Consider the following 56,571-nt stretch of genomic DNA (forward strand, 5'->3'; position numbering starts at 1 on the left):
CGCAGGTCGCCCATTGCGACTTGGCGCAGGACTGGACGCCGTTCCGCCTGTCCGAGGCGCTGAACCATCATCTGAAACCGCTGCCCGTCGCCATCGTCGATTGCGCCCGGGTGCCGGACGACTGGCACGCGCGCTTTTCGGCGGTCGAGCGGCGCTATCTGTTCCGCCTGCTGATGCGCCGTGCTCCGGCGACACATGAGGCGGGGCTGGTCTGGCAGGTGAAAAATCCGCTGGACGTCGATGCGATGCGCGCGGGCGCGGCGCATCTGGTGGGACGGCACGATTTCACCACCTTCCGCTCGTCCATCTGCCAGGCCGACAGCCCGGTCAAGACGCTGGACGCGCTCGAGATCGCGGCGGTCGATGGGCGCTCGGGGCCGGAGGTGCAGTTCCATCTGCGCGCGCGCTCCTTCCTGCACAATCAGGTGCGCAGCTTTGTCGGCACGCTGGAACGCGTCGGCGCCGGCGCCTGGGCGCCCGAGCGGGTCAGGACCGCGCTGGAGGCACGCGACCGCGCGGCCTGCGGGCCGGTCTGCCCGCCGCATGGCCTCTACCTTGCCGGGGTCGGCTATCCGGCCGATCCCTTCGCGCGATAGAGCGGCCCATCTTGCGCATCCCCGCGATTGAGCGCAAAACCCCGGCATGAGCGAGATCCTCTGCATCGGCAGCGTCCTCTGGGATATCATCGGCCGGTCGGCCAGTCACATGCGGCAGGGATCCGACGTGCCCGGGCGGATCACCCGGCTGCCGGGCGGCGTTGCCCTTAACATCGCGATGACGCTGGCGCGCTTTGGGCTGCGTCCGGTGCTGCTGAGCGCGGTGGGCCGCGACCGCGAAGGCGACGAACTGGTCGAGGCCTGCCGGGGCCTGGGCATGGAGACGGCGCATCTCTACCGCTCCGACGACCTGCCAACCGACATCTACATGGCGGTTGAGGGCGCCAACGGGCTGATCGCGGCCATCGCCGATGCCCATTCGCTGGAGGCGGCGGGGGACAAGATCCTGCGCCCGCTGACCGAGGGGCCGCTTGGCAGCCTGATCGCGCCCTACGAGGGTATCATCGCGCTGGACGGCAACCTGACGCGGGCGCTGCTCGAGGCCATCGCGCTCAGCCCCGCCTTTGCCGCCGCCGACCTGCGCGTCGCCCCGGCCTCGCCCGGCAAGGCGGAACGGCTGCAGCCGCTGCTGATGGCCGGGCGGGCGACGCTCTACGTCAATCTCGAAGAGGCCGGCATCCTGTGCCAGAGCGACTTCGCCGATACCGAAAGCGCCGCCGCCGGGCTGCTGGCGCGCGGCGCGCGGCGGGTGCTGGTGACCGACGGCGGCCGCGCGGCGACCGAGGCGGATGCCAGCGCGCAGTTCACCCAGGTGCCGCCGAAGGTGCTGGTCACGCGCGTGACCGGGGCGGGCGACACCTTCATGGCGGCGCATATCGCCGCCGAACGGGCCGGCGCGGACCGCGCGGCCAGCTTGAGCGACGCGCTGCGGGCGGCGGCGCGCTATGTGCCCGGGGAGACGCCGTTGTGATTGACCTGTCCTTGTCCGAAGAGGTGCGCGCGGCGCAGGCCGACAACAAGCCGCTGGTCGCGCTGGAAAGCACCATCATCACCCATGGCATGCCCTGGCCCCAGAACGTCGAGGTGGCCCGCAAGGTCGAAGCAGACGTACGCGCCGCCGGGGCGGTTCCGGCGACCATCGCGGTGCTCGAGGGAACGCTGCACATCGGGCTCGAATCCGGCCAGCTGCTGCGGCTGGGACAGGCGCGCGGCGTGGCCAAGCTCAGCCGCGCCGATCTGGCCGCCTGCCTGGCCACCGGCGGCACCGGGTCGACCACGGTGGCGGCGACGATGATCGCCGCGCGCCACGCCGGGATCGAGGTCTTTGCCACCGGCGGCATCGGCGGCGTGCACAAGGGCGCCGAGACGACCTTCGACATCTCGGCCGACCTGCAGGAACTGGCGCAGACGCCGGTGACGGTGGTGGCCGCCGGCGCCAAGGCGATCCTCGACATCCCGAAGACGCTGGAGGTGCTGGAAACGCTGGGCGTGCCGGTCATCGCCTATCATCAGGACGCCTTCCCGGCCTTCTGGTCGGCCTCCTCTCCCCATCGCGCACCGCTGCGGATGAACGCGCCCGAACCGATCGCCCGCGCCCATCGCCTGCGCGGCGCGCTGGGTCTGCCCGGCGGACAGCTGGTGGCCAATCCGATCCCCGAAGCCGACGAAATTCCGGCCGAGGAACTGGCCCCGGTGATCGCCCGCGCCCAGGCCGCCGCCGACCGGCAGGGCATCAGCGGCAAGGCGCTGACCCCCTTCCTGCTGAGCGCCATCTTCGAGGCGACAGAGGGGCGGTCGCTGACCGCGAATATCGCCCTGGTGCGCAACAACGCCCGGCTGGCGGCCAGAATCGCGGCGGCGCTGAAAAATCTCGACGCGGAGGCCGCCTCCGGCGCGCAGGGGCCATTGTGATAACTGCCCGGAATGCCTAGGTTTCGGTGCGACCTTGGCCCCGGGACACGATGAACACGCCTTTCGAAAAAGATACGCACCCCCGCAAGACCGGTCTTTTCGCCGGTCTGCGCGCCTCCTTCCTGACCGGACTGGTCGTGATCGCCCCGGTCGGACTGACGGTCTGGCTGGTCTGGGCCGTCGCCGGATGGATCGACGGAGTCGTCCTGCCGCTGATCCCCTATACTTTCCGGCCCGAGCATTACATCGGCATCAACCTGCGCGGTGTCGGCGTCATCTTCTTCTTCTTCTTCACCATCATCATCGGCTGGGTGGCCAAGGGCCTGCTGGGCCGGTCGCTGATCCGCTTTGCCGAAAGCCTGGTCGACCGGATGCCGGTGGTGCGCTCGATCTACAACGGGATCAAGCAGATCTCGGTAACCGTCTTCTCCCAGGGCGAACGGAGCTTCGAGAAGGCCTGCCTGGTGCAATACCCGCGCAAGGGCATCTGGGCGATCGGCTTCATCTCGGTGCCGGCCAAGGGCGAGATCTCGGCCCGCGCGGAGACCGGGGGCCGGCTGATCGGCGTCTTCATCCCGACCACGCCGAACCCCACCTCGGGCTTCCTGCTCTATTTCCCCGAAGAGGACGTCATCGAACTGGAAATGACGCTCGAGGATGCGGCGAAACTGGTGATCTCGGCCGGGCTGGTCTATCCGAACGGGCGCGACGGGTCCAAGCCGCCCATTCTCTGAGCCGTCGACAGGGGGGCTGTCTGCCCCCCTTGACCCCCCGAAGGTATTTTCGAACCAGAGAAGACCAGGGGCCAGAGATCACCCTCCGCCGGCGCGAAGCCGGCGAAGGGCTTCTCCGGTTGCGGTCATCGGCGCCTCCGCCTGTACCGCGCCGCCAGACTGCGCGCAGACTGGTTAAGAAACCGTTGCTTCTCTGGTTCGAAAATACCTTCGGGGGGGGCCGCCCGGAACGGGCGGCGGGGGGCAGACAGCCCCCCTGCCCGCTCCTCGCGCGGGCACCGGCCAGAGGTCAGCCCTTTTCTGCCTTTTTCTCCCAGCGCCCCGATTCCTCGGACCAGTATTGCGCCGCGCAGCCCGCCTCGGTGAGCGCCTTCCACTGGGCGCGGGCGCGGTTCAGCGCCGCCTTGTCGTTGCCGTCGAAGAGGATGCAGACGCGCTCCATCCGCGCCACCTCCTCGGGGGCCACATCGGCGCCATCCACCGCCATCAGGCAGGCGGGATCGTTGCCCGCCGCGCCGGTGGTCAGCAGGATCGGCTGCGCCCTGTCATGCGGGCCACCGGCAAGTCCGTGTGGCAGGAAGGCGTCCTCGGGGCCAAGCCAGAGCCTGTCGTCGAGCCAGGCCATCCGTGCCGGCTCGCGCCCGCGCACGGCGATGCGCCAGCCCGCCTCGCGCGCCTTGGTCAGCAGCAGCGGCAGGGTCTGCTCCAGCGGGTTGCGGGTCAGGTGATAAAAGAAGGCGGCGCCCAGGGCTCTCAGTCCTTCTCGCAGGTGTCGGCGATCAGCCGGTTCAGCGCGGCGACGCCCCAGCCCGTGGCGCCCTTGGGGGCATAATCGGTGTCGGACTTGACCGAGGCCATGCCCGCGATGTCGAGGTGAATCCAGGGCATCCCCTCCTGCACGAACTTCTGCAGGAAGGTCGCCGCCGTCGCGCTGCCCGCCGGGCGGCCGCCGCTGTTCTTGATGTCGGCGATGCGCGACTTGATCTGATCGTTGTAGGCGCCGCCGGTCGGCATCCGCCAGGCGCCTTCGCCTTCGGCCTTCGCCGCCTTGAGGAAGCTGTCGCAGAAGGCGTCGTCATTCGAGAAGACGCCGGCGTATTCATGCCCGAGACCGATGATGATCGCGCCGGTCAGGGTGGCGAGGTCGATCAGGCCGGATGGCTTGAACCGCTCCTGCGCGTACCACATGACATCGCACAGGACGAGGCGGCCCTCGGCGTCGGTATTGACCACCTCGACGGTATCGCCCTTCATCGAGCGGATGACGTCGCCGGGCCGGGTGGCATTGCCCGAGGGCATGTTCTCAACCAGGCCGACAAGGCCGACGACATTGGCGCGGGCCTTGCGCAGTGCCAGCGTGCGCATCACCCCGGCGACGACGCCCGCGCCGCCCATGTCCATCGTCATGTCCTCCATGCCGGCGGCGGGCTTGAGCGAGATGCCGCCGGTGTCGAAGACCACGCCCTTCCCGACCAGCGCCAGCGGTGCCGCGCCTTTTTCGCCGCCGTTCCACTGCATCACCACGACATGCGAGGGGCTGTCCGATCCCTGACCGACACTGAGAAGCGTGCGCATCCCGAGCTTGTCCAGCGCGGCTTCATCCAGCACCTCGATCTCGAGCCCGATGTCCTTCATCCCGGCCAGTCGATTGGCGAATTCCGTCGTGGTCAGCACATTGGCCGGCTCGTTGGTCAGGTCGCGGGTGAAGAAGGCGCCCTCGGCCACCGCCAGCAGCGGCGCGGCGGCGGCCTCGGCCTCGGCGGGCGCATTGCAGCGGATCACCGTTTCGGCGGGGGCCTTGCCGACATCATCGCCCGTCTTGTGCGCATCGAAGCGATAGTCGCGCAGGGCGATGCCGAGGGCGAGGTTCGCCACGGCACGCAGGTTGCCCGCCATCACCGTCAGCGGCTTGCCCGCCTTCAGGCGGCCAAGCGCGGCGCCGGCCTTGCGCGCCTCGATCGGCGCGGCATTGCGCGGCAGGATCAGCAGGTCGAGCGTATCGGCCGCAAGGCCGCCCGGCAGCTCCAGCGAGATCACCTGGCCCGTTTTCGCCTTGGCGAAACGGTCGGTCGCAACCAGACGCGCCAGAGCGCCCCGGGTCAGCCGGTTGACGCGCCGCGCCGCAGTGTCGAGCTTGCCATCCGGCGGCAGAACCAGCGCGAGGCGCCCTTCGGTCGCGGCGATGGCGTCTGGATCGGTCTGATCGAAACGGATCGGGGTCGTCAGGGTCATGCAATACTCCTTTTGACTTGCCCAAGAGGTAGCCCGCCCTGTCCGGGTTGACCAGATATCAGTTTTCCCTGCCGTCCGATTGCTTTAGGATCATCTCCAAGAGAGCAACCGAAACAGGCGCCGGGGATCAACGTGTCACGCTACGACAGATACGTGCTGTCGCAATTGCTGCTGTTCTTCGGGTTCTTCGCGCTGGTTCTTGTCGCGGTGTTCTGGATCAATCGCGCGGTGGTGCTGTTCGATCGGCTGATCGGCGACGGTCAGTCGGCGCTGGTCTTTCTCGAATTCACTGCCCTGACCCTGCCCAACCTGATCCGCATGGTGCTGCCCATGGCGGCCTTTGCCGCCTCGGTCTATGTGACCAACCGGCTGAACACGGAAAGCGAGCTGACCGTGATGCAGGCCATCGGGTCGGGGCCGTTCCGGCTGGCGCGGCCGGTGCTGGTGTTCGGGCTGGTCGCCGCCGCCATGATGAGCGTTCTGACCCATCTGTTGATGCCCGCCGCGACCAGCCAGCTGGCGCTGCGCGAACAGGAGGTGTCGCGCAACGTGACCGCGCGGCTGCTGTCCGAGGGCAGTTTCCTGCATCCGGCGCCGGGCGTAACCTTCTTCGTGCGCCAGATCGACCGCGACGGCACGCTGAACGACGTGTTCCTGTCGGACCGGCGCAGCAAGGGGCAGAATGCGACCTTCACCGCCGCGCGGGCGTTTCTGGTGCGCGATGGCGACGGGGCCAACCTGATCATGGTCGACGGCATGGCGCAGCGCCTCGACGTGGCGACAAACACGCTCTCGACCACGCTTTTCGCCGATTTCTCGTATGACATCACCGCCTTGATGAAGACGAATACCCTGAGCACCCGCGACGTGCGCGAGGTCTCGACCGTCGAGCTGTTCACCCAGCGCGACGCCCTGATCCAGACCGAGAACTTCAAGGCCGGCGAACTCGCCGAAGAGCTTCACCTGCGTTTCGCACGCGCCCTGACCTGCATCTGGGTCGCGCTGATCGGCTTTTCCTCTCTGATGCTCGGGGGTTTCTCGCGCTTCGGGGTCTGGCGGCAGGTGCTGATCGCCTTCGTGCTGCTGATCGCGCTGGAAGCCCTGCGCGGGGTGGTGGACGGGCCGGTGCTGGAGACTCCGGGCGCCTGGCCGCTGATCTATCTGCCAACCGCGGTGGGACTGGCGATTTCGGCCGTGTTCCTGCGGTTTGCCGGGCGGCCGTTCCCGCGACTGGTCCGGCCCCGTGCGGCGGAGAACCCGGCATGATCCTGGACGGCTATTTCGCGCGGCGGTTCCTGCAAAGCTTTCTGATGATCCTCGCGGTCTTCATGACGCTGATCATGCTGATCGACCTGATCGAGCAACTGCGCCGGTTCGAGGGCGCGGGGCTGGGTCTGGGGCAGCTGGCCACGCTGATGCTGCTGAATGCGCCGGGCGCGATCAAGGACATCCTGCCGCTGTTGATGATCCTCAGCACCATCGTGCTGTTCGTCAGCCTCGCCCGCAGCAGCGAACTGGTGGTGACGCGCGCCATCGGACGCTCGGGCATCCGCGCGCTGGCCGGGCCCTGCCTGGTGGCGCTGGTGATCGGCGTGCTGGCGGTGACGACGCTGAACCCGATCGCCGCGGCAACGTCGAACCGTTATCAACAGCTCTCCGACAGCTATCGCACTGGTGGCCCGGCGGTCCTGTCCCTGACGGGCGAAGGCCTGTGGATGCGTCAGGGCGGGATGCAGGGGCAGGCGGTGATCCATGCGACGGGCTACAACGGCGTCGAGCCGGTGACGCTGTTCGACGTGACAATCCTGAGCTATGCGCCCAACGGCGGCCCGACCCAGCGGATCAGCGCCGAGACCGCACGGCTGGAACCGGGCGAATGGCTGCTGGGCAAGGTCAAGGTCTGGCCCCTGTCCACCGGCGCGAATCCCGAAGCGGCGTCGCGCGAGCTCGACACCCTGCGGCTGCCCACGACGATGACCCAGGACCGCATCCGCGAGAGCATCGGCCAGCCCAACGGCATCTCGATCTATGACCTGCCCGGAACCATCCGGGCACTGCGGCAGGCAGGATTCGCCACCCGCAAGCACGAGGTCTGGTACATGGTCGAACTGGCGCGGCCCCTGTTCCTGCTGTCCATGGTGCTGGTCGGCGCGGCCTTCACCATGCGGCACACCCGCTTTGGCGGGACCGGCATCGCGGTGCTGAGCGCGATCCTGCTTGGTTTCGCGCTTTATTTCGTCCGAAATTTCGCGCAGATACTGGGAGAGAACGGGCAGATCCCGGTGATCCTGGCGGCCTGGGGGCCGCCGGTCTCGGCGCTCTTCCTGGCCCTTGGTCTGTTGCTGCATGCGGAGGACGGATGAACCTGATTGCCCGCCTTCTCGTGATCATGGCGCTGGCCCTGCCCTTTGACGTCGAGGCGCAGGAGTCTGGCGCAGACGACAAGGGTCCGGCCGTGCTGGTCGCGGACCGGGTCTTCATCACGTCTGACCGCGTGCTCGTGGCCGAGGGCAATGTGGAGGCTTTCCAGGGCGATATCCGGCTGCGGGCGGACAAGATCACCTTTGACCGGACCGAGGGCAAGCTGACGGTCCAGGGACCGATCCGCATCGACCAGGGCGGTTCGATGGTCGTTCTGGCGGACTTCGCCGAACTGGACGAGGGCCTGCAGAACGGGCTTCTGACCGGCGCGCGCATGGTGCTGGACCAGCAGCTGCAACTCGCCTCGCTTCAGATGGCGCGGGTAAACGGACGCTACACCCAGCTCTACAAGACCGCCGTGACCTCCTGCCATGTCTGCGGCGACGGGCGGCCGCCGCTCTGGCAGATCCGCGCGCGCACGATCACCCATGACCAGGAAGAACGGCAGCTTTACTTCGAGGACGCCCAGTTCCTGATCCTCGGCACGCCGGTGATGTATTTTCCGGGGATGCGCCTGCCCGATCCGACGCTGGAGCGGGCGAGCGGCTTTCTCATTCCCAAGATCCGCTCGACCTCGAACCTCGGGACCGGGGTGAAGGTCCCCTACTTCTTCCGGCTGGGCGATCACGCCGACCTGACGCTGGCGCCCTATATCTCTTCGGCGACGCGCACGCTGGAATACCGGTATCGGCAGGCCTTCCGCAACGGCCGCATGAGCTTTGAGGGCGCGCACACGCGCGACAACCTGCAACCGGACGACACGCGCGGCTACGTGTTCGGCGCGGCCCAGTTCGATCTGCCGCGCGGGTTCCGTCTGGACTTTGCCCTGCAGCTGGCCTCGGACAACTCCTATCTGGTCGACTACGGCTTGCCCGATCTCGACCGCCTGCGCAGCGAAATCGCGATCAGCCGCTACCGTCAGGACAGCGCCTTCCGCACCCGCCTGCTCGATTTCGAAAGCCTGCGCGACGCCGATGACGAATCGCTGCTGCCGACGGTGGTGGTCGAAGCCACCTATGAACGGCGCTTCTTCCCCAGGCTCGTCGGCGGAGAACTGCGTGCCGGCCTGATGCTGCACACCCATCAGCGGTCCTCGGATCTCGACGTGCTCGGCCGCGACGTGCGGCGGGCGACGGCGGATCTGTCCTGGCAGCGGCACTGGCTCATGGACAACGGCCTGCGCACCGACTGGGAAATCGGCATCTCCGCCGATGCCTTCCGGATCCGGCAGGACAGCACCGCGCCCGCCCAGACAACCCGGATCACGCCGCGCAGCGCGCTGACCTTCAGCTATCCGATGACGATGACCACCGGCGGCGGGACGGTGCATTACGTGGAGCCCATCGTGCAACTGGGCTGGACCCACGTCAGCGGCGCGGTGCCGCCGAACGACGAAAGCACCTTTGTGGAGCTCGACCAGGGCAACCTGCTGTCGCTGTCCCGCTTTCCGGCGCCGGACCGGCGCGAATCCGGCCGCACGCTGGCCTATGGGCTGAACTGGGCGGCCTATGCCGCCAACGGCTGGCAGGCCAGCGCGACCGTTGGCCGGGTCAAGCGCGCCAACGCAGAGCCGGATTTCACCCGCACCTCGGGCATGTCTGGCACGACCTCGGATGTGCTGGTCGCCGGGCAGCTGCGCTATTCCGACAAGCTGTCCCTGACCGCGCGCACCCTGCTCGACAACGCCTTCAGCCTCTCCAAGGCCGAGGTGCGCGGCGACTGGACCTCGCCCAAGGCGCAACTGGCCGGCTCCTACCTGTGGCTGGGTCCGGACGCCGCCGAGGGCCGCCCGCAGGCGTTGTCCGAAGTCTGGTTCAACGGCGGTTATCAGGTCGCGACCGGCTGGACCGCCAATGCCAGCCTGCGCTACGACATCTCGGACCAGCGGGCGACGCGCGCGGGTCTGGGCTTTGTCTATCGCAACGAATGCGTAACGGTCGACCTCGGGCTCAACCGGCGCTATACCTCGTCGACAAGTATTGAGCCGTCCACCGATATCGGCTTTACCATCTCGCTCAGCGGGTTCTCGGTGGACGCGGAACCGAACAAGTACAGGCGATCATGCAGTTGAACGTTACCCTCTTCACCCGAACCCTGGCGGCGGCTGCCCTCACGGTGGGCCTGACCGCCACGGCCTTTGCGCAGGGGATGTTCTCTCCCGCGATCAAGGTGAATGACGATGTGATCACTCATTACGAGCTGGAGCAGCGCATCCAGTTCCTGACCCTTCTGCGCGCGCCCGGCGACCCGGTCGAGCTGGCCCGCAAGGCCCTGATCGACGAACGGCTGAGGATGCAGGCCGTGCGCGAGACGGACATCGAGGTGACCGACGAACAGATCAAGGCCGGGATCGAGGAATTCGCGCAGCGCACGCAGCTCAGCGCCGACGATTTTATTCGGGCGCTTGGCCAGGGCGGCGTCCAGCTGGAAACGCTGCGCGACTTCGTGCGCACCGGGCTGGCCTGGCGCGAATTCTCGGGACGGACGTTCCTGGAACAGGCGCGGCCCAGCCGCATGGATATCGACCGCGCAATGGCGAAGGACACCGAAAGCAATGGCGTCAGCGTGCTTCTGTCCGAAGTGATCATCCCGATCACGCCCGAGACGCTGGAAGATGCCGAGGCGCTTGCCCAGGAAATTGCGTCGATCCGTACCTACGAAGGCTTTGCCGCGGCGGCGCGGCAGTATTCCGCCTCGGATACGCGCGATGTCGGCGGGCGGCTGAACTGGCTGCCGCTGAACAACCTGCCGCCGCCGCTGCGCCCGGTGATCCTGGCGCTGAAGCCGGGTGAAGTGAGCGCGCCGATTCCGCTGCCCAACGCCATCGCAGTTTTCCAGATGCGCGGCATTCAGGAAATCGTTGGCCCGGCGCCGCGCTATGCGTCGATCGACTATGCAATGTATTACATCGCCGGCGGTCGTTCGCCCGAAGCGCTGGCCGCCGCGCAGGCGCTGAAGGCGCGGGTCGACCGTTGCGACGACCTCTATGGCATCGCCAAGGGCCAGTCCCACGAGGTGCTGGAGCGCGTGACCCAGGCGCCGGGCGCGATCCCGCGCGACGTGGCACTGGAGCTTGCGCATCTGGATGACGGCGAGGTCTCTACTAGCCTGACGCGCAACAACGGTCAGACGCTGGTCTTCCTGATGATGTGCGGGCGCACGGCTCTGCCGAATGAAGGCGTGTCGCGCGATGACATCGCGAACCGGCTGACCCAGGAACGGGTGGCGCAATTCGCCGAGGCCTTCATCGAGAAAAAGCGCAACGAAGCCCGAATCGTCGATCAATGACCCTGCCCGTCGCGCTAAGCTGCGGCGAACCGGCCGGCATCGGCCCGGAAATAGCGCTGCGCGCCTGGGACGTGCTAAGCGACAGCTGTCCGTTCTTCTGGATCGGCGATCCGCGGCATCTTCCCGCCGGGATACCGTTCCGCGAGATCGACGCGCCGGGCGACGCCGCGGCGGTTAGCGCGACCGCGATGCCGGTCCTGCGCCATCCCTTCGCCGCCCCGACGGTGCCCGGCCAGCCCGATCCGGCCAATGCGGCGGGCGTGATCTCGGCCATCGAACGCGCAGTGGCACTGGTGGCGGCGGGCGAGGCCTCGGCCGTCTGCACCGCGCCGATCCACAAGAAGGCGCTGATCGACGGCGCGGGATTTGCCTACCCGGGCCATACCGAGTTTCTCGCCGCCCTGGCCGGCGTCGAGCGGGTGGTGATGATGCTGGCCGGCGAGCAGCTGCGCACCGTGCCGGCGACGATCCACATCCCGCTTTCCCGGGTGCCCGAGGAACTGACGCCCGCGCTGCTGCGCGAGACCATCGCCATCACGGAGGCCGGGCTGCGCGCCCGGTTCGGCATCGCCAGCCCGCGCATCGCGGTGGCCGGGCTCAATCCGCACGCGGGCGAAGGCGGCAAGATGGGCCGAGAGGAACTGGACTGGATCGCGCCCCTGATCGCCGAAATGGCGGCGCAGGGCTTCGGCGTCTTCGGGCCCCTGCCCGCCGACACCATGTTCCACCCTGCGGCGCGGGCGCGGTATGACGCGGCGGTCTGCATGTATCACGATCAGGCGCTGATCCCGATCAAGACCCTGGAATTCGACTCGGGCGTCAATGTCACCCTCGGCCTGCCCTTCGTGCGCACCTCGCCCGACCACGGCACCGCCTTCGACATCGCCGGCAAGGGGTTGGCCAGCCCGGCCAGCCTGATCGCCGCACTGCGGATGGCGCGCGACATGGGCGCGCGCTGACCGCGGCACCGGTCGATTTCCGCCGGTCGGAAATTCGGCCGGCGACGCGCCCGGAGGCAACGGGTAATATCCTGCGATGAGGTCTCTTATCCGCTTGTCTTTCTCCGGCCTCGCCGGAGTCCTGGCCCTTCTCAGCCCGGCAGCCGCGCCTGCGCAGGACGCTGCGGTCGTTGACTTTGCCCGCATGGTTCTGTCCGACTTGCAAGACCGCTCTTTCGCCGACAACCGCGAATACTGCGGACGCATCGGTGTGGCCGAGGACGGGACTCTGGTGGCCTCTCGCCCGCGCCGCGGGCGCCGGGATGGCTGCCGCCCGACCCAGTTGCCGCGCGGCACCCGGCCGCTCGCCAGCTATCATACCCATGCCGCCTTCGATCCCGCCGCCGACAGCGAGCTGCCCTCACCCCAGGATCTCGACAGCGACATGTCCGAGGGGATCGATGGCTTTGTCGCGACGCCGGGCGGGCGGTTGTGGTTCAACGACTCGGTGCTGGGCGAGACGCGGCTGATCTGCGGGCCCTACTGCCTGCCGACCGACCCGACCTTCGCCGATGGTGTCTGGGGCTACCCCGACTCGCGCTACGCGCTCGACGAGCTGGCCGCCCGTCTCATGCCCGGTGCAAATGTGCCGCGCAGACTGGCAGCAAATCGCTGAACATGTGAAATGATGCACAGCGACCCCATCCGATCATAATTTCCGCCTCGAATTAACCATTTGTTAACTATTCGCCCTCTTTCTTCCAGTTAGCATAGGATCCGCCCAGCTGTTGCGGGTCGCCGCAAAAAACATGCGGGATCAGGGCTTTGAATAATCGCACGGAAATTGAGACTCTGGCGAGAGAGATCGCCGACGGAGATCCGACCGGTCTGCGCCGGATGTTCGGGGCCGCGAGTGCGCCGACGCCATCGATCACCTGGGCACCGGACGCCGACTTGTCGGACCAGACGCTGGAACAGCGCTTTGCCCGTGTGCTGGGCCAGCTGGGACGGCAGGAAGGCCGCTATCACGTCGACGACCTGCACCTCGGGGCCTTTGGCGGCATGGCGGAATGGCTGACCCAGCTCAGGCGGGGACCGGACGGCGCGGTGCGCTATACCCATATCGGACCGGCCAATATCCATCCTTCCGTGCGCGGCCAGATTGGCCGGCGTCCGGAGGACATCGGCGGACACTTCGGCGTCTATCTCGCCGCCACCTTTCGCGCGGTCGAGTTGCGCGGGCTGCCCCTGCTGGCGGCACACCGGATGATCGGCGACGGTCTGGCCACGGCCTGGCGGCGCACCATCGTGCCCCTGATGGACGATTCAGAGGAAACCGCCGGCTTCGTGGTGCTGCATTGCGCCGCTAGCGATCTGCGCGCGGGGCTCGAGGTGGTCCCCGCGGCGGTGCTCATCGTCGATGCGCAACTGGTGGTGCGCCACGCGAACAAGGCAGCGCGCAAGATGTTCGATACCTCCACCCGGCTGCGTCAGGATCGGCCGCTGTTCGAATACTCAGGACTTGATCTGGTGCTGTCGGCCAGCCCCGAGGACATCCTGCGCCATGGCACTCAACAGCGCCTGACCTGCCGGCGCGTGGCCCTGCAACGCGTTGGCAGTTGCGTGGTCACGGTCAGCGCCGCCCGCCACCACGGCACCGCCTATTACGTTCTGATGGTGCAGGACGCAGAAGACCCGCGCCCTTAGTCACGCGCGGTCAAGCTCGGCCAGAATGGCCTCGGTGTCCGCACCCGGTTCCGGCGCCGGACGCGGTTCCCAGGGCGGGGCTCCGGCAAAGCGCGGCGCCGGCGCGGCCTGCAACGCGCCATCGACCTCGCGCCAGATGCCGCGGGCCGCGCCCAGCGGGTGGTCCCGCGCCTCCTGCGGGGTCAGCGCCGGGGCGACACAGGCGTCGCTGTCGGCAAAGACCTCTTCCCAGGCCGCACGGGGCCGCGCGGCAAAGAGCGCCTCAAGCCGTTTGGTCGACGCGGGCCACAGCGTGCGGTCGAACTGTCGGGTCAACTCGGCGTCATCGCCCAGTCCGAGCCGGTCAAGAAATTCCGCATAGAACTTCGGCTCCAGACATTGCACCGCCATGAAACCGTCGTCAGCGGTCCGATAGGTGCGGCTGAAATGCGCGCCGTCCAGCAGGCTCTGGCCGCGTTCGGAGACGAAGCTGCCGGTCTGGCCGAGCGACATCAGCAGGTTCATCATATGGGCCGAGCCGTCGCAGATCGCGGCATCGACCACCGTGCCCTTGCCGGTGGCGCGCGCGTTCAGCAGGCCGGCGAGCAGCCCGGCCACGAGATACATCGCCCCGCCACCGATGTCGCCGACCAGCGTGGGCGGGGCGATCGGCGGCTGGCCGGGAGGCGAGGCATACCACAGCGCGCCCGACAGGCCGATATAGTTGAGGTCGTGCCCGGCGCGATAGGCCAGCGGCCCGTCCTGCCCCCAGCCGGTCATGCGGCCATAGATCAGCGCCGGATTGACCGCGTGGCAGGGTTCGGGCCCTATCCCCAGACGTTCCATCACGCCCGGGCGAAAGCCTTCGATCAGCGCATCGGCGCGGGCCACGAGACGCAGGAAGGTCGCGCGCCCCTCCTCGGACTTGAGGTCGAGCAGGATGGACCGCTTGCCCCGATCCAGCAGCGAGCGGTCGGGCACGCCGGGCGAAACCGGGCCGCCGGGCCGCTGAACCTTGATCACCTCGGCACCGAGATCGGCCAGAAACATGCCCGCGAAGGGTCCGGGCCCCAGCCCCTCGACCTCGACGATACGGATCCCCTGCAACATGCCCTGCTCCCTCTCATTCCCAAGCTGTGCCGCGCGACTATGGCGCGGCTGGTCTGCCGCCGCAAACGGTTACCGGGTGACGTCCCGTAAGGTCGCGGCCGGATGGCGCTGCCCTATCACAGTTGACGCACCTCCCCCGCGCCGACGACACTGCGCGTGATACCGCTCGTTCAAGGAAGCCACCCATGCAGATCGCCCCTGATTCCCTGCGCCGCTTTGCCGCCGGCATCCTGTCGCGCGCCTCGGGCCAACCCGAACTGGCCGCGCGGGTCGCCGACCGGCTGGTGATCGCCAACCTGACCGGGCACGACAGCCACGGTGTCGGCATGGTGCCGAAATATGTCGAGGGCATCCGCAGCGGGCAGCTGAACCCGGCGGCACATCTGGAGGTGATCCACGACAAGGGGCCGTTCCTGCAGGTGGACGGCGGCCTGGGCTTTGGTCAGATCATTGCGGAAGAGGCGATGAATCTGGCCATCGAAAAGGCCAGAGCTCACAGTTTCGCGCTGCTCAGCCTGCGCAATTCCTTTCACATCGGGCGCATCGGCGACTGGGCCGAGATGGCAGCCGGCGCGGGCTTCATCTCGATCCACTATGTCAACGTGCTGTCGCCCAACGCGCTGGTCGCGCCTTTTGGAGGAAGCGATGCGCGCTTCTCGACCAACCCCTATTGCACCGCGATTCCGGCGACCGAAAACACACCGATGACGGTGCTGGACATGGCGACCAGCACCATCGCGCACGGCAAGGCGCGGGTCGCCTATCTGTCGCAGAAGAAGGTGCCCTGGGCCTCGGTCATCGACGCCGAGGGGCGCGAGACGGACGACCCCGCCGTCTTGTTCGAACCGCCCGCCGGGGCGCTGACCACCTTCGGCGCGCACAAGGGGTTCGGTCTGGCGATGCTCGGCGACCTGCTGGGCGGCTCGTTCAGCGGCGGCGGCGCGCATCTGCCGGGGCGCGTGGTCGAGGGGCGGATCGTCAACAACATGATGGCGATCCTGATCGACCCCGACGTCTTTGGCGGCGCGCAGGGCTTCTTCGCCGATCTCGACGCCTATACAGCCTGGGTCAAGTCCAGCCCGCCCGCGCCGGGGGTCGACGGCGTGATGGTTCCCGGCGACCCCGAGCGCAAGGCCCGCGCGGCGCGGGCCGAGTCGATCCCGGTCGATTCCGGAACCTGGGCACAGCTGCGGGACACCGCACGGCTGGTCGGGATGGACCCGTCCGAAATCGCGACCTTCGACGGCTGACGCCTCAGACCCCGGGCAGCCCGAGGATCCGTCGCGCCGTCTTCCAGTCGGCCACGGGACGCTCGTATTTCTCGCAAAGCTCGGCGGCGCGTTTCACCAGCGCCGCGTTCGACGGCGCAAGCCTGTCGCGGTCGAGACGCACGTTGTCCTCCATCCCCGTCCGGGCGTGACCGCCTGACGAGATCGCCCAGTCGTTCAGCACGAACTGCTTGGCCCCGATCCCCGCCGCGCACCAGGGCACGTCCTTGCCGAACAGCCGCTGCACGGTGCGGATGTAGAAATCGAACACCTCGCGGTCGACCGGCATGGCGTTCTTCACCCCCATGACGAACTGCACATAGGGGGTGTCGGGCAGCCGCCCGTCGGCATGCATCTCGGCCGCCTTGAAGATATGCGACAGGTCAAAGGCCTCGATCTCGGGCTTGATGCCATAGGTCTTCATTTCACCGGCCAACCAGTCGACCAGATCGGGCGGGTTCTCGTAGACCCGGGTCGGGAAGTTGTTCGACCCGACCGAGAGCGACGCCATGTCGGGCCGCAGCGGCAGCATCCCGCCCCGCGTCTGCCCCGCGCCGGACCGCCCGCCGGTCGAGAACTGCACGATCATGCCGGGGCAATGCTGTTCCAGCCCTTCCTTCAGCCGCGCGAACTTCTCGGGGTCCGAAGACGGCGTCTGATCGTCGTTGCGTACATGGGCGTGGCAGATCGTGGCGCCGGCCTCGAAGGCCTCGTGCGTGCTTTCCACCTGTTCGGACACGGTGATCGGCACGGCGGGATTATTGGCCTTCGTGGGCAAGGAGCCGGTGATGGCCACACAGATGATGCAGGGCTGGGTCATGGCGCGATATAGGCCCACACCCCCCCGCCGCGCCAGAAAAAAAATGTGCGGATCCGCCGTTGGCGCGGCCGCTCCCTCGGTCGGCGGATCGTCGGGAATATTTTTTAATTGAGCGCTCAAACAACTTTTGCTACAAGGAGCCAAGCGATAGAAAGCGACATCCATCATGCCCAAACAAGCGACGGCAACCCTGTCCAACCACTGGGATCGTGGCGGCCTGCCCGCCTGGAGCTATTTTTCCGAGGATCTGCTCGAAGCGGAAAAAGAGCTGCTGTTCCGCAGTCACTGGCAACTGGTCTGTCACGTCAACGATGTGGCCACTCCGGGCGATTACATCGCGACCGACTTCGTGGGCGAACGCGCGCTGGTGGTGCGCGGCAAGGATGGCGTGGTGCGCGCCTTTCACAACCTCTGCCGGCATCGCGGCAGCCGCGTGGTGGGCGACGAACGCGGGCACTGCCGTTCGGCCATCATCTGCCCGTTTCACGGCTGGGTCTTCAATCTGGACGGCACCCTGCGCGGCGCCTCGCAGCCCGACAGCCTGCCCGATCTCGATCCCGTCGAATGGGGGCTGAAGTCGCTCGAGATGGATATCTGGCAGGGCTTCGTCTTCGTCCGCTTCAAGCCAGGTCCCCAGCCGGCGATGTCGAAGGTCATGTCGCGCTTCGACAAGGAGCTGGCGCAATACAACCTGCCCGCCCTTCTGCCCGATGGCGACGGTTTCTCGCAGGAGGAAATCCGCGCCAACTGGAAATGCGTGCGCGATGTCGACAACGAAGGCTATCACGTGCCGATGGCGCACCCCGGTCTCAACGACCTCTTCGGCGCCAATTACTCTGACGAGCCGTTCAAGCAGGGCACCAGCCGGTCCTATTCGGTCTTCCGCGAAGACCGCAGCCGGCTGTGGAGCGTGCGCAATTACAAGAAACTGCTGCCCGACCGGCCCGAACTGGATGCCGACCACAAACGCGCCTGGCTCTACGTTGGCGCATTTCCGAACACGGTCTTCGGCATCTACCCGGATTCGGTGATTTTCTATCACGAGTTCCCGGATGCCTGTGGTAAGACGATACAGCGGGGGGCGGTCTATCGGAACCCGGTGGAAGACCGGCGCCTGCGGGCCGCGCGCTATCTCAGCAAGCGGATCGACCGGATCACGGGCAAAGAGGACGAACAGTTGATCGAGTGGAGCTGGGAGGCGGCGCAATCGAGCGGCTATGACGGGGTGATCCTGTCCGACCTCGAGATCGGCGTGAAGACCTACCACGACGAATTGCGGCGGCTGTTCCCGGTGCTCGACCATGACGAACCCGAGGCCGGCAAGCTGGCCGAGCTGAACGCGATGCTGCTGCGCGCCGGGGAGCGGCGCGCGTGAGGCTGACCGTGCGCCGGAGCGCGCTGCCGTGAGTTCGGGCAGCGAGGCCCGGCAGGGGCTGACCCTCATCAGCCCGACGCTCGCCTATTCGCTGCTCATGCTGGCCGCGCCGCTGGTGACGGTGGTGACCTTCAGCTTCTGGACGCAGAACTATCTCGACATCGACACCACGCTGACGCTCGACAACTACCGCAAGGCCTGGGGCGAGCCGATCTATCGCGTGCTGATGCAGCGCTCGCTGGTGATCTCGCTGATCGTGACGGCGGTGACGGTGCTGCTGGCCTTTCCCGTCGCCTATTTCCTGTCGTTCCACGTCACCCGCCGCAAGGCGCTGTGGCTATTCCTGATCACCATCCCGTTCTGGACCTCCTACCTGCTGCGGGTGTTCCTGTGGAAGGTGATCCTGGGCTATAACGGCGTGCTGAATTCGGCGCTGATGGGCACCGGCATCACCGACCAGCCGCTGACCTTCATCCTTTACAACATGAACGCGGTGATCATCACCCTGGCCCACGCCTGGGCGCCCTTCGCGATCCTGCCGATCTTCGTCTCGCTGGAAAAGATCGACCGCTCGCTGCTGGAGGCGGCCGAGGATCTGGGCGACGGCCCGGTCCGCCGGTTCTTCCGCGTCACCCTGCCGCTCGCCATGCCCGGAGTGATCGCGGCGACCCTGATCGTGCTGATCCCAACCGTCGGCGACTATATCACTCCCCAGCAGGTGGGCGGCACCGACGGGCTGATGATCGCCAACATGATCCAGACGCAGTTCGGCAAGGCGAACAACCGCCCGCTGGGCGCCGCGCTGGCGATTTCGGCCATGCTGATCGTCGGACTGATCGCGCTGGCGATCTATCTCGTCGGCCGCCGGATCGGGGGCCGAACGCAATGAAGCGGGGCAAGGGCACATGGCTGCTGGTCTATGCGGTGGTCTACATGATCTTCCTCTATGCGCCCGTGATCCTGCTCCCGATCTTCGCCTTCAACGACGCCACCATCATCGCCTTTCCGCTGTCCGGCTTCACCACCGAATGGTTCGAGGTGCTGTGGGAAACCGATGCCCTGCACGAGGCGGTAGAAAACAGCCTGATCGTCGGCCTGTCCACCGCCGTCCTGGCCACCCTGCTGGGCGCCTGCGCGGCGCGGGCCATCGCGCGCTATCGCTTTCCGGCCAAGCAGGGGATCGTCGGGTTCATCATGCTGCCGCTGGTGCTGCCCGAGATCATCGTCGCCGTGGCGCTGCTGGTGCTGCTGGTCCAGCTTGGCCTGCACCTGTCGCTCTGGACCGTCATCGGCGGCCACGTGCTGGTCTGCGTGCCCTTCTCCATCGCCATCCTCAGTTCGGCCTTCCAGGGACTCGACCAGAGCCTTGAGGAAGCCTCCTTCGACCTCGGCGAAACCCGCTGGGGCACCTTCACCCGCGTGATCTTTCCGCTGGTGATGCCGGGCGTGATCTCGTCCCTGCTGATCTGCTTCACCATCTCGCTCGACGAGTTCATCATCGCCTTCTTCCTGACCGGCACCGACGTCACCCTGCCGGTCTATATCTGGAGCCAGCTGCGCTTTCCCACCAAGCTGCCCTCGATCATGGCGCTGGGAACGATCCTGCTGGTGCTCTCCGTCACCCTGCTGGTCGTGGCCGAAGTCTTCCGCCGCCGCGCCGCCCGCCGCCAGGGGCTCGACCCCGCCGCCTCCGGAGGTTTCATGTGACCGACCGCGCGATCATCGAACTGAAAGGCGTGTCGAAACGCTTCGGCTTCGTCGAGGCCCTGAAACGGGTCGACACCACCATCCGCGAGGGCGAATTCTTCTCGCTCCTCGGCCCCTCGGGCTGCGGCAAGACCACGCTGCTGCGGATGATCGCGGGCTTTGAATCCCCGACCGAGGGCGAGATCGTCATCGACGGCAAGCCGATGAAGAACATCTCCGCCAACCGCCGCCCCACCAATATGGTGTTCCAGTCCTACGCCATCTTCCCACACCTCAACGTCGCCGAAAACGTCGGCTACGGCCTGAAACGCCAGCGCCTGTCCCGCGACGAACACCGCAAGACGGTGGAAGAGGCGCTGGAGATGGTCGACCTCAAGGGTTACGGCACCCGCGCCGCGCATGAGCTTTCGGGCGGGCAAAGACAGCGCGTCGCCCTCGCCCGCGCGCTCGTGATGCGGCCCAAGGTGGTGCTGCTCGACGAACCGCTCTCGGCGCTCGACAAGAAATTGCGCGAGCAGATGCAGGTCGAGCTGCGGCAGTTACAGCAATCCATCGGGATCACCTTCATTCTGGTGACGCATGATCAGGAAGAAGCCCTCATCATGTCCGACCGCATCGCCGTCATGTTCGAAGGCAACATCGCCCAGATCGACACGCCCGAGCGCCTTTACCGCCGCCCGGTCAGCAAGCGCGTCGCCTCCTTCATCGGCGTGATGAACTTCCTCGACGCCCGCGCCACGCCCAGCGACGGCGGGCTGGCACTGGAGATCCCGGCGCTCGGCTCCGTCAACCTGCCCGCCTCCGCCATCCCCGAGGGGCTGGATCCTGCCAGCGTCGAAACCATCGGCGTGCGGCCCGAGATGCTGACGCTGCTGGTCGCCCCCTCGGAGAGCGCGGAACGGATTACCGAGGGCACCGTCACAGGCTCCTCCTATTACGGCGACATGACCTATTACACCGTCGCCCTGCCCAACACCGAAAAGCCCGTCACCCTGTCGATGCGCAACACCGCCGGCCGCTCCGTCCTGCCCGCCGGCAGCAAGGTCCGCGTCGGCTGGGGCGCCGAGTCCATCGTCCTTTTCCGGTAGGCCCCATGTCCGATAGCGAATTCCTCTACGACGACCTGCACATCGCCTTCCTCGAAGACCTCTGGGGCGAGGGCTTTCTCTCGCCCGGCGGCGCGGAAGAGGCCGCGCGGGTGCTCGACGGTCTGGAGGTCAAGGGCAAGCGCATCCTCGACATCGGCTGCGGCTCGGGCGCCATTGCGGTCATGCTGCTCCGCGACCTCGGCGCGGCACATGTGACCGGGATCGACGTGGAGGCGCCGGTCTGCGCCGCCGCCACCCGCCGGGCGGATCAGGCGGGGCTATCGGACCGCATCACCATCCGCGAAGTCACCCCCGGCCCCTTCGACTTCCCCGACAAGAGTTTCGACATCGTCTATTCCAAGGATTCGATCATCCACATTCCCGACAAGGAGGCGCTGGCGCGTGAGGTCTTTCGCATCCTCAAACCCGGTGGCTGGTTCGCTGCCTCCGACTGGCTGATCGCACACGACGACACCCCCAGCCCCGAGATGCAGGCCTATATCAAGGCCGAGGCGCTCGACTTCGCCATGGCCTCTCCCGCACGCTACCGCCGCGCGCTGGAACAGGCGGGCTTTTCCGATATCACCTTGAAGAACCGCAACCCCTGGTACCGCGCCGTTGCCCGGGACGAGCTGGACCGCCTCTCCGGCTCCGAAAACGCCCGCCTGTCAGAGAGATACGGAAAGGACTTCATCGACGGCCAGATCTCCACATGGCAGGCGATGACGGCCGTTCTCGAGTCCGGCGAACACTGTCCCCACCACCTGCGCGGCCGGCGTCCCGGCTGACGGTTGTCAGACGGTTGTCAGACGCTTGTCAGACATGGCCAGACGGCGCTATTCTCGCCTTCAAGGTCGATCTTCTGGCCAACTCATTTCCGGCGGGACGATGCGGCCCCTTTCGCAGGCTCTGTTACCGGGATTCCCTCGATGGCCATTACCGTCAAGACCAGCATTGCCAAACCCTCCAAGTCCACCGTCACCGTCACCGCGAATGACAGCGAGAAACTGATCGCCGCGCTCGACAAGCTGAAAGGCTGGGCCAAATACACCCCGAACCTCTCTGTCACGCCGAAATACGGCAAGGACAAGAAGATGAGCGACTGCACGATTTCCGCCAAGCCGACGACCAAGGTGCCGAAGTGGAGCGACTATTCCAAGAACACCAAGGACCGTCAGGCCGAATGGGATAAGATGTTCCCCAAGCTGGAAAAATACCTCGACAATCACCACGACAAACTGACCAAGGCCATCGAGAAGGCGGCCAAGGAGCTGGAGAAGGAGGATTTCGTCAAGGCGGATTTCGACAAGTGGTGGAAGGCCAAGAAGACCGAGCTTGAGGACGTCAACAAGGACTATGCCACCAAGACCTCCGACGGCTATTCCGAGGGCGTCACCCTCGACGTGATCGACCCCGATCCGGTGGAAACGGCCACCGACATCAAGTCACCCTCGACGACCCAATACGCGGTCTCCGGCAAATCGATCGAAGGCGTTTACAATGCGCTCGCCAAGCGCAAGTTCTGGGGCCGCTACCGCTCCAACGGCTCGGCCAAGATGGATTTCGGCTATGACGGCTGCCTCAAGAAGATCACCGTCAAGGCGGCCCCGGTCATCACCATGCCGAAATGGGCCGAATACTCGAAGATGTCCAAGGAACAGAAGGCCGAGTGGGACAAGATGTGGGGCCTGCTGAACACCCACGAAAACAACCACCACACCATTTTCACCGATGGCGTCAAGGACCTGCTCGACAACATCGAGCCGCTGAAACAGAAAGAGGCGAACGCCTACTGGACCGACCAGAACAAGACGATCCAGGACAACCAGGATTCCTACGACACCTCGTCGGATCACGGGGTGAACGAAGGAGTCTCGCTCGACGCCAGCGTCGATCCCTGACACGAAAAAGGGGGCACGTGACGCCCCCTGCCTCTTCTCTTTTCAAATGCTCCGAGGGGTCGCCATCGTTTCGTCATTGGTCCGCGCGACCATGGCGACGGGGGCAGTGCCCCCCGCACCTCGCCTCAGAACCCGGCCTTGATCAGCTCGAATTCGGCGATCATCTTCTCGCGCAGCTCCGCCGGTACCGGCCCCTGCCACAGCGTTCCGGCGCGCAGGTTCTCGCTGGTCTCAAGCCCGACCGCGGCCAGATCCTCCTGGCTCATCGCGTCCATTGCGGTCGCGTTGGAGTGTCCATATCCCCAGCTGTTGACGATGTAATCCGCGGTGCGCGGCTCCAGCCAGGCGTTGACGAAGTCATAGAATTTCTCTTCCGATCCCGGTGCATTGGCCAGGCGCGCGTAGCCGCAGACCCAGCTTGACGAGCCTTCCTTGGTATCGCGTTTCATCGCGATGGGATGACCCTCGGCGCTCATGGTCGAGAAGGTCTCGTTCCAGGCCCAGGCCAGATAGACCTCGCCCGACTGCATCAGCTGCGCCAGCGAGGCGCCGTCGGTCCAGTAGGTGCGCACGTTCTTGTGCACCTTGCGCAGGAAATCCGAGGCCGCCTTGAACTGCTCGTCCGTGGCGGTCGACCAGTCGTGAACCCCTGTGGCAAGGAACCCGAGCGCATAGGCGTCATCGACATTGTCGGGCAGCGACACCCGGCCCTCGTTCTTGGGGTCGGCAAAGCTCTGCAGCGTGCCAGCTTCTTCCGCCGGGAACAGCTCTGTGTTGTAGGTCAGGCCGGTATTGCCCCAGTCGACGGGGATGAAATAATTCTTGCCGTCCTTCTGATAGGCCGGAATGTCGCGGAAGGACTTGTCGAGATCGTCCCAGGCGGTGATCTTCGAGGTATCGAGCGGCGCCAGAAGGCCGGCCTCGATCCATTTCGGCACCGACTGCGAACAGGGATGCGCGGCGTCGGCCTGAAAGCCGGACCGCAATTTCTGAAAGGCTTCCTCTTCATCGCTGAAGAAGGCATAGGTCGGCGAGTCCCCGTATTTATCTGTGTAGGACACATAGAATTCCGGGTCCTCGTAGCCGGCCCAGTCAAAGACGATCAGCTCGGGATCGGCGGCCCGTGCGACGCCGGCCGACAGGGCCAGAGCCAGGGCAAGGCCCGAGGCGGTTGCGGTCAAGGTCTTCATGGAAATCTCCCTGTTATTGATCCGGCCTTGGTTTGGGTCGTTGCCCGGCCATCCTGATGAAAACGCTAAGCCCGCCCTTGGCGTAACTCAACAAGTGAAAGGGGCGCGCAGGTCCCTGCGCGCCCCATTTCGCGTTACAGGCCGCCTTCCGAGGCAACCTGCGCGCTGACCTTCTCCAGCGCGCTTTCCAGAATGTCGAACATCTGGTCGATCTGCTTTGCGGTGATGATCAGCGGCGGCGAGAAAACCGCCATATTGGCGAAGGGCCGCACCAGCAGGCCCTTCTCTTCGCAGGCGTCGTCGATCATCTGGCCCAGCCGTTTTTCGGCCGCAAAGTTGGGCGCCTTGCAGTCGACGCAGCCAAGCAGCCCCATCCCCCGCGCATCGCCGACCAGCGGAAAGCGATCCTTCAGCGCGCGCAGCCGGCCCTGGAACACCGGCGTCACCTCGCGGACATGCTGCAGGATGCCTTCGCGTTCGAAGATCTCGATATTGGTCAGCGCGGCGACGCAGCTCACCGGATGGGCCGAATAGGTATAGCCGTTCGAGAACAGCGTCGGATCGTCCGGGCTGGCGCAGCGTTCCAGCACGTGATCGGCGATGATGCAGGCGCCCAGCGGCAGATAGCCCGAGGTCAGGCCCTTGGCCGTGGTGATCATGTCGGGCTGGATGCCGAACACATCTTCCGAGGCGAACCAGTGGCCGAGCCGGCCAAACCCGGTGACGACCTCATCCGAGATATAAAGAATGTCATGCGCCTTGCAGATGTCGAAGGTGCGCTTGTGATAGCCCGGTGGCGGCACGATCACCCCGCCGGAACTTAGGATCGGTTCTGCGATGAAGGCGCCGATCCTGTCTGCCCCGACCTCCGCGATGATCTTTTCCAGATCGGCGACCTTCTCGTCGCACCAGGCCTCGACGCTCATCCCCTCTGGGCGGTTGTAGGGGTTCACGTCGGGAAGGAAGCGCACAAGCCGCTTTTCGATGTCAAAGCGGCTCTTCTCGCGCTCTTTTCCGGTCACCGAATGGGCCAGATAGGTCGAGCCGTGATAGGCCTTCTCGCGGCTGATCACGATCTTTTTCTCCGGCCGCCCCAGCCGGTTGTTCATAAAGTGCATCGTGCGCAGGGCGGTGTCCACGGCGGTCGAGCCGCCGGTGGTGAAGAACACGTTGTTCAGATCGCCGGGCGCCATCTCGGCCAGCTTGCGGGCCAGCACCGCCGAGGGCTGGGTCGTGTTGGTGAAGGGCGAAGTATAGGCCAGTTTGCGCACCTGGGCGGCGATCGCATCGGCCATCTCGCCCCGGCCATAGCCGATCTGGACGCACCACATGCCGCCGGGGCCGTCGATGAAACGCTTCCCGTCGCCGTCCCAGAGGTAGATGCCCTCGGCACAGTCGACCAGCATGTTGTCATAGCCCTGCCAGTCGTCCATCGACGCCCAGGGATGCAGCTGATGCACGCGGTCCCATTCCTGAAGGGTTTCGTTGCTGGGTTCGTTCGGCAGGATTGCCGGAGTATGGGTATTCAAGGGATTTCCTTTCGCAAGATCAGAACTGCCCGGGGGGCGTTGCCCGCGCCCGGACGTTTCGGAAGAAGGGTTCGGTCTGCAGGGTGACAGGCACCAGGCGGCGGTCCCACCGGCCCTCTGCATTCACATAGATTTCGGCCCAGAGATCGTCCGCTACGGTTCCGCCGTAGGGCGCGCGAAGCTCGGCCAGGGCGATATTGCGCTTTGCCGTGGGCGACCAGACACCAGAGGTGACATGCCCGACCTCCTTTTTCTTTCTGTGATAGATCAGCGCGCCGTCCGCGGGCTTGAAGCCGCCGACGTCGAGCCTGACCAGATTAAAACGGGGTTTCTGCGTCAGCAGCGCCCGCCGTCCGTTGAAGTGACCCTTCGAGAAATCGACCATCCGGGAAAAGCCCAGTTCGATGGGGCTGCGCCCCCGCCCCAGCCGGATCGCCGTATTGGCTGGCTGGAAATCGGTGCGGGCGGCGATGAAGCCAGCCTCGATCCGGGCGATGTTCATCGCCTCGAAGCCGATGGCGCGCAGACCGCGCCCATTCCCGGCCTCCCACAACCGGTCCCAGAGTGCGCCGGCCTTGCCCCAGCTTGTCCACAGCTCGTAACCCAGATCGCCGGTGAAGCCGGTGCGCGAGATATGCAGCCCCGGCTCGAACTCATGCAGGCCAAAGGGCTTCAGCGCCCCGGTACCCACAATCCCGGCAGCCTCCAGCACCGCGAAACTCGTCGGACCCTGCAGCGCCAGGCCCGCGACCGTATGGCTCTCGTCCACGATGGACACGTCGAACCCCCAGGCCGCATCCGCCAGCCAGCCCGCCATCGGCTCCTGACAACACAGCCGCCAGTCGTCCAGCCCAAGCCGGAACAGAGTTCCATCGTCGATCAGATGACCCTCTTCGTCGCACCACAGCACATAGGCGACCCGGCCCAGCCGGATTTTGCGCACATCGCGGGTGACCAGCCGGTTCAGCATCGCCGCAGCCCCCGACCCCCGGACGCGATACTTGTGCATCGGCGTGATGTCGTAGAGCGTTGCCTGATTGCGGATCGCGAAATACTCGAACTCCACCGTGTCGAGCACGGCGGGGGAGATGTATCCAGCCCAGTTGACCCAAGACTTGGCGCGGCTCAGCGCCTCGAGACGCGACTGGAACGGCGTCGGGATCAGGCCGATGGGCACATGCTGGCGGGTGGGCACGCGGGCGTCCATCACAGCACCCCGTCCGCCAGCAACTGCGCCGCGCTGTTGCGTCCGGGCAGTCCGGTCACATCGCCGCCCGGATGGGCCGAGGCGCCGCAGAGATAGAGGCCATGCACCGCCAGCCGATAGCGCGCATTGCCCGCGATGGGCCGCAGCGTCAGCACCTGATCCAGCCCCATCTCGGCATGGTGCCAGTGTCCGCCCGGCGCGCCGGTCATCTCGGCGATGTCGGCAGGAGTCAGCACCTCAACGTTCGTGACAAGCGCGGCAAGACCGGGGGCATGGGGTTCGATCGTGTCGATCACGATGCTGGCCAGCCGGTCACGCGCGGCCTTCGTCCATCCGCCCTGCGGTTCCGTGGGCACATGGCCCGCGATGACCGACAGGCGGGCACCGTCCAGCACCATTTCCAGCACCGGGGCCTTGGGCAGTTCGCCGTATTTCGCCGGGTTGAAGGCGCGTTCTACCTCTGCCGCCGAGGGGGCCACCAGCAGGCGGGCGGCGTGCTGCGCCTCATTCAGCCCGTTGAAAGCGGGTCGAGCCGACAGCGTCAGGTTCAATTTCGCCGCGCTGCCCTTGGCGCGCATCGTCCGGGCCCGGCGCGCCGCCTCGACATCGAAATGCCCGACCCCGGCCAGAAGCATGGTCTGCAGCGGCCCGGCGCTGGACAGGACGGCAGAGGCCGCAATCTTCGTGCCGTCGGCCAGTTCGACCCCGGCGGCGCGGTCGTTCTCCACCATCACGCGGGCAACCGGCGCATCGGTGCGGACATCGCAGCCCGCACGGCACGCCGCTTCTGCATAGGCCGCCGCGACAGCCGTCATGCCGCCCACGGGCCGGAAGACCTCGCCGCCCTGCCCCAGCCGATACATCAGCGAAAAGACCGTGCCGGGCGAGCGTGGCCCGGCCCAGGCGCCGCGCACGGCATCCGCCGCCAGCGCGCCGGCCAACGGCCCATCGGGGATTTCGTCCAGGATCACGTCGAAGGCGTTCGACAGGATCACCCGCAGGAACTCCCGCATCTCTGCCTTGCCCAGCCGCTTGAGCCCCAGCCCGACCTTGCCCAGCCGCGCGATCTCGCGAAGCCCCTCCAGACTGGTCAGCCCGCCCTCGAACCCCGGCGGCGGCGCTTCGGCCAGATGCGCCAAAACTCCGGCAAAGCGCACCAGACGGGCGTGCAGCTGCGCATAGGCCGCCGCGTTCGGATGCGCGCGGCCGTCCGCGAATTCCGCCGCACCGCCGCGGATCGCCACATGTGCCACGTCCCGGGCCAGCGAGATCGTGTTGATGGCGCTCAGGTTCAGCCCCAGCCGACGCTTCTCGCTTTCGGACAGGTTGTAGACCAGATGCGCGAGCCGCCCGTCAGCCGCCATGCCGCCCACCTGGGATGACCGTTCGAGCACGCAGACCCGCTTGCCCCGCGCCCCCAGCGCGGCGGCGGCGGACAGACCGTTGTGCCCTGCCCCGATGACGATGGCGTCAAACCGCTCCATCACGCCGCCTTCGCGCTGCGTCTGGCACCGCGTCGCAGGATCTCGCGCGCCGCATTTGCCCCTGGCGCAGCCATCACGCCGCCTCCCGGATGCGCGGAGGATCCGACAAGATACATCCCCTCGATCGGGGTCGCGTAATTCGCCCAGCCCGGAACCGGGCGGTTGAACAGCAGCTGGTCAAAAGTCAGCTCGCCCTGAAAGATGTTGCCCTCGGTCAGGCCGACCTCGCGCTCGATATCCAGCGGCGTGCGGACCTCGGCGTGAACGATATGCTGGCGGATATCCGGGCAGGCCTGTTCGATCTTGTCAAAGACGCAATCCGCCAGCGCCTTGCGCGCAGCATCGTCCCAGTTCTGACCGCTGCGAACGCCATCCTTTTCAAGGTCATACGGGGCATATTGCACAAAGACCGTCATCATGTGCTTGCCCGGCGGCGCCATCGTCGGGTCGATCTGGCTGGGGATCAGCATGTCGAAATAGGGGGTCTTCGACCAATGCCCCTCTTTCCAGTCGTCATAGGCCCGCTCCAGCTCTTCCAGCGAGGTCGAGGCATGCAGGTCCCCGCGCAGGAAGGCGGCGTCGGGCGGCGCCGCCGGGAAAGAGGGCATCGCATCCAGCGCGATGTTCAGCTTGGCCGACGAGCCGCGGATCTTGAACCGCTCGACCGCGCGGGTGAAATCGGCGGGCAGCTGGTCGCGGTCGGTGTGGGTCAGGAACGTGCGCTTGACGTCCATGTTCGACGCCACCACCGGCGCGAAGAACACATCGCCGTTGTCGAGGGCGACGCCCTTCACCCGACCGTCATCCACGAGAAAGCGATCCACCCCCGCGCCGGTGCGGATCACGCCACCCGCCTCGGCCAGGCAATCGCCAAGCGCCTTGGATATCGCGCCCATGCCGCCACGGGCAAAGCCCCAGGCGCCGATGGCTCCGTCCACATCGCCCATGTAGTGATGCAACAGGACATAGGCCGTGCCCGGCGAATAGACGCCAAGGCCCGTGCCGATGATCCCCGACCCGGCCAGATGCGCCTTGATCAGCGGACTGTGGAAATGTTCGTCCAGGAAATCGCCGATGGACATGGTCCAGAACCGCATCGTCTCGGCCAGTTCCCGCGCGCCAAGGCCATGCGCGCGCTTCACCAGGAACAGCAGCTCCTGCAAATCACGCACATTCAGCGAGGTCGGATCGGGTGCATTGCGCAGCAGGAAGGGCCGGATGAACCGGCACTGGCGGAGGACGGTGCGCGAGAAGCGGTCATAGGCATCCACGTCGCGCGGCTCATGGCGCGCGATCTCGCGCCGCAGCGCGTCATGGTCGGAGTGATAGGCGAAGTAATCGCCATCCGCCGTGAATGTCGCCCCGCCCTCATAGGGGATCACCTGCAACCCAAAGCGCGGCAGGTCCAGATCGCGCACGATCTCGCGCCGCAGCAGCGAACAGACGTAGGAACAGCTGGAATAGGTCCAGCCGTCGTGCAGCGACCGCGACACCGCCGCGCCGCCGATCCAGTCGTTCTTTTCGACCACCAGCACGCGCAGACCGGCCTTCGCCAGGTAACAGGCCGCCGTCAGCCCGTTGTGCCCGGCGCCGGCGATGATCGCGTCATAGGAATCGTGGGTAGCCATGAGAAGTGTCCGATTTTCGGGGAAGATACCTGAAAGCCCGCGAAGCGTAAAGTTTTTTGAGCGCTCAAATAAAAAACGTTTTGCTGACATATGCGCGCATATGTGAAAAACATCGCCCAAACAGTGCTTTCGAGGTGCGACTCATGTCCACTGACCCATCCGAACCGCCACGACAACGCAAGGAACGCAAGCAGAACGCAGACAAGCGCCGGCGGCAGGTTCTGGACGCCACCTATCGATCGATCGTCACCAATGGCCTGCAGCGCACGACCCTCGCCACCGTGGCCGAGGAAGCGGGCCTGTCACAGGGCGTGGCGGTCTTCTACTTCAAGTCCAAGAACGGCCTGCTGTCCGAGGCGCTGCGCGATCTCTACCTGATCTACGAGGCGCACTGGCAAGAGGCAGTCGAGGCGGCGGGCAGCGATCCCGCGGCGCAGCTTCAGGCGCTGGTGCGGGCAGATTTCGATCCCAAGATCTGCAATCCGGCGATCCTCTCGGTCTGGTTCGCCTTCTGGGGCGAGCAGAAGTTCACACCGCAATACGGTGAAATCACACGCGAATTCGACGACAACCGGCAGCGCGCGATCCAGGACATCTGCAAGAAGCTGCTGCCCGACGACCCGGTCCACGCCAGCGACGTGGCCGACTGGGTCGACACTCTGACTGACGGCTACTGGCAGAACCTGCATCTGTTCCCGGCGAGCTACAACAACGAGAGTGCCCGCCGCTCGACCCTGCGCGCGCTGCAGGCGCTGATTCCGGAACTGAAGACGCGCCTTACCCCCAATACCTGACGGCTCAGCCCAGGTGGATCTGACCTTCGGGGTAACGCACACGCGGCGTCGTCTGGGTGGCCAGGAAAAAGCCCAGCGTCAGCGGCCCCACCCGACCCAGGAACATCAGCCCTTCGATCACGGCCCGGCCAAATCCCGTAAGCTCTGCGGTATACCCGCGCGACAGGCCGACGGTGCCAAAGGCGCTCGCCACCTCGAAGCTGATGTCGAGGAAGTGCCCCTCGTGCGAGGCGGTCAGCAGGAAGGCGCCGATAAAGCAGGTCACCACGCTGATCGCGACCAGCGCCATCACCTTCAGCACCTGATCCAGTCCGATGCTGCGCCCGAAGGCGTGCAACTGGGTCTGGCGGCGGAAGAAGGCGATGGTCGCCAGGAACATCACCACCAAGGTGGTTACCTTGATACCTCCGGCGGTCGAGGTCGGGCCGCCGCCGATCAGCATGAGACAGATGAACATCAACGAGGTGTCGTCGTGCAGACTGGCGATATCCACCGTGTTGAACCCGGCCGTGCGGGTGGTCACGCCCTGGAACCAGCTGACGACGAAACGCGCGCCGGCGCTGTCGAACTGGCCCAGCGTATCGGGGTTGTTCCATTCCAGAACCGCGAAGATCCCGACCGACCAGACGATCAGCACGCCCGTACCGACCAGCATGATCTTTGTATGCAGCGACCAGCCGCGCCGCCCGGACTTGCCGAAGACATCGCGCAGGACAATGTAGCCGATGCCGCCCGTGATGAAGAGCACGGGGATCACGGAATTCACCACAAGGTCTGTCGCATAGGGCACCAGCCCCTGCGGCAAGGTCGAAAAGCCGGCGTTGTTGAAGGCCGAGATCGAATGGAAGATCGCCGTCCACGCGCCCGGCCAGAACCCTAGATCGGGCACGAAGGTCAGCATCAGCAGCAGCGCGCCAATGCCCTCGGCGGCCAGCACCACGCGGATGATCGTATTGACCAGATGCCCCAGCTGGTTCATCGAGTTCTGATTGAGATCCTCGCGCAGGTAATGCTGCCCGGTGATCCCCAGCGGCAGGCCAAGCAGCCCCAGGATGATCACCGCGAAGGTCATCAGCCCCAGCCCACCCAGCTGGATCAGCAGCGCCAGCACGATCTGGCCGAACAGCGTCAGGTCGGCGCCGGAATCCAGCACGGCGAGGCCGGTCACGGTGACTGCCGAGGTGGCTGTGAACAGCGCATCGGAAAAAGTGATCTCGCGCGTTACGGCGAAGGGCAGCAGGAATAGCAGCGCGCCGATCAGGATCAGCACCGCGTAGAGCACAGCCAGGATCAGCGGGGGCGGCAAGCGCGACAGGCGCCGCACGACGCCATCGGCGCGTATCACCTGATGACCCTCTGCCTGTCAGAGCGCATCGCCGAACCTTTGCAGCTCTGCCCGCTTGCCCAGCAGGATCAGACGGTCGTCTGTGGCCAGTTCGAGATCCGGCTCGTTGCCACGGCGGAACTCGCTGCCACGCATCACGCCCAGGAGCTGCAGGTCGTATTTTTCGCCCAGCTCCAGAGCCTCCAAGCCCTTGCCGTCCAGATGCTCGGGCGCGACGATATTGACGACCGAGAACCCGTTGCCGAGGCTAACATAATCCTGCAGCGCCGCGTTGCGCAGCATCTGTGCCACGTGACGGCCCACCTCCTGTTCCGGCAGGATCACCCGGTCGGCGCCCAGCTTGGAGAGGATGCGGTGATGCGTCTTGTTCGAGGCCTTAACCCATATGGTCTCGACCCCGAGCATACGCAGGTTCATCGTGGTCAGGATGCTGGCCTGGATATCCCGGCCGATCGCCACCAGAGCCACATCGAACTGTCCGATGCCGACATCGCGCAGAGCGTTCTCGTCGGTGGTGTCGAGAATAGCGGTGGACGACAGCGATGAGGCGACCCTCGTGACGCGTTGTTCGTCGAGATCGATGCCCATCACATGGCTGCCGGATCGCGCCAGTTCCTGCGCAACCGTCGTTCCGAACGCACCCAGGCCGATAACGGCGAACGTGCGACTTGACCTTGCCATAACATACCCCGGCATGGACTCAGAGCGGCAGAGAGATACCTTTGCAGGTGCAGAGTCAAGCCTGCGCGCCAAGCGCCCCGATCACCCATTCGTGGAACCGGTGAATGTCGAATTCCTGCGGCATCAGCCGGCCCTGACGGAATTTCGGCGAATGCAGGCCGCGCTGGTTCATCTCGCAGGCCTCGCCATCCTGGGCGATCACCCGCTTGGCGAAATCGGTCACATTGTCCAGATCGAACCCAGGCGCCGACAGCGTTTCCGGCAGGAACAGCCATTCCGCCGTCAGCCGTGTCCGCTCGGGTGCGAGGGCCGTGACGGTGACCACGCGAACATAATCGACATGGGCAACGACAAAGCACGACGGGTAGATCGTCACGAAATTATGCCCTGCAGCGCGCTCTTCGGCGCTGAGGCCGTCGAATTCGGGTCCGCAGGGCGCGCCATTCATCGTCCAGCTGCGCGCGCCCGACTTCAGCGCCGGGCCCGCCGCGCCGCCCTGCCACCCCTTGCGCTCGGGTTCGGACATGACGCCCTCGCGGTAGACCGGCACGAGGTCGATCAGCTCGGGATGGATGCCCGGGCAATGCAGGCATTCGTTGTAATTCTCCCAGAAGATCTTCCAGTTGCAGGCCAGTTCCTTCTCGGCCCGGTGACCGATCACCAGGTGCTCCATTGGCCAGTTGTCCAAAGCGGCAAGGCCCATGTCGGGACGGAACTCGGGGGGATCATCGGCGAGGCACAGGAAGACAAGCCCGTTCCATTCGGTCAGCGCCACCGGGAAAAGCCCATGCACGGCCTTGTCGAAATCGGCGGTGGGCGTGCCGTAGCCCGTCGAGATCAGCCGACCGGTCGTGTCATAGGCCCAGGCGTGATAGGGGCAACGGATCAGCCGGCCGTTGAAATCGTTCCGCGTCTCGGTGCACAGCGCCGCGCCCCGATGCCGGCAGGTATTGTGGAAGGCCTTCAGCGCACCGTCGCGGTCGCGCAGCACGATGACCTCGGTGCCGGCGACACGGCGCAGTTCCATCCGGTCGGTGCCGAACGCGCTCTGATGGCCCACCAGAACCCACTGCCGTGCCCAGATCGCGGACTGCTCGCGCGCGTACCAGCCGGGATCGAAATAGGCCTCGACCGGCAGTCCGGGCGGGCAGTGATCGAGCAGAGGAGAGGCGACGGGCGGCTGGGCGTTCATGGCACGAAAGCTCCGGTTGGTGTCGCAAAGAGACTAGCCCGGACGCCGCCCCGCCGCCAAGGCCTCGCGGCGAACCGCGGAGGCGGAAAAATTTCCGGCCCATTTCTTTGGCCGACAAATTCTGGATTAAATCTGAACGTATACAGCCTGATACATGATATTTCTCATGCTGTATATGAGGGCGAATCCGCCGCCTATTGAATGTATGTTCAGTCAATAAATGGCCTCTGGAGGTTGCGCGGCCCATCGTTTCTGCCTAACCTCAACCCTGGTGCGGCCGCCCTGACCCGGCCGCGTCGGACAACGATAACCCATCCCGAAGGGAGAGAAATCTTGGCCGATTCGGACAGGTCCGGTGACCGTCAGGTCGCCGTCTCGGTGCAATCCGCAAGCAAGGTCTTCGGTGCCGGCGCCAGTGCCTTTACCGCGCTGAATGATGTCTCGGTCGATATTGCCGACAACGAGTTCTTCACCCTGCTCGGCCCCTCGGGCTGTGGCAAGACCACCCTCTTGCGCCTGATTGCGGGGTTCGAGGAACCGACCTCCGGCCGCATCCTGCTGAACGGCACCGACATCTCGGCCCTGCCGCCGTTCAAGCGCCCGGTGAATACGGTCTTCCAGAACTATGCGCTGTTTCCGCATATGACTGTGGCGCAGAACATCGGCTTTGGTCTCGAGATGCAGAAACGCCCGAAGGCCGAGATCGACGCCACCGTGTCCGAGATGCTGGCCCTGGTTCAGATGACCCAGATGGCGGGCCGCAAGATCACCGAGATCTCCGGCGGTCAGCAACAACGCGTCGCCCTCGCGCGGGCGCTGGCGCCGCGGCCAAAGGTGCTTTTGCTGGACGAACCGCTGTCGGCGCTCGATCTGCAATTGCGCAAGGACATGCAGATCGAACTGAAACGCCTGCAGACCGAGACCGGGATCACCTTCGTCTTCGTCACCCACGACCAGGAAGAAGCGCTGACAATGTCCGACCGCATCGCCGTGATGCAGGCGGGAAATATCCTGCAGATCGGTGACCCGCGGGAGATTTACGAACATCCCGCGCACCGTTTCGTTGCGGGCTTTATCGGTGAAATCAATCTTCTGGAAGCCGAAGCTCAATCTGATGGCGCATTCCGCGTCGGCCAGACCGGCAGCCTGCGCGCCGCCGAAGCCTCGGCAGGTCAGCCGGCGACACTGGCGATCCGCCCGGAGCGCATCGTGCTGTCGCCGGGCGGCACCGGCGGCCTGCCCGGCACGATCACCAATGTCGTCTATCACGGCACCGATACCATTGTGCATTTCGCCCTGCCCGGCGGCACCGCGATGAAGGCGCGGCTTCAGAATACCTCGAGCGCGCCGCTGCCCTTCGCCACCGGCGACGCCGTCGCCTGGAGCGCCGATCCGCGCTCGGTTTCGGTGCTGGAGGGCTGAGCATGACCCTCGCCAGCCGCCGCCTTGTCTTCCGCGCCCTGCTGATCGGCCCCGCCCTGCTGGCCATCGTGGTCTTTCTGCTGGTGCCGCTGTTGCTGATGGCCTGGGTCTCTATCCAGACGCGCGACTATACTGGCGGCGTGGTCTGGGGCGATCTGTCCTACGAGGCCTATCTGCGCCTGATCTTCGAGCGGAATCTGGACGACACCCTTGGCATCAACTTCGCCTATCTCCAGATCATCCTGCGCTCGGTCTGGCTGTCCTTCCTGACCATGACGCTGTCGCTGCTGGTCGGATTTCCTGTGGCCCTGTTCATGGCCACCCGGGCGCCGCGCTGGAAGGCGCTGCTGGTCTTCATGGTGACGCTGCCGTTCTGGACGAACCTGCTGGTGCGCAACTACGCCTGGATCCTGCTGCTGCGCGACCACGGCACGATCAATTCGGCGCTGCTCTGGCTTGGGGTCATTTCCGAACCCCTGCCCCTGCTGCACAACGAATTCGCGGTGGCCGTGGGCCTGACCTATTCCTTCCTGCCCTTCATGGTGCTGCCGATCTATTCCAGCCTGGAAAAGATCGACCTGCGCCTGGTCGAGGCGAGCTTTGACCTCTACGCCAACCGATGGATGGCGCTGCGCCGTGTGGTGCTGCCGCTGGCCTTTCCCGGCATCGTCGCCGGCTGCATGCTGGTCTTCGTGCCCTCGCTCGGATCCTATGTCACGCCCGAACTGCTGGGCGGCGGCAAGACGCTGATGATCGGCAACCTGATCGGCCTGCAATTCGGCGCCGCGCGCAACTGGCCCTTCGGCGCCGCGCTGGGTCTGTTCCTGATGGTGCTGGTGGTTCTGTCGCTAACTGTCTACGCCCGCCGCTATCGCAGGGAGGACCGCTGATGCGCCTTCTGCCCCGACGCTTTGCCGGCGACGCCCGGCACTGGCCCGGTCTCTATGTCGCCACGGCCGCCTTCTTTGCCTATGTCTATCTGCCGATCCTGATCCTGGTGATCCTGTCGTTCAACGAGAACCGCACCGTGACGGTCTGGACCGAGTTCTCGCTCGACTGGTACCGGATGGCCTTCGAGAACCGCGATATCATCCGCGCCGCGACCAATTCGCTGATCATCGCCTCGATCGCCTCGGTGACGGCGACCGCCCTTGCGACGCTGGCGGCGATCCGCATGGCGACCGACCGGTTCCGCGGGCAGGACGCGGTCAGCGCGTCGTTCGCGCTGCCGCTGTCGATCCCCGAGATCGTTACCGCCGTCGCCACGCTGATGTTCTTTGCCAGCATCGGGCTGCCGCTGGGCCTCGGCACGGTGATCCTGGGCCATATCGTCTTCTGCATTCCCTTCGCCTATCTGCCGATCCGCGCCCGGCTGGAAGGCATGGACCCGCGTATCGGCGAGGCGGCGGCCGACCTCTATGCCAGCCCGATGATGGCCTTCCGCAAGGTGACGCTGCCGCTGCTGCTGCCCGGCATCCTGTCGGGGCTGGTGTTGGCCTTCATCATCTCGCTCGACGATTTCGTCACCACTTTCTTCCTCGGGGGGGCCGGCTCGACCACGCTGCCGATCTATATCTTCGGCCTTGTGCGCACCGGCGTCACCCCGGAAGTCAACGCGATCTCGACCCTCATGCTGGTCGTGTCGATCGCGATGGTATCGCTCTCGCTCTTCCTTGGAAGAGATCAAGGCCGGTGATCGGGCCCGGCCAAGGCAACGCCCGAACCTGTAAGACCACCCAAAAAACGGAGAACCACAGGATGACATTCAAGACATTCACCCGCCACATGGCGGTATCGGCAATCGCGCTGGGCGCGATGGCGGTCAGCGCCGCCGCCGATGGCGAACTCAGGCTCTACAACTGGTCGAACTATTTCTCGCCCGAACTGCTGGAGAAGTTCGAGAAGGACACCGGCATCAAGACCACCATCGACAGCTATGCCTCGGAAGAGGATCTGCTGGCCAAGCTGCAGGCCGGCGGCGGCGGCTATGACGTGATCTTCCCCGGCACCACGACGCTGGGCATCATGGTTGACAAGGGCCTGCTCGCCGATATCGGCGTGAACAAGATGGAGAATTTCGGCAACCTCCTGCCCGCCTTCCACACAATTGCCGGGGACGAGGAGCGTACCTATTCCGCGCCCTACATGTGGGGCACGACCGGCTTTACCTATGATCCGGCCATGGTGCCGGGCGGCAAGCTGGACGAAAGCTGGAAAGAGCTGTTCGAGCCGCGCCCCGAACTCAAGGGCAAGATCGCCATGCTGAACGAGATGAGCGACGTCTGGAACGCCGCCGCCTATTACACCGGCGTGGACAAGTGCACCGAGGATCCGAAGGAAGCACAGAAGATCCTCGACGTGCTGATGGCGCAGAAGCCGGACGTGAAGCTCTATTCCAACGACGGCACCATCGACCGCATGATCGCGGGCGAGGTTCCGGTGCATATGCAGTGGAACGGCGCGGCGCACCGCGTGAAGGCCAAGAAGCCGGACGCGGTCTACGTCTACCCCAAGGAAGGCACCACCTTCTGGACCGACGTGATGGCGGTGCCGAAGGACGCGCCGAACATGGAGAACGCCAAGACCTTCATCAACTGGATGATGCTGCCCGAGAACGCGGCGGCTGCATCGAATTACACGGGCTATTCCAATGCGGTAAAGGGATCGGGCGAGTTTCTGACCGATTCGCTGAAAGGCGATCCGGCGGTGAACACGCCTGAGGAATTCAACGACCGCCTGGTCCCGTACAAGGCCTGCTCGCCAGCGTCGAAGGACCTGCGCGAGAAGGTCTGGACCAAGCTCAAGTCGTAAGCAGGAAAGGAGCGGGGCGGCGCGATCCGCCCCGCCGTAACTGAATGACCTACCCTCTCACCGAATACGGTTTCTCACGCGCCGACGTCGGCCTGCACAACTGGCGCGAGCGGCCATGGAATGCATGGGCCTTCGAACGTGTCGGCGAACTGGTGCCGGCGGCGCAGGTGATCGGCGCCCCCTCAACGGCCCTGCCCCGCGCCATCGATGCGGGGCTGCTGGATCAGCCCTTTGGCCCGTCGCGCCCCGGCGAAAGCCTTGCCGAGTATCTCGAGATCAGTCAGACCGACCATCTGCTGCTGTCCCGCAACGGCCGCATCATAGCGGAGTGGCATGCCCCCCGTGCCCAGGCAGCGCGGCCGCATCTGATCTTCTCGGTGACCAAATCCGTAACCGCCCTGCTGCTGGGCGTGCTCGAGGACAACGGCGCGCTGGATGTCAGCCGGGCGATGGCCGACTACATCCCCGAAACCGCGCAGGGTGCCTTTGGCGATGCCACGGTGCGCGATCTGCTCGACATGCGCGTCAGCCTCGATTTTCGCGAGGACTACCTGAACCGCGACGGCGATTATGCGCGTTATCGCCGCGCCATGCTGTGGAACCCCAGGGAGGACGGCGACCGGCAGGAAACGCTGGCCCAGATGCTGTTCACCGCCTGCAAGGGTGCCGGACCCCACGGAGGGCCGTTCCACTATCAGTCGCCAAATTCGGACGTGCTCGGCTTTCTGGTCGAGCGGGTGTCGGGGAAGTCCTATGCCGATCTGTTGTCAGAGGTTTTCTGGCAGCCTCTCGGCTGCGATCACGGGTTGATGACGGTGGACGCCGCGGGCAATCCGCGCGGTGCGGGCGGGCTTTGCGCACGGGGCGAAGACCTGATGCGTCTCGGCCAGCTGATTCTGGACGGTGGCGCAGTCGGCGGACGCCAATTGATTTCCGAACGCTGGCTGGCCGATATTGCCGAGAACGGCGACGAAGCGGCCTGGAACAGCGGCAATTATCACGACTGGATCCCCGGGGGACGGTATCGCAGCCAATGGTATATGCTCCCGCGCCCCTCTCGCGCCGTCATGGCTATCGGCATCCACGGCCAGTGGCTCTGCGCCGATCCCGCCAGCGGCGCGGTGATCGTCAAGCTAAGCAGTCAGGCCTTCCCGCAGGACGATACCTTCGACAATGCCAACCTGATCCTGATGGAACGGCTGCTTGGGATCGCGGGGCGGGGCGGATGACCGACAGCCCCGATGCACCGCGCCTGCGCGACCGCCAGCCAAAGGAATTGCGGCGCGAGCAGCTTATTCAGGCCACCATCGAGGTGATCGGGCGCAAGGGTTATTCGGGAACGACCATCGCCGATGTCGCTTCGGCGGCGAAGCTGTCACGCGGGATCGTCAATTTCCATTTCGACAGCAAGGACAAGCTGTTCCACGCCACTCTTCAATCTATGACTGAAGAATACAACGCCTTGTGGCGGCGCGCGCTGGCGAAGGCGGGGCGCAGCCCGGCGGCGCGGCTGCGCGCGCTGGTGGACGCCGATTTCGACCCGGCCCTGTGCACCCCGCGCAAGATATCCGCCTGGTTCGCCTTCATGGCAGAGGCGCGTCCCAGCGCGATCTATCGCAAGATCAGCGGCACACGCGACGACCAGCTGCTGGACGCCATCCGCGACCAATGCACCGCGCTGATGGCCGGCTCGCCCCATGGCTACGACCCGGACCCGACCGCGCGGGCGATCTACGCATTGCTCGAAGGCCTATGGCTGCGAATGATGCTGGAGGCGCCGCGTTTCAAGCGCGATCACGCGCATTTGGTTGCGCTGACGACGCTGGGACTGATGTTCCCGAACCATTTCACGCCCGAGGGGCGGATCCGCTCCTAGGACGCGGCCGCCACCGTCCGGATGCGTTCGATCATCGCCCGCAACCCGTTGGAGCGCTGCGCCGAGAGGTGATCGTGCAGCCCGAGCCGCCCCAGTTCGGCGCGTGCATCCACCGCACCCACCTCTGACACCGGCATGTCGTTGTAAAGCGCCCGCAGCAGCGCAATCAGGCCGCGCACGATCAGCGCGTCGCTGTCGCCGTCAAAGCGGAAAGTTCCGCTCTCGATCACCGGATGCAGCCAGACCTGGCTCGCGCAGCCGTCGACCTTGGTGGCCGGAACCTTCAGCGCGTCCGGCAGCGGCTCCATCGCCTTGCCCTGTTCGATGACATAGCGATAGCGGTCCTCCCAGTCTTCCAGGAATTCGAAGTCCTCGGCTATCGCTTCAAAGGCCGCTGTGGCCATGGTCGGTTCTCCCCGGGCGGCTGAGTGAGCGTGAGGTAAGACGCCCTGCCTGTCCTGTCCACCCCAGCTTCACGCTTTTCAAGTGCGGCGGGATGGGTTAACCCCTTGGGAAGCAGTTATCACTCCGCGGACAGGCGATGCGCAAACCCCTCTTGCTCCTTCTCGTAGCCAGCCTGGTGCTGGCCTCTTGCGGCTGGCGGGATTCGCGCGTCAATCCGCGCAACTGGTTCGGCCGCAGCAAGGAAGTCGCCGTCGTTACCGATACCGGGACGGTCAACCCGCTGATTCCCAGCCGAAGCAGCATCATGGACCGCCGCAAGCCAGTGGACCGCAGCGTCAAGATCGGCCGCGTGACAGAACTGCGGATCGAGCCGACGAACACCGGCGCGATCATCTACGCCTCGGGCATCGCCGACCGGCAGGGGGCCTATCTCGCCCAGCTGCGGCCAGTCAACAAGGACCTGATCCCGGACGAAGCCGGAGTGATGGTGTTCGATTTCCTGGTGACCTACCCTTCCCGCGCCACCGCGATGGGATCAGAGTTGACGCGGACCGTGCACGAGGCCTTCACCATCTCCTCGCAGGACCTCGCCAACATCCGCGTGATCCGTGTCGAGGCCGCGCAGAATGCCCAGGAATCGCGCCGCCGCTGAGCCTGCGCGCCGACAGACCCGGCCCCCTCCCCGCGCTGGCGCTTGCCAGGTCCTTGCGCTATGAGGGCGCAATGGTTCAAAGGCGCGACATGGCACGGTATCTCATCACTTCGGCGATCCCCTATATCAACGGGATCAAGCACCTCGGCAATCTGGTTGGCTCGCAGCTTCCGGCCGACCTCTTCGCGCGCTATCAGCGCGGGCGTGGCAACGAGGTGCTGTTCCTCTGCGCGACCGACGAACACGGCACGCCGGCGGAACTCGCCGCTGCCAAAGCCGGCAAACCGGTCGCCGAATACTGCGCCGAGATGCACGCCGTTCAGGCCGACATCGCGCGCCGCTTCGGCCTTTCCTTCGACCACTTTGGGCGTTCTTCCTCGCCGCAGAACCACAGACTGACCCAGCATTTCGCGGGGCGCCTGGCCGAGGCCGGCCTGATTCGGGAAGTGTCGGAAAAGCAGGTCTTTTCCGTCGCCGACAACCGCTTCCTGCCCGACCGCTATATCGAAGGCACCTGCCCCAACTGCGGATACGACAGGGCCCGCGGCGATCAATGCGAGAACTGCACCAAGCAACTCGACCCCACCGACCTTATCAACCCGCGCTCGGCGATCTCGGGCTCGACCGATCTGGAGGTGCGCGAGACCAAGCACCTCTATCTGCGCCAGTCCGCGCTCAAGGACGATCTGGACGCCTGGATCGACACCAAGACCGACTGGCCGATCCTGACCACGTCGATCGCAAAGAAATGGCTGCACGACGGCGACGGCCTTCAGGATCGCGGCATCACCCGCGATCTCGACTGGGGCATCCCGGTGAAGAAGGGCGACCAGCCCTGGCCGGGCATGGAAGGCAAGGTCTTCTACGTCTGGTTCGACGCGCCGATCGAATACATCGCCTGCGCCAAGGAATGGGCGGATTCGCGCGGCGCCCCGGATGCCGAGTGGGAACGCTGGTGGCGCACAGACAAGGGCGCCGAGGATGTGCGTTACATCCAGTTCATGGGCAAGGACAACGTCCCCTTCCACACGCTGTCCTTCCCAGCCACCATCATCGGCTCGGGCGAGCCGTGGAAGCTGGTGGATCACCTCAAGTCCTTCAACTACCTGAACTACGATGGTGGCCAGTTCTCGACCTCGCAGGGCCGTGGCGTCTTCATGGATCAGGCGCTCAGCATCCTGCCGTCGGACTACTGGCGCTGGTGGCTGCTGTCACACGCGCCGGAAAGCTCGGACAGCGAATTCACCTGGGAGAACTTCCAGGCCTCGGTGAACAAGGATCTGGCCGACGTTCTGGGCAACTTCGTCAGTCGGATCACCAAGTTCTGCCGGTCGAAATTCGGCGAACAGGTGCCCGAGGGCAGCGAACAGGGCGAGGCCGAACAGGCGCTGATCGCCACGCTGACCGAGCGTCTGCGCGCCTACGAGGGCTTCATGGACGCGATGGAAGTTCGCAAATCCTCGCAGGAGCTGCGGGCGATCTGGGTGGCAGGCAACGAATACCTGCAATCCGCCGCGCCGTGGACGACCTTCAAGGAAGACGAGGCCAAGGCCGCGATGCAGGTGCGTCTCGGCCTGAACCTGATCCGCCTCTACGCGGTGCTTTCCGCGCCCTTCATTCCGGATGCGGCGGCGCGGATGCTTTCGGCGATGAACACGCTTGATACAGAATGGCCCGACGACGTCGGCGCGGCGCTGGACTCGCTGCCCGCCGGCCATGCCTTCACCGTTCCGGACGTTCTCTTCGCCAAGATCACCGACGACCAGCGCGAAGATTGGCAGACACGCTTTGCGGGGGTGCGCACCTAGCGGTGCACCATCGCGACGGTCTGGTCTGGTTCCACCTGGTGGCTTTCAATCGCGCCTGCTCCGGCGATGACCGAGGCGCAGACAATGACCGCAGCCATGAATAGGCGCGTCTGACTCGGACCCGTGTCGGCGCGCCTTTCCCATTCGTTGACCGGATGCCGGTCTTTTCGGTTTTCCATGACAGCCCCCTGTCGCTGTTCCCTGACTCCTATCTAGGGCGCTCGCGGCAAATGGGTATGTGACACGGTTCACACAGGCCTGATTTCGCCGATACCCAGCATCTCATCGAGCGCCGACAGGAACACGCGGGCGCCGGTCGCGATCAGCGCATCGGGGAAATCGTAGTCCGGATTGTGTAGCGCGGGCACCTTTTCGCCCGCCCCCAGCAGGAACATCGCCGACTTCGCCACGTCGGCGAACCGCCCGAAATCCTCAGAAGCGCGCATCGGCAGCGAACCGGCATCCCAGGGCACGCCCGCCGTATCCAGCGCGCGGCCCAGGATCGCGGTGGCCTCGGGGTCATTCTCGCAATGGCGAAAGACGTCGTGATAGCTGATCTCCGTCGCCAGCGGCCCCGCGGCTTCGTTGACCAACGCCTCGGCGGCCCCGACCAGAGCTGCCATGTCCGCGTCGCGCGTGGTGCGCAGAGTGGCCCAAAGCTCGGCCTCGCCGGGCGCGATGCCGAAGGCCGCCTCGCCCAGCCGCGCGTGGGTCACCGTGACCAGCCGAAATCCCTCCTCTGCCGGCCCTGCGCCCTGCCCCAGCGCGGTCAGCGCCGGCATCAGCTGTGCCAGCGCCGCCATCGGCGACAAGCCCGTTTCGGGCATCGAGGCATGGGCGGTGCGGCCGGTCAGCTGGATCAGCGCCCCGCGCGAGGCGCAGTTCATCGGCCCGGCGGCCAGCGCCGCCCGACCCAGCGGCATTCCCGGCATATTGTGTAGGGCAAAGGCGTAATCGGGCGTGATCTCGGCAAAGGCCTCGTCCGCCATGACCTGCGCAGCCCCCGAGCCATCTTCCTCGGCCGGCTGGAACAGCAGGATGGCCCGGCCCCGCGCCGGGCGGTGCCGCCCCAGTGTACGGGCCACCCCCATCAGGATGGCCATATGTCCATCGTGCCCGCACAGATGCCCGGTTCCGGGCGTGGCCGAGCGATACGGCGCACGCGACAGTTCTTCAATCGGTAGCGCGTCGAGTTCGCAGCGGATCAGAACCGCCGGCCCCTCCTCCCGGCCTTCAAAGACGGCGGCGACGCCATGCCCCCCCAGCCCGGTCAGGATCCTCTCGGGCTCGGTCGCGTGCAGGGCCGAGGCGATGCGCAGCGCGGTGCCGGCTTCCTGCCCCGAAACCTCGGGAAAGCGGTGCAGCTCGCGCCGGAACTCGGTCAGTTCGACGATATCGCGATTGCCGAGCTGGATCATGGTCAGGTCCTTTCATTCCCGTTGCCGGCCCCCACGGCACGCGTCAACAGTTTCGCGCGCTCCGCCATGAAAGGCGGTCTCGCGCAACAATGCCACAATATTACCCGTAACCTGTCTCAACGGCTACAAGATCCGGTGGCACACCCGCCTTGCAGGGTCAGAATGGCCCGTTTCCCCAACATCGCCATTCCAAAGGAGCCACCATGACTCCCCTTGCGCCCTTCCTGTGCGCGGCCGCCTTCGTGCCGCTGATTGCCCTGCCGGCCCATTCCGCCCCAACCGAGGTCCAGCTCAGCTGCGACCAGGGCCTGCGTGCGCCGATTTGCCGCGCGCTCGCCGCGGTGCTGGCGCAGTCGGTCGGGCCAGTGATCCTCTCAGAAGCCCCCGCCGAGGGCCGCCTTGCCCTGCGCTTTGTGCCCGCGTTGCAGAGCCACGACAGCCTGTCGGGCCACCTCGTCTGGCAGACGCCGGAGGGCCGGACCGGCGAAGGCGCCACGCTGACTTTATCAGTGCTCGATGCCTCGCTGAACCGCGAGATGCTCGACCGCTTTGCCGTCGAGTTGCTGCGCCACAGCAACCTGCCGCTCTGATCTTCCTGAAGAACGAGGACTTCAACCATGTGCCTGATGTGCCAGTCCCTGAACCCGACCCAGACCGTCTATGATCCCCATGTCGCCTCCCTGAGCGAGGGCGGCACCCAGACAAGCTTCACGTCGGCTGGCCTGCCGGTCTACAACCTGGATCAGATCGCCGATTACCTGACCGACGGCTTCTGGCTGGGTCGCGGCCAGCAGCCGCGGTCGTTCAACGTGCAGACAGGCGGCACCATCACGGTCAACATCAACGGGCTGGATGCGCTTGGAAAAGCGACCGCTCTGCAGGCCCTTGACGCCTGGAGCGCTGTGACGGGGCTGACCTTTACCCAGGCAAGCAGCGCGATGATCAGCTTCGACGACAGCCAGTCGGGCGCCTACAACACCTCCTCGACCTCGGGGAACACGATTCTGTCTTCCTCGGTCAACGTGCACACCTCGTGGCAGTCCTACGGCGACTACTACCTCCAGACCTTCATCCACGAGATCGGCCATGCGCTCGGTCTGGGCCATGCAGGCAACTACAACGGAACCGCGAATTTCGGGACTCAGGCACATTTCGCCAATGACAGCTGGCAAATGACGGTGATGTCCTACTTCTCCAACAACGAGAACCCGAATGTCTCGGCCTCCTTCGCCTATCTGGCGACGGCGCAGCTGGCGGATATCGTTGCCATCCAGAATCTCTATGGCACGCCGACCAACGTGCAGACCGGCAATACGATCTACGGCGACAACACCAATGTCAGCCAGCACGGCATGGGCCTGAACAACGGGAAGGCGGTGGCGATCTTCGACAGCGCCGGGACAGATACCATCGACCTGTCCTCGCGCGCCTCGAACCAGCGGATCGACCTTTATGCCGAGCGCTTCTCCGACATCAACGGCAAGACCGGCAACCTTGCCATCGCACGCGGCACGGTGATCGAGAACGCCTATACCGGGTCGGGCACCGATCACATCACCGGCAATGCGGCCGACAACGTGCTGATGGCGGGTTTGGGAAATGACACCCTGCTGGGCGAAGGCGGCAATGACACACTGGTTGGCGGCGCCGGTGCGGATATCCTGACCGGCGGCAGCGGTGGCGACGTCTTCGTCTATGCCGCGACCAACGAGGCCGGAGATACGATCACCGACTTCAACCTTGGCCAGGGTGACCGGGTCGACCTGTCGGCTCTGTTTGCGGCTATCGGCTATGGCGGCACCGACCCGATTGGCGACGGCAAGGTCTGGCTCTCTGCCACGACCGGCGGCGCCTGGCTGATGGTGAACGCGGGCGCCTCGGTGGCCTTGGCCTTTCTTGCCGGTCTGTCGGCCAATGCGGACCTGTCCACGATCCTCGACGTGGAAAGCGTGCCGGTCGGTCCCGATCCGGACGCCTATGACACCATCATCACCCTGACCAACGCCTATGTCGCGACCTGGACGGAAGCGGGGAGCATCATCCGCGACACCAACGGCGGCACCGACACGCTGGACCTCTCCGCCGTGACCTACGGCAGCAAGATCGACCTGAACGGCGGCGTGACCGGCAAGCTTGGCACCAGGAAGTTGACCATCGAGGCGGGGACCGAGATCGAGAACCTGATGCTCGGCTCAGGCCGGGACACCGGCACCGGCAACGATCTGGACAATGAAATCGAGGGCGGCGCGGGCGACGACAAGCTCTATGGCAACGCCGGGGCCGATACGCTGACCGGCGGCGACGGCAAGGATTCGCTTTACGGCGGCGATGGCAATGACGACATCACCGGCGATGCAGGCATGGACAAGATCTATGGCGGCAGCGGCAACGACACCATCGACGGCGGCGCCGACAACGACAAGATTTACGGCGAGGACGGTGACGACGACATCGCCGGCGGCGCCGGCAAGGACACGCTCTACGGTGGCGCGGGCAACGATACACTCGTCGCAGGGACCGACGACGACAAGCTTTACGGTCACGCCGGAGACGACCACCTGACAGGCGGCGCAGGGCGTGACTCGCTCTATGGCGACCTGGGCAACGACCTGCTGGACGGCGGCAGCGAGGATGACAAGCTTTACGGCGGCGACGGCGATGACACGCTTCTTGGCGGCGACGGCACCGATACGATCAAGGCCGATGATGGCGACGACCTGGCCGATGCCGGCGCCGGCGACGACAAGGCCTATGGCGGCGCGGGTGAGGACGATCTGTCCGGCGGCGACGGTAACGACACGCTTTATGGCGACACCGGCAACGATCTGCTGGACGGCGGCGCAGGCGATGACAAGATTTACGGCGACAACGACAACGACACCATGTATGGCGGCGACGGACTCGACTATCTGAAGGGTGACAAGGGCGACGACTATGCCGACGGCGGCGCCGGGAACGACAAGATCTACGGCGACAACGGAAACGATACCCTGCTTGGCGGAGAGGGCGACGATTACATCAAGGCTGGCAACGAAAACGATCTGGTCGACGGCGGCGCGGGCATCGACAAGCTGTATGGCGACGCCGGCAATGACGAGATCGACGGTGGCTCGGGCGATGACATCATAGACGGCGGCGCTGGAAACGATGTGATCGCAGGAGGTGAGGGCGCCGACATCCTCAAGGGCGGGAGCGGCGTCGATACCTTCGTCTTCACCTCGGTCGCGGATGCGGGCGATCTTCTCGCCGACTTCTCGCTGAGCTACGGTGAGAAGATCTCGGTCTCGGGCCTTATCGGCGGTGGCACGGTGGCCGATGCATTGGCCAATGACCTGTTCTCGCTGGTGGCCGAGGGGCGCAGCTCCTGGCTGGTCTTCAACGACAACGGGACCGAGGTTGACCTGGCGCTGATCGGCAACCTTGCGGCGTCAACGACGCTTTCGACCGACTGGCTGATCTGAGGCCCGGCCACCGCGCCCTCTTCCCCACGATGTCGCTTTCGGAACAGCCCCGCCCTTCATGCAATGTCATGCCGGGCGGGCAACCGAACAGGAGCGGATGTCATGGACCTGACGGCCTCACGCGACCTTTCCGGCATGGTTCTGGTCTTCATCGCCGGCGTGCTCTGGTCGACCGTGGGTCTGGGCATCCGCATGATCGACGATGCGGTTGTCTGGCAGATCCTGCTCTACCGCTCGCTCGGCCTCGCCGTGCTGCTTTATGTGGTGATCCGGCTTCGGTCCAGACAGGGCCCGTTCGAGATGGCCCGACGCGCCGGCTTGCCGGGCCTTGTGGGCGCGCTGGCGCTGGTTGCGGCCTATACCGGCGCGATCTATGCGATCCAGCACACCTCTGTCGCCAATGCCATGCTGCTGTTTGCCTGCTCGCCGCTTCTCGCCGCGCTGATGGGCTGGGTCTGTCTGGGCGAGCGCGTGCGCCCCGCCACCTGGGGCGCGATGGCGGTGGCCGGATGCGGCATCGCCGTGATGGTCTGGGACAAGACCGGAACCGCCGCCTGGAGCGGCAACGTCGCCGCGCTCTGCTCGGCGCTCGGGTTCGCGCTATTTACCGTGGCGCTGCGCTGGGGAAAAGCGGGCGAGATGATGCCGGCGGTTTTCCTGTCGGGCCTGCTGGCGGTGGTCATAACGGCGCCGGTCTGTCTGGCCTCGGGCCTACCGCTGGTACTCAGCCCCAACGACGGCGCCATCTCCTTTGGCATGGGCGTGGTGCAGGTCGGCGCGGGGCTCGTGCTCTACACGGTCGGGTCCAAGACGGTGCCGGCGGTCGAACTCACCATCCTGTCGATGGCCGAGGTTCTGCTCGGGCCGGTCTGGGTCTGGCTGTTCCTGGGCGAGACGGCCACGCTTTATACGTTCATCGGCGGTGCGATCCTGCTGACGGCGATCATCGGGAATGCCATATCCGGCGCCCGCCGCAAGCCGCCGCCGGCGATGGTCTAGGCGCCGCGCGGCGCGCAGCCGGCCAGACCGGCCGGCAGCACCAGCCAGGCGCCGCTGGCGTAAAGCGCGGCGGCCAGTCCCGGCGCCTCCGAGGTCAGCGTGACCGAAACCGGCGTGCTCGACAGGATCGCGACGCCCTGCGGCAAATCTGCGAGGAAGTCGTCCGATGGCAGCATCACCAGCGCCGCCGGAGCAACGTCGCTGACCAGCATCACGCCCGCCAGCAGGCCGAGCCAGCCCACCGGCACCAGCAGCAACCAGAGCGCGACCCTAATAGTCATGGATATGCTCCACCCCGCCCGGCAAGCCCCGCAGACGTTCGGCAAGCTCGCTCACCTTGACCAGCGCCAGATGCCGCGTGTCGCCATACCCCTGCCGTGGCAGGCTGGCCAGCGCGCCCGGCAGCGTGGCCTCCGACGTGGTGACCGTGAACATGATCTGATCGTTGCCCGCGATCTCGACAAAGTCGCCGCCCGCGTGCGCCATCCGCTCCAAGAGCCGCGTCAGCTCGCGATATCGCGGCGTCTCGATCTCGATGCCTGGGCCCAGCGGGCCGATGACGGTGACGCCATCGAAGGCCTCCAGTTGCTGGGGCGCCAGACCACGGACCACCATGCGCAGCGTCAATTCGTCAAACCCGGTCGCCGCCACCGCCTGCGCGATCACCTTCGCATAGGCCGCCTTGGCCGCATATTCGCCCCCCAGCGCCAGCCGACGCTCGCGGTCGCGCAGCACGTCGGTCCGAGCGGCCTCCAGCGCGCGGATATCGCCGTCGAAGTCCCAGAGATACCAGGGCGTCTGCTGCAGGAAGGTCGCGTAGGCTGCCGCCTGATCGGCAGACAACCGGTCCAGCGGGCTGTGATCGGGCCCGCGCAGGGCGACAAACAGACGGCCCAGCGTTTCCTCGTACAGCGCCTTCATTGCCAGTTCGGCGGTAAAGCTGACGCCGATCACATAGACCAGCTGCCTGGTCGGCCCGTCGACCCCGCCCATCGGTCCGCTGCGCCGCGACAGGGTGCAGAGCGACGACCAATATTGCCCGATCGCGCGGCCAAAGCCGAAATCCTGCGGATCCTCGGTGGCGATCACCCTGGCGTAGTCGTCATAGGCATGGACGATATGCCACTCCGGATAGGTCAGCAGCGTGCGCGCCTCGGCCCGGCGATGCTCGGGCGGCAGCAGCGACACATAAACATCCGGCGCGCCTTCGGGGCGGCACATCGTCTCGACATAGCCGACCGGCGCCAGCAGTACCGCGACCAGCGCGATCACCACCAGCAGCAGCCGCCCCAGCCAGCGCCCGACGCGGCGGATCATGCGCGGTCCAGCCTCAGCCCGGCCCAGAGCGCGAAGCCGCCAAGCGCGACATGCGGCAGGTTCGCCAGCAGGCGGAACATCGTGAAGGACATCCCCTCGGAGGCATTGGTGAAGATCCCGAGGTCGAGATAGCCATAGCCCGTGAAGAACCCGAAGACCCCGTCGCCCAGATAGAGCGCCCCGAAGATCACCAGAAAGATCTTCGCCGCCCGGCGTGAGATTAGCGCCGCCGCCAGCGCCCAGAGCGCCGAGGCCACATGCAGCGCGTCGTCGAAGATATCCAGCGCGAAGATGCCGAAGGCGCGGCCCTGATCGTCGGTCAGGCCGGGAATGTAATTCAGCGACGCCGCACCCATCAGCGCGACGAAATAACCAAGCGTGATCTTTTGCAGGATGCTCATAGCGTCTCCAGATAGCTGTCCCAAAGGTTGTTGCGGAACAGCAGACCGGGGTCGAGCTGCCGCTTGGCGGCGGCGAAGGCCGGCGCACGGGGATAGGCGCGCACCAGCTGGTCCACCGTGGCATGGGGCCGATACGGCAGATAATAGGTGCCGCCGATGGCCACGATCCCGTCTATCAGCTCGCGCGTCATGCGCGCCATGTCAGCCTCGCCCCGGGCGCTCAGCTCCTGGCTGAAGGACATCACCGCCGCGATGCGCGGCACGCCGGCGTAGGCCAGCCAGCTGGTTGCATCGGTGTCGATGAAGCGCAGCGTGACGTTCAGGAATTCCTGATAGCTGGCCGGGATCACATCGCGGCAGACCGTCAGGAAATCGGCAAAGTGTTCGGGCGCCACGAAATACTCGTGCAGGATATCGGTGCGGGTCGGGTCGTGGTCGTCCAGCGTGATGACCGGTTCATTGATCAGGCTGTTGCGCGAGGCCGCGCCGGCCAGCCTTGGCCCGACGCTGGTCTCGGTGAACCAGCGCAGCCGTTTCATCGGCTCGTTGCCAAGCTGCGCCCGGTAGACATGCCGCGCCAGCTTCGACATCGCGCCCGACCCCGAGGCGGCGGGAATATCCGACTGGTCGTCGACAGGCCGATAGGTGATCAGCAGCGCCTCTTCGAAGAAGGTGCCGCGTTCGACGTTCAGCCGTCCATAGGCCATGTCGACGTCCGGATCCTTCAGCGCGTCCATGAAGGCGGTGCCGAAATCTTCGGCCCGCATCCGCCGGAACTTCGGCTCCAGCAGACGGTTCGGCGCGGCCTCCACCTCCATCGCGGTGATCGCACCGGTCAGCCCGTAGCCGCCCATGCTCATCGCGAAAAGCTCGGCATTCTCGTCGCGCGAGCAACGCACCAGATCACCCGAGGGCAGCACCATCTCGAAGGACCGCACAGTTGCCCCCATCGGCCCCATCGGCACCGGCCAGCCATGTGCGTTGACACAGAAGGTCGCCGCCACGCCGAAATCGTGGTTCGACTGCATGACCTTGGGCGACAGGCCCAAAGGGTCCAGCGCCGCGATGACCTGGGACCAGCGCGCCCCGGCGTGAACGCGATAGGTCCGCACGGCGGTATCGGCTTCGAGGAATCCATTGTCGAAGGTCAGCGCATGGCCTTCGCGCGGGATCGCCTGCCCGCCCATCGAATGCCGCGCGGCGCCGACGTTGACCGGACGGCCGTTCGCCGCCGCCTCGGTCATTTCGGCCCGGATCGCCGCAACCAACGCCTCGCCCGGATCCTGAGATAGCACGGTGTGGCGGTGGATCGGCGTCGCGCTCAGCAGGCTCGCATCGTTCAGCATCCCCTCGCCCGGAGTGGCGGTCAGGCGTGGCGGTAGCACCGGGTTGCGCGAACCGAATTGCGCTGTGGCAAGACTGCCCGCCACCGCCCCCGCGCCGAACAGCGCCGCTCGGCGCGTCAGCCGGCGCATTTGCCACCCGAAAGGAAATGGAAAGGAATTCGGAACATAAGCCGCAATCTCCGCCGTTCAATCTGGCGCGACATTACGCGCAGCTTGCCGGAAATACAGGCGGGAATTCCATACTTTTCGCGCGTGAAAAGCTCAGCGCGCGCCAAGCGCAATCAGCCAGAACCAGACGGTGAAGATCGAGGCCCCCGTCGCCATCAACACCGACGAGGCGGCCACCCGCTTGGCCCTGCCATACATGTTCGCGAAGATATAGGCGTTGAACCCCGGCGCCATCGACGAATTCATGATCGCCGAGCGGAACAGATCCTGAGGCAGCGCGAGGGCGGTGCCGAAGGTCCAGACAAGACCCGGATGCAGCACCAGCGAGATCGCGCAGACAAAACCGATGGCCCGCAGGTCGCCCTCGGGGCGGTATTGCACCAGCACGCCCCCCAGCGCGAATAGCGCGCAGGGCAGCGCCGCGCGGATGATCAACCCCAGCGCATCCTCGGCGATGGCAGGGATCGGAATCGCGAAGATGTTGAACACGAAGCCCAGCACGATGCCGATGATCAGCACGTTCTGGAACATCGCCCGCAGGACCGATCCGGCAAAGGTGGCCGGCGACTTGCCTCGCGCCCGCACCACCTCCATGACCGTCACGCCCAGACCATAGCAGAAGGGGGCGTGAAAGGCGATGATCGCGTAGTTGCCGGTCAAGGCCTCGGGGCCAAAGGCGCGCTCGGTGATCGGCAGACCAAGCAGGATCGAGTTCGAGAACAGGCAGGCGAAGCCGATCACCACGCAGTCTTCCCAGTCCCGCTTGAACAGCAGCCGCGCGCCGAACAGTCCGACGCAGAAACACAGCCCCGCCCCCGCGTAGAAGGCGGCCAGCAGCCGCGGATCGAAGCTTGCCGCGATGTCGATATGGGCGATGGCGCGGAACAGCAGGCAGGGGATCGCAAAGCCCTGCGTGAACCGCATCAACCCAGCGATATGGGTCTCGTTGAAATAACCCGCGCGGGTCACGGCATAGCCCGATCCGATCACCAGGAAGACGGGCAGGATGACGTCGATCAGGCTCTGAAACACCGCCCGCCCTTTCCGCTTGGGATGGCCGGGCGCGCCGGCGAGAACCGGTGCTCCAAGCGCACCGGCCGGATCATGCGGGCATCCGCAGCGTCATGCCGTCATAGGCGCAGATCACATGCTCGGGCGTCTCGGCGCTGACCGTCTCGTAATCCATGTCGATGTGCATATTGGTCAGCACGGCCGTCTTCGGCTGCATCCGATCGATCCACCCCAGCGTCCGCGCGAGATGCGCGTGCGTCGGATGCGGCTCGCGGCGCAGCGCGTCCACAATCCAATAATCCAGCCCCTCCAGCTCGGCCCAAGCGTCGTCATAGAGTTCGGCGACATCCGGCAGATAGGCCAGGTTGCCGATGCGAAAACCCAGGCTGTCGATCGACCCGTGGTTCACCCGGAAGGGGCGGAACGGGATCGGTCCACCGGCGCCACGCACCTCGAAGGGGCCGTCGATCGACTTCATGTTCAGGATCGGCGGATAGGGCGAGCCTTCGGGTTGCACGAAGGCATAGCCGAACCGCGAAATCAGCGCGTTCTGGGTGTCGCCATCGGCCCAGACCGGCAGGCGGGCGCGCATGTTGAACACGATCATCCGCAAGTCGTCGATGCCGTGAACATGGTCGGCATGGGCATGGGTATAGACCACGCCGTCCAGCCGCCCCGTGCCAGTGTCGAGCAACTGGCTACGCAGATCCGGCGTCGTGTCGATCAGGACGGTCGTCGTACCATTCTCGCCCACCCGTTCGACCAGCATCGAACAGCGCCGCCGCGCGTTCTTTGGATTGGTCGGGTCGCACTCGCCCCAGTGTCCGCCCAGCCGCGGAACCCCGCCGGAAGAGCCGCAGCCGAGAATGGTAAAGACAAACTCGCCCATCACGCCGCCTTCCCAAGCTTGGCGCGGGTGAACAAGCGGTCGAAATTGGCCTGCGTCTGCGCGGCGAAGGCGGGATAGTCCAGCCCGAAGACCTGGGCTCCGGCCCGCGCAGTATGGGCGGCAAAGGCCGGCTCGTTGCGCTTGCCCCGATGGGGCGGCGGCGCGAGATAGGGCGCATCCGTCTCGACAAGGACCCGCTCGACCGGCGCACCGGCGAAGATATCGCGCAGCTCCTGGCTTTTCGGAAAGGCGGTGATGCCCGACATCGACAGGTAGAATCCGAGATCCAGCGCCGCCTTCGCCAGCTCGGCCGAGGACGAGAAGCAATGCATCACGCAGGAATATTCCCCGTTGCGGTATTCCTCGGTCAGGATCCGCGCCATGTCGTCATCCGCGTCGCGCGCATGGATGATCAGCGGCAGGCCCGTCTCTCGCGCCGCCGCGATGTGGATCCGCAGCGAGGTCTGCTGAATTTCCGCGCTCTCGGCGGTGTAATGATAATCGAGCCCCGTCTCACCGATCCCGACGAACTTCGGATGCCGCGCCAGCGCAATCAGCTCGTCCACCGTGGCCAGCGGCTCTTCCGCCGCGCTCATCGGATGAGTGCCTGCGGCATAGAAAACCGCCTCATGCGCCTCGGCGATGGCGCGCACGCGCGGTTCGTGCTTCAGCCGGGTGCAGATTGTCACCATCCGGGTCACGCCGACGGCGGCGGCATTCGCAACGATGGTGTCGAGCTGGCCTTCGAAATCGGGAAAATCGAGGTGGCAGTGACTGTCGGTGATCTCGGGCGTGTCGCTCATCGGCCTCTTGACGGCGGCGGCCATTCTCAGCCGCGCGCGGTCTCCTGAATTCTCATGACCGTATCCAGCACAAGGCCGCCGGGGTCAAGGTTCACCGCCGCGCCGTGGCGCACGCGCGCGGAAATATGCGCCGCCGCCTCGGCCCAGCGGCGCCCTGCCTGCGGATCGGGCGCCAGCCGCGCCAGGATCGCCCCCTCGCCCGGTGCCGCCTCAAGCTGCGGCGGCGCGCCGGTGGCCCCGGTCATCGCCAGCCGAACCAGCAGGATATCGGCCAGATCGAGGAACAGGTCGAACCGCTCTGCCCTTGTGCGCGGGGTCAGGCTTTCGGCCAGCGCGTTCGCCGCCTGCCGGTCCAGCCGGGGCAGCGTGCCCGCCAGCTGCACCAGCGCGGCATAAAGGGCCAGCCCGTCATGCGCGATCAGCCGGATCGCCGCGCCGACCGATCCGGCGGCCAGCACCGCCAGCGCCTCTTCCTCGCCGGGCGCGACCTCGGCGCCGGCCTGCGCCAGTGCGCGCGCCATCGCCGCGCCGTCCAGCGGCTTCAGCCGCAGCGTCCGGCAGCGCGAGCGGATCGTCGGCAGGAGCCGCGAGGGCTGATGCGCGATCAGCAGCAGCGTCGTGCGTGCCGGCGGTTCCTCGAGCATCTTCAGCAGCGCGTTGGCCGCGCTGGTGTTCATCTCGTCCGCCGGATCCACGATGACGACCCGCCGGCCGCCGTCCGGCGCCGAAAGACCGAAAAAGCGGTGCAATCGGCGAATGTCGTCGACTACGATCTCGGACCGCAGCCGCCCGGTATCCTCGTTCACCGACCGCGTGACCGCCGCAAGCCCGCCCTCTGCCCGCGCCGCCATGCGGCGAGCCACCGGATGTTCGGGGTCGATGTCCAGCGTCCTGGGGGGAGGAGGCGCGCCGAACAGGCCGTCCTCTTCCACCGGCGGCGTGGCCAGCAGGAACCGCGCGATCCGCCAGGCCAGCGTTGCCTTGCCGGTGCCCTTCGGTCCGGTCAGCAGCCAGCCGTGATGCAGACGGTCGCGTGTAAAGGCGTCCAGAAACTGCGCCTCGGCCGCTGCCTGCCCGAACAGCTGGGCGGTGTCGCGGGGATGCGGCGCGCCGGGCACCTGATCCGGGGCAGTATCCTCCGTCATGCCAGCGCCTCGGCGACGGTCCGGTGCACGTCGGCGGCGACAAGGTCGATGCTGCGGTTGCCGTCGATCACGCGGAAGCGGGACGGAAACTCCTCGGACAGCCCCAGAAAGGCCGCGCGCATCCGGCGTTGCAGATCGGGCCCGAACTCTTCGAACCGCTCTTCCGTGCCCCGCCGTGACAGCGCCCGCGCATGGCCGGTATCGGGATCCATGTCGATCAGCACGGTCAGATCCGGCTCGCGCCCGATCATCAGTTCGTGCAACTGGTCTACCTTCGCGCGCAGATCCCCGCGCGACACCCCCTGATAGACCCGCGTGCTGTCGGCGAAGCGGTCGCAGATCACCACCTGCCCCGCCGCCAGCGCCGGCAGGATCGTCCGTTCCAGATGATCGCGCCGGGCCGCGGTGAACAGCAGGATTTCCGTCTCGGCCGACCAGCGGTCGGGATCACCTTCCAGCACCAGAGACCTGATCTCCTCGGCCCCCGGCGACCCGCCCGGCTCACGAGTCAGGCGCACATCGCGCCCCTCGGCCGCCAGCGCCTCGGCCAGCC

The 56,571-nt window shown here is 65.9% G+C and carries 53 protein-coding genes (2 of these 53 cut by a window edge); 30 read left to right on the top strand and 23 right to left on the bottom strand.

Going from position 1 to position 56,571, the window contains the following annotated elements:
• The 4 genes in view from truA to ACFO5X_RS06880 are tightly spaced (at most 50 nt apart) and all read left to right on the top strand, a layout consistent with a single transcriptional unit that may run on beyond the window.
• Positions 1–596, top strand: partial view of a tRNA pseudouridine(38-40) synthase TruA gene (truA, locus tag ACFO5X_RS06865; protein WP_380716542.1) — the 3' portion only. The gene continues 175 nt to the left of window position 1, outside the view; 596 of the gene's 771 nt are visible here — the last part of the coding sequence; the start codon falls outside the window, past its left edge; it ends in the stop codon at positions 594–596.
• A gap of 46 nt (positions 597–642) precedes the next feature.
• Positions 643–1,527 carry a PfkB family carbohydrate kinase gene (locus tag ACFO5X_RS06870; protein WP_380716543.1) on the top strand — a complete coding sequence of 295 codons (885 nt, stop codon included), beginning with the start codon at positions 643–645 and terminating at the stop codon, positions 1,525–1,527.
• Complete coding sequence (locus tag ACFO5X_RS06875) at positions 1,524–2,468, top strand: pseudouridine-5'-phosphate glycosidase (protein ID WP_380716544.1); 945 nt, start codon at positions 1,524–1,526, stop codon at positions 2,466–2,468. The genes ACFO5X_RS06870 and ACFO5X_RS06875 overlap by 4 nt, the downstream gene beginning before the upstream one ends.
• A gap of 50 nt (positions 2,469–2,518) precedes the next feature.
• Positions 2,519–3,202, top strand: coding sequence for a DUF502 domain-containing protein (locus ACFO5X_RS06880; RefSeq protein ID WP_380716545.1), 684 nt, complete (start codon positions 2,519–2,521; stop codon positions 3,200–3,202).
• A 289-nt stretch (positions 3,203–3,491) separates the two neighbouring features.
• On the opposite strand, the gene ACFO5X_RS06885 is transcribed toward ACFO5X_RS06880, so the two are convergent.
• On the bottom strand, positions 3,492–3,950 hold the full coding sequence (locus ACFO5X_RS06885; protein ID WP_380716622.1) for a DNA polymerase III subunit chi: 459 nt from the start codon (positions 3,948–3,950) through the stop codon (positions 3,492–3,494).
• A gap of 5 nt (positions 3,951–3,955) precedes the next feature.
• Positions 3,956–5,434: a leucyl aminopeptidase gene (locus ACFO5X_RS06890; protein ID WP_380716546.1), complete on the bottom strand. Its 1,479-nt coding sequence runs from the start codon at positions 5,432–5,434 to the stop codon at positions 3,956–3,958.
• A gap of 132 nt (positions 5,435–5,566) precedes the next feature.
• On the opposite strand from ACFO5X_RS06890, the gene lptF reads away from it, so the two are divergent.
• The 7 genes from lptF to ACFO5X_RS06925 all read left to right on the top strand — a co-directional run bounded on the left by lptF (position 5,567) and on the right by ACFO5X_RS06925 (position 13,788).
• Positions 5,567–6,700 (top strand): LPS export ABC transporter permease LptF, encoded by a 1,134-nt coding sequence (lptF, locus tag ACFO5X_RS06895; protein WP_380716547.1) that lies wholly within the window; start codon positions 5,567–5,569, stop codon positions 6,698–6,700.
• A complete protein-coding gene (gene lptG, locus ACFO5X_RS06900) occupies positions 6,697–7,797 on the top strand; it encodes an LPS export ABC transporter permease LptG (RefSeq protein WP_380716548.1) in 1,101 nt (366 codons plus the stop codon). Before lptF ends, lptG begins: the two co-directional genes overlap by 4 nt.
• Positions 7,794–9,926 (top strand): LPS-assembly protein LptD, encoded by a 2,133-nt coding sequence (locus tag ACFO5X_RS06905; RefSeq protein WP_380716549.1) that lies wholly within the window; start codon positions 7,794–7,796, stop codon positions 9,924–9,926. Before lptG ends, ACFO5X_RS06905 begins: the two co-directional genes overlap by 4 nt.
• Positions 9,917–11,143 (top strand): peptidylprolyl isomerase, encoded by a 1,227-nt coding sequence (locus ACFO5X_RS06910; RefSeq protein WP_380716550.1) that lies wholly within the window; start codon positions 9,917–9,919, stop codon positions 11,141–11,143. Before ACFO5X_RS06905 ends, ACFO5X_RS06910 begins: the two co-directional genes overlap by 10 nt.
• Positions 11,140–12,102, top strand: a complete 963-nt coding sequence (gene pdxA, locus ACFO5X_RS06915) for a 4-hydroxythreonine-4-phosphate dehydrogenase PdxA (RefSeq protein ID WP_380716551.1) — start codon at positions 11,140–11,142, stop codon at positions 12,100–12,102. The genes ACFO5X_RS06910 and pdxA overlap by 4 nt, the downstream gene beginning before the upstream one ends.
• A 184-nt stretch (positions 12,103–12,286) precedes the next feature.
• Positions 12,287–12,757, top strand: coding sequence for a DUF4329 domain-containing protein (locus ACFO5X_RS06920; RefSeq protein ID WP_380716552.1), 471 nt, complete (start codon positions 12,287–12,289; stop codon positions 12,755–12,757).
• Between the two features lie 149 nt (positions 12,758–12,906).
• Positions 12,907–13,788 (top strand): PAS domain-containing protein, encoded by an 882-nt coding sequence (locus ACFO5X_RS06925; protein WP_380716554.1) that lies wholly within the window; start codon positions 12,907–12,909, stop codon positions 13,786–13,788.
• Here ACFO5X_RS06925 and ACFO5X_RS06930 read toward each other — a convergent pair whose 3' ends face one another.
• A complete protein-coding gene (locus tag ACFO5X_RS06930) occupies positions 13,789–14,877 on the bottom strand; it encodes a CaiB/BaiF CoA transferase family protein (RefSeq protein ID WP_380716555.1) in 1,089 nt (362 codons plus the stop codon).
• Between the two features lie 185 nt (positions 14,878–15,062).
• On the opposite strand from ACFO5X_RS06930, the gene ACFO5X_RS06935 reads away from it, so the two are divergent.
• Positions 15,063–16,127: a malate/lactate/ureidoglycolate dehydrogenase gene (locus tag ACFO5X_RS06935; protein ID WP_380716556.1), complete on the top strand. Its 1,065-nt coding sequence runs from the start codon at positions 15,063–15,065 to the stop codon at positions 16,125–16,127.
• Positions 16,128–16,131: 4 nt separating this feature from the next.
• On the opposite strand, the gene ACFO5X_RS06940 is transcribed toward ACFO5X_RS06935, so the two are convergent.
• Entirely contained in the window at positions 16,132–16,965 is an 834-nt protein-coding gene (locus tag ACFO5X_RS06940; protein WP_380716557.1) for a 3-oxoadipate:acetyl-CoA acetyltransferase, read from the bottom strand.
• A gap of 166 nt (positions 16,966–17,131) precedes the next feature.
• Here ACFO5X_RS06940 and ACFO5X_RS06945 point away from each other — a divergent pair, with 166 nt between their 5' ends.
• The 6 genes from ACFO5X_RS06945 (at position 17,132) to ACFO5X_RS06970 (ending at position 23,036) form a co-directional block, all read left to right on the top strand.
• Entirely contained in the window at positions 17,132–18,340 is a 1,209-nt protein-coding gene (locus ACFO5X_RS06945; protein ID WP_380716558.1) for an aromatic ring-hydroxylating oxygenase subunit alpha, read from the top strand.
• Between the two features lie 28 nt (positions 18,341–18,368).
• Positions 18,369–19,229, top strand: coding sequence for an ABC transporter permease (locus ACFO5X_RS06950; RefSeq protein ID WP_380716559.1), 861 nt, complete (start codon positions 18,369–18,371; stop codon positions 19,227–19,229).
• Positions 19,226–20,047 (top strand): ABC transporter permease, encoded by an 822-nt coding sequence (locus ACFO5X_RS06955; RefSeq protein WP_380716560.1) that lies wholly within the window; start codon positions 19,226–19,228, stop codon positions 20,045–20,047. The genes ACFO5X_RS06950 and ACFO5X_RS06955 overlap by 4 nt, the downstream gene beginning before the upstream one ends.
• Positions 20,044–21,135, top strand: coding sequence for an ABC transporter ATP-binding protein (locus ACFO5X_RS06960; RefSeq protein WP_380716561.1), 1,092 nt, complete (start codon positions 20,044–20,046; stop codon positions 21,133–21,135). The genes ACFO5X_RS06955 and ACFO5X_RS06960 overlap by 4 nt, the downstream gene beginning before the upstream one ends.
• A 5-nt stretch (positions 21,136–21,140) precedes the next feature.
• Positions 21,141–21,923 (top strand): methyltransferase domain-containing protein, encoded by a 783-nt coding sequence (locus tag ACFO5X_RS06965; protein ID WP_380716562.1) that lies wholly within the window; start codon positions 21,141–21,143, stop codon positions 21,921–21,923.
• A gap of 141 nt (positions 21,924–22,064) precedes the next feature.
• A complete protein-coding gene (locus ACFO5X_RS06970; protein WP_380716563.1) occupies positions 22,065–23,036 on the top strand; it encodes a DUF922 domain-containing protein in 972 nt (323 codons plus the stop codon).
• A 125-nt stretch (positions 23,037–23,161) separates the two neighbouring features.
• Here the strand turns inward: ACFO5X_RS06970 and ACFO5X_RS06975 are convergent, their stop codons facing one another.
• The 5 genes from ACFO5X_RS06975 to ACFO5X_RS06995 all read right to left on the bottom strand — a co-directional run bounded on the left by ACFO5X_RS06975 (position 23,162) and on the right by ACFO5X_RS06995 (position 30,074).
• Positions 23,162–24,226, bottom strand: coding sequence for an ABC transporter substrate-binding protein (locus tag ACFO5X_RS06975; protein WP_380716564.1), 1,065 nt, complete (start codon positions 24,224–24,226; stop codon positions 23,162–23,164).
• 134 nt (positions 24,227–24,360) lie between these two features.
• Positions 24,361–25,755 carry an aminotransferase gene (locus tag ACFO5X_RS06980; RefSeq protein WP_380716565.1) on the bottom strand — a complete coding sequence of 465 codons (1,395 nt, stop codon included), beginning with the start codon at positions 25,753–25,755 and terminating at the stop codon, positions 24,361–24,363.
• Positions 25,756–25,774: 19 nt separating this feature from the next.
• A complete protein-coding gene (locus tag ACFO5X_RS06985) occupies positions 25,775–26,962 on the bottom strand; it encodes an aminomethyl transferase family protein (RefSeq protein ID WP_380716566.1) in 1,188 nt (395 codons plus the stop codon).
• On the bottom strand, positions 26,962–28,446 hold the full coding sequence (locus ACFO5X_RS06990) for a phytoene desaturase family protein (protein ID WP_380716567.1): 1,485 nt from the start codon (positions 28,444–28,446) through the stop codon (positions 26,962–26,964). Before ACFO5X_RS06990 ends, ACFO5X_RS06985 begins: the two co-directional genes overlap by 1 nt.
• Entirely contained in the window at positions 28,446–30,074 is a 1,629-nt protein-coding gene (locus ACFO5X_RS06995; RefSeq protein WP_380716568.1) for a phytoene desaturase family protein, read from the bottom strand. Before ACFO5X_RS06995 ends, ACFO5X_RS06990 begins: the two co-directional genes overlap by 1 nt.
• A 143-nt stretch (positions 30,075–30,217) precedes the next feature.
• Between ACFO5X_RS06995 and ACFO5X_RS07000 the strand changes: the two genes are divergently transcribed.
• Entirely contained in the window at positions 30,218–30,868 is a 651-nt protein-coding gene (locus ACFO5X_RS07000; protein WP_380716569.1) for a TetR family transcriptional regulator C-terminal domain-containing protein, read from the top strand.
• 4 nt (positions 30,869–30,872) lie between these two features.
• On the opposite strand, the gene ACFO5X_RS07005 is transcribed toward ACFO5X_RS07000, so the two are convergent.
• From ACFO5X_RS07005 to ACFO5X_RS07015, 3 genes are read right to left on the bottom strand one after another with little or no spacing between them, the layout of a single operon-like run.
• Positions 30,873–32,213 carry a TrkH family potassium uptake protein gene (locus ACFO5X_RS07005; RefSeq protein WP_380716570.1) on the bottom strand — a complete coding sequence of 447 codons (1,341 nt, stop codon included), beginning with the start codon at positions 32,211–32,213 and terminating at the stop codon, positions 30,873–30,875.
• A gap of 18 nt (positions 32,214–32,231) precedes the next feature.
• Positions 32,232–32,894: a potassium channel family protein gene (locus ACFO5X_RS07010; protein ID WP_380716571.1), complete on the bottom strand. Its 663-nt coding sequence runs from the start codon at positions 32,892–32,894 to the stop codon at positions 32,232–32,234.
• Between the two features lie 55 nt (positions 32,895–32,949).
• Positions 32,950–34,086, bottom strand: coding sequence for an aromatic ring-hydroxylating oxygenase subunit alpha (locus tag ACFO5X_RS07015; RefSeq protein WP_380716572.1), 1,137 nt, complete (start codon positions 34,084–34,086; stop codon positions 32,950–32,952).
• 333 nt (positions 34,087–34,419) lie between these two features.
• Here ACFO5X_RS07015 and ACFO5X_RS07020 point away from each other — a divergent pair, with 333 nt between their 5' ends.
• The 6 genes from ACFO5X_RS07020 (at position 34,420) to ACFO5X_RS07045 (ending at position 40,195) form a co-directional block, all read left to right on the top strand.
• On the top strand, positions 34,420–35,508 hold the full coding sequence (locus tag ACFO5X_RS07020) for an ABC transporter ATP-binding protein (RefSeq protein ID WP_380716573.1): 1,089 nt from the start codon (positions 34,420–34,422) through the stop codon (positions 35,506–35,508).
• Positions 35,509–35,510: 2 nt separating this feature from the next.
• The gene (locus ACFO5X_RS07025; RefSeq protein WP_380716574.1) at positions 35,511–36,398 is read left to right on the top strand and encodes an ABC transporter permease; all 888 of its coding nucleotides are present in this window, start codon (positions 35,511–35,513) and stop codon (positions 36,396–36,398) included.
• A complete protein-coding gene (locus ACFO5X_RS07030; RefSeq protein ID WP_380716575.1) occupies positions 36,398–37,204 on the top strand; it encodes an ABC transporter permease in 807 nt (268 codons plus the stop codon). The genes ACFO5X_RS07025 and ACFO5X_RS07030 overlap by 1 nt, the downstream gene beginning before the upstream one ends.
• A gap of 62 nt (positions 37,205–37,266) precedes the next feature.
• Complete coding sequence (locus ACFO5X_RS07035) at positions 37,267–38,319, top strand: extracellular solute-binding protein (RefSeq protein WP_380716576.1); 1,053 nt, start codon at positions 37,267–37,269, stop codon at positions 38,317–38,319.
• Positions 38,320–38,363: 44 nt separating this feature from the next.
• The gene (locus tag ACFO5X_RS07040; protein ID WP_380716577.1) at positions 38,364–39,548 is read left to right on the top strand and encodes a serine hydrolase domain-containing protein; all 1,185 of its coding nucleotides are present in this window, start codon (positions 38,364–38,366) and stop codon (positions 39,546–39,548) included.
• A complete protein-coding gene (locus tag ACFO5X_RS07045; protein WP_380716578.1) occupies positions 39,545–40,195 on the top strand; it encodes a TetR family transcriptional regulator C-terminal domain-containing protein in 651 nt (216 codons plus the stop codon). Before ACFO5X_RS07040 ends, ACFO5X_RS07045 begins: the two co-directional genes overlap by 4 nt.
• On the opposite strand, the gene ACFO5X_RS07050 is transcribed toward ACFO5X_RS07045, so the two are convergent.
• A complete protein-coding gene (locus ACFO5X_RS07050; protein WP_380716579.1) occupies positions 40,192–40,599 on the bottom strand; it encodes a SufE family protein in 408 nt (135 codons plus the stop codon). The genes ACFO5X_RS07045 and ACFO5X_RS07050 overlap by 4 nt on opposite strands.
• A 137-nt stretch (positions 40,600–40,736) precedes the next feature.
• On the opposite strand from ACFO5X_RS07050, the gene ACFO5X_RS07055 reads away from it, so the two are divergent.
• Together ACFO5X_RS07055 and metG are read left to right on the top strand one after the other, a co-directional pair.
• Positions 40,737–41,252 (top strand): hypothetical protein, encoded by a 516-nt coding sequence (locus tag ACFO5X_RS07055; RefSeq protein WP_380716580.1) that lies wholly within the window; start codon positions 40,737–40,739, stop codon positions 41,250–41,252.
• A 71-nt stretch (positions 41,253–41,323) separates the two neighbouring features.
• Complete coding sequence (gene metG, locus ACFO5X_RS07060) at positions 41,324–43,060, top strand: methionine--tRNA ligase (protein ID WP_380716581.1); 1,737 nt, start codon at positions 41,324–41,326, stop codon at positions 43,058–43,060.
• Between the two features lie 248 nt (positions 43,061–43,308).
• Here metG and ACFO5X_RS07065 read toward each other — a convergent pair whose 3' ends face one another.
• The gene (locus ACFO5X_RS07065; RefSeq protein ID WP_380716582.1) at positions 43,309–44,478 is read right to left on the bottom strand and encodes an amidohydrolase; all 1,170 of its coding nucleotides are present in this window, start codon (positions 44,476–44,478) and stop codon (positions 43,309–43,311) included.
• A 203-nt stretch (positions 44,479–44,681) separates the two neighbouring features.
• Between ACFO5X_RS07065 and ACFO5X_RS07070 the strand changes: the two genes are divergently transcribed.
• From ACFO5X_RS07070 to ACFO5X_RS07080, 3 genes are all read left to right on the top strand, one after another.
• On the top strand, positions 44,682–45,068 hold the full coding sequence (locus ACFO5X_RS07070; RefSeq protein WP_380716583.1) for a hypothetical protein: 387 nt from the start codon (positions 44,682–44,684) through the stop codon (positions 45,066–45,068).
• Between the two features lie 27 nt (positions 45,069–45,095).
• A complete protein-coding gene (locus ACFO5X_RS07075) occupies positions 45,096–47,939 on the top strand; it encodes a M10 family metallopeptidase (RefSeq protein ID WP_380716584.1) in 2,844 nt (947 codons plus the stop codon).
• Positions 47,940–48,041: 102 nt separating this feature from the next.
• Positions 48,042–48,938: a DMT family transporter gene (locus tag ACFO5X_RS07080; protein WP_380716585.1), complete on the top strand. Its 897-nt coding sequence runs from the start codon at positions 48,042–48,044 to the stop codon at positions 48,936–48,938.
• On the opposite strand, the gene ACFO5X_RS07085 is transcribed toward ACFO5X_RS07080, so the two are convergent.
• The 9 genes from ACFO5X_RS07085 to tmk form a co-directional block, all read right to left on the bottom strand.
• Positions 48,935–49,219 (bottom strand): hypothetical protein, encoded by a 285-nt coding sequence (locus ACFO5X_RS07085; protein ID WP_380716586.1) that lies wholly within the window; start codon positions 49,217–49,219, stop codon positions 48,935–48,937. The two genes, ACFO5X_RS07080 and ACFO5X_RS07085, sit on opposite strands and share 4 nt — an antisense overlap.
• Positions 49,209–50,255: a hypothetical protein gene (locus ACFO5X_RS07090; protein WP_380716587.1), complete on the bottom strand. Its 1,047-nt coding sequence runs from the start codon at positions 50,253–50,255 to the stop codon at positions 49,209–49,211. Before ACFO5X_RS07090 ends, ACFO5X_RS07085 begins: the two co-directional genes overlap by 11 nt.
• Positions 50,252–50,656, bottom strand: a complete 405-nt coding sequence (locus tag ACFO5X_RS07095) for a DUF4383 domain-containing protein (RefSeq protein ID WP_380716589.1) — start codon at positions 50,654–50,656, stop codon at positions 50,252–50,254. The genes ACFO5X_RS07090 and ACFO5X_RS07095 overlap by 4 nt, the downstream gene beginning before the upstream one ends.
• Complete coding sequence (locus ACFO5X_RS07100; RefSeq protein WP_380716590.1) at positions 50,653–52,131, bottom strand: FAD-binding oxidoreductase; 1,479 nt, start codon at positions 52,129–52,131, stop codon at positions 50,653–50,655. Before ACFO5X_RS07100 ends, ACFO5X_RS07095 begins: the two co-directional genes overlap by 4 nt.
• A gap of 132 nt (positions 52,132–52,263) precedes the next feature.
• Positions 52,264–53,202 carry an AEC family transporter gene (locus ACFO5X_RS07105; RefSeq protein WP_380716591.1) on the bottom strand — a complete coding sequence of 313 codons (939 nt, stop codon included), beginning with the start codon at positions 53,200–53,202 and terminating at the stop codon, positions 52,264–52,266.
• A gap of 70 nt (positions 53,203–53,272) precedes the next feature.
• Complete coding sequence (locus ACFO5X_RS07110) at positions 53,273–54,070, bottom strand: MBL fold metallo-hydrolase (protein ID WP_380716592.1); 798 nt, start codon at positions 54,068–54,070, stop codon at positions 53,273–53,275.
• Entirely contained in the window at positions 54,070–54,873 is an 804-nt protein-coding gene (locus ACFO5X_RS07115; RefSeq protein ID WP_380716593.1) for a TatD family hydrolase, read from the bottom strand. The genes ACFO5X_RS07110 and ACFO5X_RS07115 overlap by 1 nt, the downstream gene beginning before the upstream one ends.
• A 26-nt stretch (positions 54,874–54,899) precedes the next feature.
• Entirely contained in the window at positions 54,900–56,018 is a 1,119-nt protein-coding gene (locus tag ACFO5X_RS07120) for a DNA polymerase III subunit delta' (RefSeq protein ID WP_380716594.1), read from the bottom strand.
• On the bottom strand, positions 56,015–56,571 hold the 3' portion of the coding sequence (gene tmk, locus ACFO5X_RS07125; protein WP_380716595.1) for a dTMP kinase. It continues 85 nt past the right edge of the window; only the last 557 of its 642 coding nucleotides appear in the window; its start codon lies beyond the right edge, outside the window — the gene reads right to left on this strand; the stop codon is at positions 56,015–56,017. Before tmk ends, ACFO5X_RS07120 begins: the two co-directional genes overlap by 4 nt.

The sequence above is a fragment of the Seohaeicola nanhaiensis genome (genome assembly GCF_042654245.1).
In the GTDB taxonomy this organism is placed as follows: domain Bacteria; phylum Pseudomonadota; class Alphaproteobacteria; order Rhodobacterales; family Rhodobacteraceae; genus Seohaeicola_A; species Seohaeicola_A nanhaiensis.

Coding starts and splice junctions, on each gene's coding strand:
- ACFO5X_RS06985 (WP_380716566.1), bottom strand. CDS start 26,962: ATGGACGCCCGCGTGCCCACCCGCCAGCATGTGCCCATCGGCCTGATC.
- ACFO5X_RS07115 (WP_380716593.1), bottom strand. CDS start 54,873: ATGAGCGACACGCCCGAGATCACCGACAGTCACTGCCACCTCGATTTT.
- ACFO5X_RS06955 (WP_380716560.1), top strand. CDS start 19,226: ATGAAGCGGGGCAAGGGCACATGGCTGCTGGTCTATGCGGTGGTCTAC.
- pdxA (WP_380716551.1), top strand. CDS start 11,140: ATGACCCTGCCCGTCGCGCTAAGCTGCGGCGAACCGGCCGGCATCGGC.
- ACFO5X_RS07015 (WP_380716572.1), bottom strand. CDS start 34,086: ATGAACGCCCAGCCGCCCGTCGCCTCTCCTCTGCTCGATCACTGCCCG.
- ACFO5X_RS06975 (WP_380716564.1), bottom strand. CDS start 24,226: ATGAAGACCTTGACCGCAACCGCCTCGGGCCTTGCCCTGGCTCTGGCC.
- ACFO5X_RS06965 (WP_380716562.1), top strand. CDS start 21,141: ATGTCCGATAGCGAATTCCTCTACGACGACCTGCACATCGCCTTCCTC.
- metG (WP_380716581.1), top strand. CDS start 41,324: ATGGTTCAAAGGCGCGACATGGCACGGTATCTCATCACTTCGGCGATC.
- ACFO5X_RS07100 (WP_380716590.1), bottom strand. CDS start 52,131: ATGCGCCGGCTGACGCGCCGAGCGGCGCTGTTCGGCGCGGGGGCGGTG.
- ACFO5X_RS07085 (WP_380716586.1), bottom strand. CDS start 49,219: ATGACTATTAGGGTCGCGCTCTGGTTGCTGCTGGTGCCGGTGGGCTGG.
- ACFO5X_RS06905 (WP_380716549.1), top strand. CDS start 7,794: ATGAACCTGATTGCCCGCCTTCTCGTGATCATGGCGCTGGCCCTGCCC.
- ACFO5X_RS07000 (WP_380716569.1), top strand. CDS start 30,218: ATGTCCACTGACCCATCCGAACCGCCACGACAACGCAAGGAACGCAAG.
- ACFO5X_RS07095 (WP_380716589.1), bottom strand. CDS start 50,656: ATGAGCATCCTGCAAAAGATCACGCTTGGTTATTTCGTCGCGCTGATG.
- ACFO5X_RS07045 (WP_380716578.1), top strand. CDS start 39,545: ATGACCGACAGCCCCGATGCACCGCGCCTGCGCGACCGCCAGCCAAAG.
- ACFO5X_RS06940 (WP_380716557.1), bottom strand. CDS start 16,965: ATGACCCAGCCCTGCATCATCTGTGTGGCCATCACCGGCTCCTTGCCC.
- ACFO5X_RS07010 (WP_380716571.1), bottom strand. CDS start 32,894: ATGGCAAGGTCAAGTCGCACGTTCGCCGTTATCGGCCTGGGTGCGTTC.
- ACFO5X_RS07040 (WP_380716577.1), top strand. CDS start 38,364: ATGACCTACCCTCTCACCGAATACGGTTTCTCACGCGCCGACGTCGGC.
- ACFO5X_RS06970 (WP_380716563.1), top strand. CDS start 22,065: ATGGCCATTACCGTCAAGACCAGCATTGCCAAACCCTCCAAGTCCACC.
- lptG (WP_380716548.1), top strand. CDS start 6,697: ATGATCCTGGACGGCTATTTCGCGCGGCGGTTCCTGCAAAGCTTTCTG.
- ACFO5X_RS07110 (WP_380716592.1), bottom strand. CDS start 54,070: ATGGGCGAGTTTGTCTTTACCATTCTCGGCTGCGGCTCTTCCGGCGGG.
- ACFO5X_RS07055 (WP_380716580.1), top strand. CDS start 40,737: ATGCGCAAACCCCTCTTGCTCCTTCTCGTAGCCAGCCTGGTGCTGGCC.
- ACFO5X_RS06935 (WP_380716556.1), top strand. CDS start 15,063: ATGCAGATCGCCCCTGATTCCCTGCGCCGCTTTGCCGCCGGCATCCTG.
- ACFO5X_RS07080 (WP_380716585.1), top strand. CDS start 48,042: ATGGACCTGACGGCCTCACGCGACCTTTCCGGCATGGTTCTGGTCTTC.
- ACFO5X_RS06910 (WP_380716550.1), top strand. CDS start 9,917: ATGCAGTTGAACGTTACCCTCTTCACCCGAACCCTGGCGGCGGCTGCC.
- ACFO5X_RS07025 (WP_380716574.1), top strand. CDS start 35,511: ATGACCCTCGCCAGCCGCCGCCTTGTCTTCCGCGCCCTGCTGATCGGC.
- ACFO5X_RS06880 (WP_380716545.1), top strand. CDS start 2,519: ATGAACACGCCTTTCGAAAAAGATACGCACCCCCGCAAGACCGGTCTT.
- ACFO5X_RS06990 (WP_380716567.1), bottom strand. CDS start 28,446: ATGGAGCGGTTTGACGCCATCGTCATCGGGGCAGGGCACAACGGTCTG.
- ACFO5X_RS06890 (WP_380716546.1), bottom strand. CDS start 5,434: ATGACCCTGACGACCCCGATCCGTTTCGATCAGACCGATCCAGACGCC.
- ACFO5X_RS07035 (WP_380716576.1), top strand. CDS start 37,267: ATGACATTCAAGACATTCACCCGCCACATGGCGGTATCGGCAATCGCG.
- ACFO5X_RS07030 (WP_380716575.1), top strand. CDS start 36,398: ATGCGCCTTCTGCCCCGACGCTTTGCCGGCGACGCCCGGCACTGGCCC.
- ACFO5X_RS06945 (WP_380716558.1), top strand. CDS start 17,132: ATGCCCAAACAAGCGACGGCAACCCTGTCCAACCACTGGGATCGTGGC.
- ACFO5X_RS07065 (WP_380716582.1), bottom strand. CDS start 44,478: ATGATCCAGCTCGGCAATCGCGATATCGTCGAACTGACCGAGTTCCGG.
- ACFO5X_RS06930 (WP_380716555.1), bottom strand. CDS start 14,877: ATGTTGCAGGGGATCCGTATCGTCGAGGTCGAGGGGCTGGGGCCCGGA.
- ACFO5X_RS06870 (WP_380716543.1), top strand. CDS start 643: ATGAGCGAGATCCTCTGCATCGGCAGCGTCCTCTGGGATATCATCGGC.
- ACFO5X_RS07090 (WP_380716587.1), bottom strand. CDS start 50,255: ATGATCCGCCGCGTCGGGCGCTGGCTGGGGCGGCTGCTGCTGGTGGTG.
- ACFO5X_RS07070 (WP_380716583.1), top strand. CDS start 44,682: ATGACTCCCCTTGCGCCCTTCCTGTGCGCGGCCGCCTTCGTGCCGCTG.
- ACFO5X_RS07120 (WP_380716594.1), bottom strand. CDS start 56,018: ATGACGGAGGATACTGCCCCGGATCAGGTGCCCGGCGCGCCGCATCCC.
- ACFO5X_RS07075 (WP_380716584.1), top strand. CDS start 45,096: ATGTGCCTGATGTGCCAGTCCCTGAACCCGACCCAGACCGTCTATGAT.
- ACFO5X_RS07050 (WP_380716579.1), bottom strand. CDS start 40,599: ATGGCCACAGCGGCCTTTGAAGCGATAGCCGAGGACTTCGAATTCCTG.
- ACFO5X_RS06995 (WP_380716568.1), bottom strand. CDS start 30,074: ATGGCTACCCACGATTCCTATGACGCGATCATCGCCGGCGCCGGGCAC.
- ACFO5X_RS06920 (WP_380716552.1), top strand. CDS start 12,287: ATGGTTCTGTCCGACTTGCAAGACCGCTCTTTCGCCGACAACCGCGAA.